The following is a 53650-nucleotide window of genomic DNA, read 5'->3' as shown; positions in this document are numbered from 1 at the left end:
CCGTCCTGCGCCTCCTGGCCCTGGTCGACGTCTCCACCGCCGGCCGCCGCGTCCTGGACGAGCTGCTGTACCTCAGCGACCCGGAGAACGGCACCGCCGCGATCAGCCAGAACGAGATGGCGCGCGAGCTGGGCGCCAGCAAGCCGACGGTGAACCGCGGCTTCAAGGAGCTCCGCGAGTGCGGGCTCGCCTGGAGCCTGGAAGACGGGCTCTACCAGCTCCACCCCCTGCTGACCGGCGGCGCGGTCTCCTCCCCCGTCATGAAGGTGCCGGAGATCAAAGCCGCCGAGCCCGGCCGCTTCACCGAACAGCGACGGGCCAGATTCGCCGCCCAGATGGCCAACCTGGCCGCCACCGGCTGAACCCGTCCCACCGAAGACCCGAGGCGCCGCACCAGGAGTGCGGCGCCTTCTTCATGCCCACCGCCGCGCCGGTAGCACTAGCTAAACCGCCTTGTTCTGAAGGAGCAGAACAAGCGCGAGCCACCGTGCGGTCCGCGCAGCGGGTGGGCGGTAGCACCAGGTGAACCGGCTTGTTCTGGAGCAGCAGAACAACCGCCGGTGGTCGGGCCGGACTGCTGCGCTGTTGCTGCACCTGGTGAGGCCGGCCTTGCTACCCGTGCAGCACCCGTGTGGCGTCTGGGTCGGGCGAGTGCTGCACCGCGAGCCGGGCGCCAGGGGCAGCACCCGGTCTTGCACCCCTGTGCTGCCCTTGCACCCTTCACCACCAGGAGCAGCGACTCGTGCAGCAGGGCGGGCAGCAAGCGGAAGGGTGCAAGGGTCTGGGTGGTGCCGGAGGTCCACAGCGGGGCCCCGCGCCGGGAGGCCGGCGGGGCCGCCCACGCGGGCCGGGCAGGGCCCCGTCTCTTGCACCCCAATGTAGGTAAGTAGTTGTAGTACCTACGTGCGGGTTGAACTCTCCCCCCTGAGAGCGGAGCTCGCGGCCGGGAGACGAGATCACCGGCGCAGGAGACGAACCGTGGAGACACCCGAGGCCGCGAAGCGCTGTACGCCGCTGTGAGGGCCCGAGAGGCCCGTGATCGTTGTCCGGGAGCCCGGAACGGCTCAGAGCGCCGCAGGAGGCCGCACAGTGCCGGGAAGGATCAAGCGCGCCCGAGGGGTGACGGGCACCGTGGTGAGCTCCGCCCGACCGTGCGAATGCTGCGCACCCACCAGAACCGCCAACCGAACATCCGCGTCAGCGAGGTCTCACGCGGCCTCGACCACCTGTATTTCGCCTACGGCGGGTGAGGCGGCGCGGCACTCGTCATCTGGTCAGTCAGTCCTAGGTATTCCTCTTACGCGAGCGATCCCTCACCAACCGGCGGACCCGATCCCTCACCAAACGACGGAGTCGCCGATCCGCTGCAACCGTCCTCGCGGTCGGGGTCGGCCTCTTCGACTCCGGCGAGCAGCAGCCGGTCGGCCTGGTCAAGGACGTCGCGGGTCAGACCTCGATGAAGGCGACCACGACGACGGTCTTCAACGCCGTCACCCAGTACACGAGGCGGACCCGTTCGACGTCGTCGACGTACTGGCGCAGCCGCGGGCCGGTGCTGTCGCCGGGGAGCAGTTCGCCGGCGTCGGGGTCGACGGAGACGACGACCAAGGCGCGGTCCAGCGCGTGCAGCTCGGCTTCGCTGGTGATGGCGTCCAGCTGCTTGGCGGCGGAGTCGGAGAACGCGACCCGGGCGCGGCGGGGGCCGTGGGGTGCGGGCATCAGGCGACGGCCGGGCGCTGGGAGGCGAGCCGGGCGAGGTGGGCCTCGCGCAGTTCCTCCCACGGCGTGCAGTCCTCCACCGAGGGCAGGCCGTTGGTGGCGATGTCTTCCAGGACAGCGGCGAGCTGGTCGGCGCTCTCGCGGGTCCGGGCCGCGTACGCGCGCAGTCCGTCGGCGGCCGCAGGCTCCAGCTGCTGCCGGACGGTGGTGTCGGCGGGGGCCGGCTGTTCGCTCATCGAGGGCCTCCAGGGCGCGAACGGGAGTGTGCCACCACGGTATCGGGCGGGCGCAGGCCCTGGGGACCACTCCGCAGCACCCGGCTGGGAGCGCGTCGGCCGCCCGTCCGCGCCCGTCGCTGACCCGCCCGGGGCCGATCCCAGAGGTTACTTTCCGTACCCGCACCGGCAAGGGTGTCACGCTGTCCGGTAGGAGCCCGAAAACGGGGGTCGGCCCCGTGATTGCGGGCCCGATGAGCAGCGTGACACCCCAGCGTGACAGCCGGACCGAGGGTGCGTGACACCTGAGCGTGACAGCCCGTTAGTCACCGTCGGTGATCGGCGGGCGGGGGTGAGCGCGGGTGAGGAACGCGGCGAGCGCCCCGGCGGCTTCCGGCTCGCTGGTGGCGAGGCGGGCCGCGAACGCCACCTGGTCGCCGTCGGCGTCGGGGACCAGGCGGGCGAGTTCGGTGAGCAGCGCGGCGTGTGCGAGGACCGGCGGCGTGAGAAGGCCGGTGGCTTCCTCGCGGGCGGCCTGGTCGCGGTAGTGCCCGCGGTGCGCGGCCAGGGCGCGCGCGAGCCAGGCGTCGACGTCGGCCTGGACGTACCCGCCGGCTCGCCGGGTCAGTTCCTCGCGTACGGCTTCGTCGCCGGTGCGGGGCTCGGTCTGCTCCAGGGTGCCGAGCTCGCGCAGCGCCTGGAGCTCGTCGGCGCGGGCCGCGATCCGCTGGGCTTCGCGCAGGTCGGCTTCCCGGGCGGCGGCGGCCGCGGCGTCGGCGGCGAGCTCGGCCTGGACGACGCCGTCGGTGTCCGGGTCGTAGACCGTGCCCGGTGCGGCCGCGGCGAGTAGCTGGTCCAGGCGCTCCCACTCCGCGAGCTCCGCCGGGCCGCGTACGTCGTCGGCCAGGTCCTCGTGCCGGGACGCCTGCCGGGCATCGAACCGCGCTTCCTCGAGGGCCGCCGCGATGGCGCCGGCGTCCATCCCCTTCGCCCGGCGCCGCACGACGCGGCGGCCGATCCGGGCCGGGTCGACCGGCTCACGGGGCGCGGCGACGCGAGGGGCGAGCGGTCGGCGAGTGCTCTCGCCGGGCGGCCAGAACCGGGTCATCTTCGGTCTCGCATTCATCGTGCGGATTCGGTGCGGGCCGCCGCCAGAGCGCTGTACGGCGGCCCGCCGATTGGTTTATAGCAGGCTCCGAATTCGGGCGGGTCAGAACCGGAAAGAAATCGAGGACACTGACGTGAAGTCCGCGCGGAGGCCATCGGCCCGTGTGCCCCATTCCGTGAAATACGACTCCGTGATGGCCTCCGCGACGATCGGATGCAGATCCTCCTCCGTCGCCCCGGCCTCCTGGAGCTCCAGGATCTGCTTCACGTAGGTGGGCGAGATGTCCGTGGTGATCTGCCGCTCGCGGCCATCGTCCGAGCTGCCCGTGCAGGTGAACCCGAAGTAGGCCGTCACCTCCACCATCATCCCCCTGGAGGTGGAAGCCTGAGCGCGCGCCTGCGCTCTGACCTGTGGTTGCCACTCGGATTCGGTCGCCTCCACCAGGGCGGCCTGGAGCCGCTTCTGCGGCTTCTTCAGCTTCCCGGCGCGGTAGCGCTCGATCGTGCGGGTCGAGGTACCCACACGCTCCGCCAGGCTCCTCGCTGACCCCTTCATCCGCGTGAGGAGGAATTTCACCTGTGTATTTGCTGACTTCGGCGCGGGCCGGGTAAAGACCTTCCGCTCCGCCCGCGCGAGGGCCTCCAGGACCTTGCCGCGGCGCGGGGCCGGCTGCTGCTGCTCGTGATCGCTCATACCTCCAGGGACCACGATCCGCCTGTGGACAGCGGCCAGCGATCCCGTCGCCAAGTCGGCTGTCAGCGCCGGGTGTTAAGCAGGGGCGCAGCAGGGGAGGTTGCCGGTGACAAGGGGAGGGACATCGTGGGGAAACGGAACGGGGCGCGCAAGGGTGCCCGGCGGTCAGGGAATCCGGCGCGCCGCGAGGCGGAGCATCAGATCTCGGGCGTCGTGCTGGGCGAGCGCATGTACTCCGGTGCAGCCGGCCACCGGGCCGGGGTGCAGCCGGGAGAGATTCTCCCGGTGACGGCTCCGGTGCTGCCGGACGGCGTCGTGATCAGGGACGCGGCCCGCGCCGACCGGGCCGCACTTGAGCCGGTGATCCGGCTGGCTGATCCAGACAACCCCGACGGCTCCTGGCGAGCACTGTCTGAGGTGATCAACCAGAGCCTCGACCCTGGGCTGCAGACGTACGCGCGGGTGGTGGAGGAGACGTCCTCCGGCGCGCTGATCGGAGGCATGCTCGCTCTGCCGGCCACGTGGGCCTTCACCCATCCCATGCTCATCGGCTCGCCCAACGCGCACATCATCGCTGGTCTGGTCGGCTGCCTGGACTCCCTCGCCGTCGTCGACCAGTGGCGCGGCAAGGGGATCGCGCGTGCCCTGGTCAACGACGCGGAACAGGCGGTCAGCTCTCACCTGGCCGGGAAGCTGGGCAGTGCCCTAATGCTCGTCACGCACGAGCCGGAGCTGACGGACTTCTACGCCGGGCTGGGCTTCACGGTGTCCCCGGACGGCATCGGGATCCCCACGCCCACGGGGCTCATCTGCCACGGCCCGACCAAGGGCTTCCGCTTCTCCGTGAAGCCGCTGCGCACCGGCGTCCAGATGAAGCCCATGGCCACGCCGTACGGGCGGCAGCTGGTCATCCAGGGCGTCCTGCCGCTGCCCCGCTGAGTTTGCCCCGGGCGGATACGCGAGCGAGCCCGGACCGTGCCGGTCCGGGCTCGCGGGCTGTTCGGGGCGCGGCTGCTACAGGTCGAACTCCAGGTGCTCGACATCGAGCATGCGGACCTCATCCAGGCTGCCGGCGCGGCGACCGCCGTCCTGGAAGTACACCTCCTTGAGCGCTTCGGCCGCGATCTCCCGCAGGCGGTCGTCACTGGCCCCGGCGGCCTGGGCGTCGAAGAGGCGGGCGGCGTAGACGGGCGGCAGAGCGACGGTCAGGTGCCGGATGCGGTCCTGGTCCGTGGAGCCGATCGGTGCGGTGTAGCCCATGCGGGCGCGGGCGTCGATGACGATGCCGCCGGTCGTCGCCGCCTTCTCGCGGGCCTTGGCCCGGATCTGCGGCTGCCACCGCTTGGTCACCTCGCGCTCCAGGCGCGCGGCGAGGTCGGCGCGCGGCTTCTTCGCCTTGCCCGCCACGTACCGCTCCACCTGCCGCTGGGACATGCCGAGCAGTTCGGCGACCGCCTTCGTGCCGCCGAGCTGCTTGACCATGTACCGCATCTGCGGGCCCGCGGACTTGGGTGCCGGGCGGGTAAACGCCTTCTGCACCGCCTTGTCCAGGCCGTCCCCGAACATGCTCATCGCCTGCGTACTCCCCTACTCGCCGTTGTCGGCGTCGGTGACGGTGCCGTCCTTGATGGACCGGGCCAGGTTGAGCTCCGGCGCGTTGAACTTGTCCCGGACCTCCTCGCCCCACAGGACGGACTGGGTGCCCTCGTGCTTGACCAGGCCGGGGTTGATGCCGAGCTTGAAGCCGCCGGGCAGCGGCTTGCCCTCCCGGTAGGGCAGGAAGTCCAGCGGGCTCGGTCCGTTCGCGGCGTAGACGACGCAGTCGGACAGGATCGCGATCGGGTACTGCCCGGTGAACGCCGCGTGCTTGACGATCTTGCGGTGCAGGTTGATCCGGGTGCGGGAGATGACCGCCGCCCGGATGTCCGGGCGCCACGTCGGACGCTCCAGGGCCCGCCACCGCTCGCCCGGCCGCCAGCCCTCGCCCCGGGGCCGCTCGCGCAGCTTGCCCAGGCCGCCCTTCACCGTCGCCTTGATCGCCGAGACGACGATCGTCAGCTCCGGGTCGCGCTCCTTGTAGCCGTCCATCGCCGCGAGGAAGTCGGCCGGGGCGAGATCGGCGTCGACGCCGAGGTCGGCCATCGTCGCGAGGTAGGCGTCACGCAGCCGCCCGTACCAGCCGTCCAGGTAACGGCCGTTCTCGTACCGGACCCACGCCTCGATCGGCGCGACGTCGTAGCCGAGCTCCTGGGCGTACGCGACGGTCGGCGTCGCGTACCAGGCCGGGCCCGTGGGGCGGTCGCCCTTCGGCGTGAACGGGGAGGGGAGCAGCGAGCCGTCCAGCTCCACCCACTCCTTGCCGACCTTCACCTTCGACAGGTCGACGTGGGACAGGTCGACCAGCCACGAGCCGGGCAGCTTCGGGTCGAACACCGGGTTCTTGACGTGGGTCGGCTCACCGAGGCCGACGTTCAGCCCGTTCGCACCGGCGGCGAAGGCCATGTTCACGTCCAGGCCGACCAGGTAGCGCAGGGTGCACTCGGCATCGGTCATCGGCCGCGCCCAGTCGTACGCCTCCTCGAACAGCTTGTCCGCCGGTCCCCGGACGGTGAAGCGCGGCAGGTCCTTGAGCAGCGGGTGCCCGTCGGGGGCCTCGCACGGCGCGCAGTCCACCGGGTCCTTACCCAGCGACCCGGGCGTCTTGTCGTCGGCCTGCCGCAAGGCGCCAGTCTCCTCATCGCGCACGGCGTAGGTCGGCGGGTGCAGCGCGGTCATCAACTCCAGGCCGGTGACGGCAGTGGAGCCGCGCGGCGTCATCACCCGGGTCGCGTAGACGCCCAGGACGCGGGCGAGCTCCGCCGGCGGCAGCTGCGCGGCGTCGCCCCAGAACCGGGCGTCCAGCGCGTTCCACGACGGGATGCACAGCTGCACGCACTGGCGCTCCGAACCCTTGGCCGGACGGTAGATCCGCGCCCACGGCCCGAACCCGCGCTTGGTCAGCTTCCACTCCGCGCGCACCAGCTGCTTGACGACCTTGTGGCCCTCCGGGATCCGACCGGCGTCCTTCTCCTCCGCAGTGAGCGAGACGGGGAGGCCGTAGCGCTCGCACGCGGCCTCGGTGAGCACGATCAGCGGGTCGGCCGGCCTTCCCGGGCCCGACAGCTTCGGCTGCCCGAGCTTCGCCTCCTTGAGCGTCCAGTCCACCAGGGACGGCAGGGACTTGGCGGGCACGTCCAGGACCAGGCCGCCGACGCAGTACGCCAGCACCTGCCCGTCCTCGACGTCCACGACGGCCAACGGCCCGTTCTCGAACCGCGGGTCCATCTCGCCCGCCGGGGTTCCGGCCGGGGCCGCCTTCTTCGCACCCGGACGGCGCGACGTCGACGACGTCGGCCTGGTGGTGCTCGCCGGGCGGGGCGCGGCGGGAGTGGGGTAGATGGATTCGACGACTTCGTCGATCATCGCGTCCGTCACCTCGGGCATTTCGCCTGCCGGTGCGGGGGTCTGGGTGTTCTCGGTTGCAGTCATGACCGCAGCCTCGGGGGCCGGGCCTGTGGACAGAGTCCGGGCTTCCGCCGGAGCGGACACGCCGGTGAACGTGGCGGGCACCGGGGCCGGGTAGAGCTCCGCGAGCTGCTTGAGCAGCCGCGCGTACGCCTCACGCTCCGGGCCGCGCGGCTCGGTCAGCTTCTTCACCGACTCCCAGGCGGACACCGTGGCCCGGCGCACCCCGAGGGCGCCGGCGACGTCGTCCAGCGTCAGGCCGTGGGCGACCCGCAGCCTCTTGCGCTCCTCCGCCGACGGCAGAGCTGAGCGGGACGCGACCAGCGCGTCGACCGCATCGAACATCTCGGACATGGAACACCTCCTGACCCACACTCTACCCCATAAACCGCAAGATTCGCGTACGTCTACCGTACAAACACCGTACGAACCCTCTTGAGGGTGAGGCGACGTTTCATGCTGACGCCCGCAGCGGGGCCCGCTGAGGCGTCACCGCCGCCACCGTCCCGGCCTCCCTCGCCGCGCGCTCCGCACGGGCCCGGCGCAGCGCCGCGGCGTGCGAGACATCGGCTTCACGGCGGCGCTGGGTACGGGCCTGCCCGATCGGGGCCGGCGCATCGTCCGCGACGACGTCGGTCTCGGGGAACGCCCTGCGGGACAGCTCGCGCATCGCCCGGGTCTGCCGCTCCAGCGCCTCCGCGATCCCCGGGTCCACCCGGGACGGCACAGCGACCTCCTGGTGCGCGGCGAGCGCGCGTCGGTAGCCCTCACACGCCGTCTCCCTGGTCTTCGCCTCACCGGCGGGCGCGGCCGGGGCCGACTCTGCCGGAGCGGCGGCCGGAGCGGGCGCGGGTACGGCGCCGGGCGCCAGGACCCGCAGGGCGCGCACGACGGTACGGCCCGCCGCCTTGTTGGCGGCCGCGATGACCCGGGTCTGCTCCAGGCGTGCCTTCGTCGCCCACGCCGACGACTCCGGGCACACGGTGAGCTGGCCGGAGTCCGCGTCGTACGCCACGGCGGCGACATGCCCGGCGAGCTCGGGGGCGATGGCTGCCCACCGCTCCCGCAGCGTGGCGCCGGCGGCCGGGAGCTCCCAGGCCCGTTCGGTGACCAGCGCGCCGATCGCCGCTCCGAGGCCCATCGGCTCGCGTCCGTCGCGCCGCACCGTCGTGCCGGTCCGCGGCTTCTTCTTCGCCTTCTGGCTGGCGCCGTTCTTCCGGGCCGCCTCCATCGCGGCCCGCAGCGCGACCCGGGCCAGGTCGACCCCGGACACCTCGCCCTCGCTCATGCCTGCCCCCAGGTGGTGTGCCCGAGGACCAGGTGGTGCGTGCCCTCCAGGCGCTGCGCTTCGTTGACCAGCTGGTTGCTGAACAGGCGCCTTGCCGACGTCTCGCCGTACTGGTCGATGTGGTCGAACACGACGCTGTGGTCCTTCATCCCGCGCACCCGCCAGTCGCGGACCTGCTCGGGGGTCAGGTCCTCGAGGACGAGCTCCAGCTCCTGGCCGTCGCCGCCGACCGGGCCGGGCGGGGCAAACGGGAGCGGCGCGGGCAGGACGACCGGTGGCATCGGCGCGGCCGGGGCCTCGAAGGCCGGCTGCGCGGCGGCGGCTTCGGCGCGGTGGGCCTTGGCGGCGGCCTGCTGCTCACGGATCTGCGCCCACCGGTGCTCGCGGATCCACGCCTGGGCGGTCACGTCCTGGTGCAGCTGCTGCGCGGTCGCCGTACGGCGCTCGGTCTCGGAGGCGTGCGGCATCGCCGCGTCGACGGCGGCGGCGACCGCACGGCGCTGGTCACGGCGGTCGGCCTGCTTCTCCTCGCAGCGCGGGCAGTCCGTGCCGGAGTCGAGCAGCACTCGGTCGTCGCACCGCACGTCGCCGCACCGCTGCCGCTGGGGCAGGGCCAGGCCGATCAGCCAGCCCACCGGGTCCTTGATCGGCCCGGCCAGCCGCATCTGGTCCTCCAGGCGCCGGGCGACCCGGTCGGCGAGGACCTGCGGCGCGTCCGTACGCCCGGCGAGGCCGACCACCCGGGCCAGCTCGCTACGGGCGGCGGCCTCCACCAGCTTCCGGGCGGCCGGACGCTCCAGGCGCGCCCACACCAGGTCGACCGGAGCCAGGACGGCCCGCAGATCCTCCGGCGGCAGAGGCACCCTCCCCCGCTGCTGCCTGCCCTGACCCGCACCATCCACGACCCGCACCGGAGTGCCGGCCACCGGCCCGCAGCCGCCCTTCATGCCTTCGACGACCGGGGACTTCTCCTGCTGTTCCCCGCGGAGCGGGCCGCCGTCCTCGCGCACGCACGCGCGGTCCGGCAGACCGTGGTTCCCACCACGGCCTTCGCCGGAAAAGCCACAAGAGAGCGCGAGAGAACCACCAGCAGTAACCCCAGAAGCGTGGAGAGCGTGGTGCTGTGCAGTTGCGGCGAGGTCTGCCGATCCAGCCATCTCGCCCTGCCCGGCACCCTCGATCCCAGTCGCCCCAAGGGTCTCGCCCGTCTCGCCGGACTCAAGATCTCCGGATGCAGTACCGGCGAGGTCTGAAAACACGGCGTCCGCGACCCGGCGGGCCTCCCGCACGGCCAGGCCGTGGGCCTTGGCGACCGGCACCAGGCGCACCCGCGACTGCGCGTTCAGGCCCGAGCCGGTCTCCTTGCGCACCACATCCGCGACGCCGTGCTCCTGGAGGCGCTTGAGGACCTTCGCCCCGGCCGCCGCCGTGCAGCCCAGCAGCCGCGCGACCGTCGCCGCCGGACGCCCGCGCTCGGTGTCGACCGATCCCGGGCACAGCTGCAGCCAGCCCGCCGAACCCGTCGTCAGCACCATCAGCAGCAGCCCGAGCCGATCCGTCGCAGCACCCCGGCCCGTACGACCGGCGAGCAGCCCGGCCGGGATCACCGGCTTGTCCTTCGGCGCCCACCCCGGACCGAACAGCACGGTGATCAGGCTCAGCAGCACCGCCAGCTCCGAGCGAGACAGCGCCAAGGCGTGCCGCCGGTCGCCGGCCTGCTGCGCCCGGTACATCGGGATCACCCAGCACTCCAGGCCCGTCGCCCACCCGATGCTGTTGGTAGCGACGTTCGAGCCGAGGAATCCGGCACCGCGCAGCTCGGGCAGCACCGTGTGCGCGACCGTCGACTGGGACACCCCCAGCCACCGACCGAGCTCCTCCGCCCAGATCGACGTCTCGAAGTCCCGGCGCGCATCCGCCTTCGCGGTCAGCACGACCGACGCCAGCCGCGTGCCATCGGACGCACCGGCCAGCGCCGGAGACGTCACCAGCGCGCGCACCGCGGCGAGCAGCCGGGCCCGCATCGTCTTCGTCAGCTGGAGCGGGTTGCCCAGCTCCAGCCGCGCGACCGGGCCGGCCTGCGCCGGGACCGACCGCAGCCGACGGCGCGACGTCCCGCCGGCGAACTCCGCGCGAGGGCGCGGGAGCGCGGCGGCCGGTGCCGCCAGGGCGCTCATCGGCCCACCCGGACGAACGAGAAAGAGATCATCCCGGCAGCCTTGCGCGTGCCGCCTGTGGACAGAGGCCGGGAAGCGGCGAGACCCCCGATCCCTCCCGCCTGGCGGGCAACAACTTCAGATCGCGTCCCGCCACACGGGACGACCCCCTCGAGGACGTCGTCGACGGAGTTGTCGATGACCTCCGGAACGGGGTGGGTCAGCGCAGCGGCCGACGCCACCTTCGGGAGCTCCGAAGGCAGACAGTCCGCCGACCGGGCGTAAAGCGTGTGACAGTCGGGGGGTGTGATGTACGTCACAATCCCGCCAGGGGGGACACCACAACCTGCGGGAATCACCCCAGAGGGGGTACTGACCTGGTCGTGGTCGACCTGACAAGACCTGCGGTGCTCGTGCACTATGGCGATACCAGCCTTCATATGGATCAACGCAGACGAGCCCCCTTCCGGGAGCGCGGCTCGGTGGTTCGTGTGAGGAGCGGGTTCAGTACGAAGGCCAGAGGCGGATCTCCTTTCGTCGGTGGACTTGGTGCTGGTGTTCCGGAAGCCCTTGGCGGGGCCTCGGAACGGCCGCGAAGCCCCTTGGCGGGGGCCCGCGGGTTGTGCAGTGGCCCTGATGAGGGGCCGGATTTGAAATGAGCGGCTTGATAAGCCGCGGCTCAGGACCGGCGGGAACCGGGATCTGAGCGGACCGCTCTGGTGGGGGATCGCCAGGCGGTAGACGGGCCGCGCGAGGCCGAAGGGGATGGCTAGTCCACTTCTTCTTGGCGCGCGCGGCCGATGGCCGGCTAGGTCATCCCAACCCCCTGAATCCGGAGGCTGGCGTCAGCATGCGCGGGCACGGTCCGGATGGCGTGATCGCAGAAGATCAACGGCGTAGCGGCGCGTGTAGTTCCGCGCCTGCGGGTAGCCTTCATCCCGCGATCACCTCCATTCCAGGTGCGTCGCCAACGGAGCATTGCCCCGTTCGAGCCACCCCGTGGACCAGGCCCGGTCCCGGGGTGCTCGTCGTTTTGGATCACTGCTGGGCACAGCCTAACTGCACGACCCGACATATTTGCGGGGCGAATTCGCGCAGAGTCCGAGAGGCCCGGAATGCCGCGACCGTGACGCGGTACGTGATCGGAAAGTTGCCCGCCACGCGGGAGTGTCAGCTGTCGCACAGGCACCTCCCGGCCGCCTTCCAAGTCGGGCACTCCTGTTCAACCCGCTCGTAGACGCTCGGAGGGTCGTCCGGCATCCACTGAGACATCTCCTCGGTGGAGACGTGGTCGTAACGCAGGCCGTGCTTCGGCTGCCGTTGTCCGGTGCGCTCCGCTCCCTCTACCTGCACGACCTTCACGAATGGACTTACGGCTCCCACCGGATCTGATCCGAGGTCAAACCATTCGCCATGACGACGCTTATCAGCGAAACGACGGTGAAGTTCGGCTTCTGCGATATGGCCGCCTTCGAAGAGCGCGAGAAGCTCCAGAGGAACAGGCGACCCCGTTTGCAGATGGCGCAGACGACGCTCCGGATTGTCAGTCCAACCAATCTTCACGAGTGGAGAGCCGGGAGAGCCGATCAGATAGACACGTTCCTTCCTGATCACTGGCCACCCCGCAGTTCACGAAGGTGAGCGACGAACGCCTGGGCCTCGGAGGCGTTTGCGTAGTTGGACTGGAGGGCCTGACCGAGATCGGCAGACACCATCGCCAATGACGGCAGCGAGCGCCGGCTACCCGAGAGAGCCCGCTCACCAAGGGAGAGCGCCGAGTCCAGGTCACCTTCGCGGGCCGCGACCACGCCCAGCGTGACCCGGGCCTCCGCAATCCGCATGGGCGAGCGCTCCGTCCCGTCGAAGTCCGTTCCTGCCCGGATCACCTCGTGGGCCAGCTGCTCTGCGAGGCGGTTCTCGCCGACCTTGCGCAGCGCGTCCATGCGGTAGAAATCCCACTTGGCCGGGTCGACGACGAAGTGGTCCTCGATGTTCTCCGGGTACGGCATGCGCTCCAGGAGCTGACGGCCCTGGTCCAGCGCCACCTCGGTCTGTGTCCTGTCTCCGAGCCGCGCCCACGCCTTAGCTTTCTGCGCGTACAGCTGCACGGCGACGCTCTCGTTGGGCGCCACCGCGATGCCGGCCTCCGCGGCCGCAATGACGCCGCGGTAGTCGCCCCGGGTCAGGCTGAACCAGGCGCGCATCTCGTGTGCCCACCCCTGCACGCTCAGCTCGCCGGACTCCTGCCCGAGCATCAGCGCGGCCTGCCGGGTGGCCTCGGCATCACGTGGCCGGCCGGAGTCGTACTCCACGCAGCCCACCAGCAGCGACAGCTTCCCGGCGAGCGCGATGATGTCGCGGTGCTGCGCCAGGCTCACCCGCTGATGCTGGAGGCCAACAACCCGCGCCAACCAGGCTTTTCCTTCAAGCAGCAGCTGGTCAGCAGGCATGTACGCGTACTCGCAGCACAGCCGGTCCGCAGTGATCCGCAGGGCGTCCAGGGTGGCCACGTCGACGTCCGAGGCGCGCAGTCGGGCGATGATGTCGACGGTGTCCATGCCGCTGACCTGCAAAATCTCGGACCGCCCATCGCGGCGGCCCCGCTCGGGAAAGAAGGCGCCCGTCGTCGTGTTGAAGACGGCGGCGATGGCGGACCGGTACTTCGTCGGCTGCGCGTCACCGCGTTCCCAGCGCTTCCACTGGCGAAGGAGATCCTGCTCGCTGACCTCCTGGTCGTCGGGGAGCCGGACCATCAGCGCACGAACTGCGTCAGCTTGTGACCAGTCGCGCGCCGCACGCTCTTCGACCATTCGGCGTGCCCAGTCGGGACGCTCATCCATCGCCGTTCCCCTTCCCCGTACGGTCCAGCGGCGCAGCCTGCACCCCGCCGAAGTGATGCCCGCGGAGCGGAGGCTGGCCCTTCTGCGGCCGAGCATGGCACGGCGCCTTGATCGCGCGGAGGTGACAAGTGGGGGTGACATTCCAGATGTCACCAGCACTCGTCACTAGGCGGAGGGCCTGCCTTTGAGCACCGTCATGTAACGGAAGCGCTCCGTGAGGTGACTGGGAGGTACTCAATGGTGGCCGCCGTCGGGACGAGGCAGAGCACGGTCCACCGCCGCCAACGTGGCGCTCGGGTCTCCGGCGTAGACGAGGTGCGGTTCGTCAGCGGTGGGCGCCTCGAAGCGGTTCGCATGCCGAAGCAGGTCTTCCTCGCTGAACGCGATGCTGTTCGCGTCGACCAGCGACTTCGCGTTGCGCTTGCGGATCCGTTCCCAGCGCACCTCGTGAGGTGCAGGCAGGTAGATCAGCACAGGCTCGCCGCCAGCTTCCATGATGGTCGCCGCCCACAAGGCACGCTCTTCCCGTGTCCAGAATCCGTGGTCGACCACGACCTCGTGTCCGGCCGCCAGGAGCTGCTGTACCTCCAGGGCGATGTCCTTGAGGACGGGCGCCTCTCGGACACGGAACTCGCCGCGGGGGAAGTCGCGGCCGTAGTGGCCGTAGCGGCGGAACATCTCCTCATCAGGACACAGACGCCGGAATCCGGCCTCCTCCAAGGCGCGGGCGAGGGTCGTTTTGCCAGCACCTTGCAGGCCGGTCATGAGGATCGCGCGGGGCGCAGGTCCCGGCCGGCCGGACAAGGCTGCGGAGATGCGGCTGATCTCGAATCGTCCTTCCAGGGTGAGGGTGTCGGCACGCTCGGCTCGAAGGAGCTCGCCGAGGCGCGCTTCCAGGCAGTTGACGAGGGTGTCGTCCAGAAGGACGGCGTCGCCGGCGTTCACCGCAGCACCTCGGACGTGGTGCGCCGCGTGCGACCAGGAGCACCCAGGTCTACGCCGTACTCGAGGATTTGGCCGTCGACGTCCAGGAACCTGGCGGTCAGCACCAGGATCGCTGCGACGGTTTCGGCGTCCAACTCCAGAAGCTCCAGGTCCTCCTTCGTGGCGATGCGAGCGGTCTCCTCATCTATGCGCTGCTCGACCTGGCGGCCGGTGGCTTCGGCGATGAGGTCCAACGACAGTCCGCCCTTGAGGCGCTCGCTGCGCGCGAGCTCCGGCAGCACCTGGGCGAACTCCGCCGGGATCCAGGACGTTGAGTGGGAGACGATCCCGTGAGCGTCCCGGTAGACGCGGCTGCGGCGAATCACGTCGTCACCCGGGTCGATGCCGAGCACATGCGCGACGTCCTCGGGGGCCGGCACCATGCCAGCGGTGTGGCCGGAGGACTTCTCGCCCACGCCCCACGACGACTTCGTCTTGCTGCTGCGGTCGTGACGTTCGGACCCCGAGGCGAGCGACACCGGCCGCGCCATGACTTCGGTGCCGACGCCCGGGATCCCGTTGACCAGCTTCTCGTCTCGCAGCAGCTTCATGGCGCGGTCGGCCGTTGCAGTGCTGACGTTCCACTGATCTGCCAGGGCCCGGATGCTGGGCAGCAGGTCGCCCGGCGCGAGCTCCCCGGAACTCATGAGGTCGCGGTAGTGACCCGCGATGCGCGCGTACGGCGGCCGGTTGTCGGCCCTCGGTTGCCCTGGCATGTCGCCTCCTTCTTTTCCGTCTAGGTGCCTCACTATACCGCTTGACACCTGAGGGTACCTGAGGCAACCTGATGTAGGTAAGACGGTGACCCTCACGGAACACCGAGTAGTCGCACCACCGCAGTAGTCGTCCGCCCTTCGGGGCGGCCGGAGTAGCCCTCCTCAGCTCGCTGGGATCCGAGGGCGTGAGAGCACCATCGAACTCCTCCGGAGCCTGACGGCCGCGACAACTGCGTGCACGTCGCAGCGCTGTGCGCTGTCTGTCCTGCGGGACGCCGGCCTCGTGCCGTGCGGCCTGGAGGGCAGAGAGCACATTCGCGACGCGCTCCCTGCCACTCCGTCCATGAGGAGTTCAGATGTCTGCTTCCACCATTGAGCGCCCCGCCCGGACCCGCCGGAGCCGGACCCGCTCCCGCACCGTCAACGCCCGCCCGGCGCTTGCCCTCTCCACCCTCAAGCCTCACCAGTTCGATCTGCGCCCGGCCTGCGCGTCGCTGATCTGCCCCGATTGCAAGACGTGGGTGCCGATCACCGGCCTCCAGACCCACAAGCCCAAGGTCGTGCCGCACGACACCGGCCTCGCGAACAAGGACGCGTCCGTCCGCTGCCGCCTGGGAAGCAACCGCCTGGTCACCGTCGACGTGACGGTCAAGAAGTGGCAGGAGCGCCTGGAGGACGGCAACTCGGAGACCGTTCACCGCCGCAAGACCACCGTGCTGCGGAAGCCGAAGGTGGCGCCCGCCCCGGCCGTCAGCCAGATCGCCGCACAGAAGCAGGCGCCGGCGGATGACGAGCACGGTGACGGTCGGCCCATGTGGCTGCTGCGCGAGATGAAGTGGGCGTCGACCGAGTCCGCGGTTCGCGACGCCGACACCCGCCGCGCGCAGCTGCCCGACGGGGACGCGCCGCTCGGTGCGCCGCCGGTGCCGCTCAAGACGCTGCACCCCGGGCGCCGCGCGAGCTGACCCGCTCCGGACGAACGACCAAGGCCCCGGCCACCCCGCAGAGGGGAGGCCGGGGCCTTGGCTGCTCGTACGGACAGCCTGAACAGCACGACAGCCCCGGTGACTTGAGACCCTCCGGGGCTGTCCAGGACCTGACTGGAGGACCTGATGCGAAACAGCATCGCACGCCCGCTCGGCAACACCGACTCGGACCCGGACATGGATGAGGCGCTGCGCCGGGCGAGGGGTGGCAAGTGATGAACGCGATCACGAGCCTGACCGACGCGGAGCGCGAGGACCTGTCGAAGAAGAACAGCGAGCAGAACAAGCGGTCGGAGAACAACCGCCGCTGATCGATCCCCCGGCATTGCCCGTCGTCCCCGCGCCCTCACGGGCGGGGCCGGCGGAGAGCGTCGGGAGCTCACCCCCGCTCCGGCCATCCGGCCGCAGACACGCGAACAGCCCCGGGGATTGCGCCCCCGGGGCTGTCGAACGGACCTTCTGGGAGGCCCTGATGAACAGCACCATCGTACGCACCCCCTACTACGGCGCCGACACCACGGAGATCGTGGAGAGCCCCCGCGCGCTCTGCGCCGACGAGGACCCCGAGCTGTTCTTCCCGATCGGCGACACCGGCCCCTCGCTCCTCTGGGAGGAGGAAGCGAAGGCTGTCTGCCGTCGCTGCCCGCTGATGGAGTCCTGCCTCCAGGGCGCCCTGGAGCGGAACGAGAACTACGGCGTGTTCGGCGGACTGTCCGCGAAGGAGCGCCGCTCCCTCAAGCGCCGCGCGGCCCGCAACCGCACCGCCTGACGGGAGCAGCGGGCAACTCCCGGCCCGCCCCGCAGCACTGCCGCACAACGGCTGTCCGCACGGCGGGCGGCCGGCCTTTTCGCACGTCTCCAGCCCGGGAAAATCCCGGGATCGCCTTCCTCCCCCGCAGGAGAGCCCCATGGAACGCAGCCTCCAGCTCGACACCGCGACGACCCCCACCAGCGCCTCCCGGATGCCGGACTCGCTGTGCAAGCACACGCCGAAGTGCCCGACGGCCGCCAGCTCGGACCGGGAGGCCGCACAGGTCGTGGCCGCCCACCCGGAGCAGGGCTGGAGCCTGTTGTGCAACGCCCTGGTGCTCTTCGAGGACACCGGTGAGCTGCTGCCCGACGGCCGGATCGTCGCTCCGCACCGGCCCCTCGTCACGGTCTGACGGCTGCCTGATCCGCCCGCCCCGACCGCCGAACTCCTGGCGGCCGGGTCGGGCGGTGACTGAGAGCCGGACAGCCCGGACGCCCGGCCCCGCGCCGGTGCACGCGATACGAGGAGAGCCCATGGCACACCAGCCGCAGACGCAGGCCGTTCAGCCGAAGACCCACTACCTCAAGGGCGACCTGGTCCTGTTCCGCGACGTCGAACGCTTCTGGCTCGGTCTGCCGGGCCACACGTTCGTCGGCCGGGTGGAGCGGTCCTGGACGAACGTCCACAGCGGAAAGCTTCTCTACGACCTGACCGAGCTGAGCGGCAACCGCGCCCGCGCCGGGATCGACCCCGACTACATGCGGCCGCTCCCGGCGGCCGACGCGATGCACGACATCGACACCGCGCCGCTCAGCGAGCCGGACACCGGGGCGATGACCCCGGCCGCCGTCGCCTGGCTGCGCCAGCACCTCGTACGGGACGCCGCCGCGCTGCCCGCCCGGCCCTGACCACCCCAGCACAACGGCCCTCCGAGCCCCCGGCATTAGAGCTGCCGGGGTCCCGGAGGGCCTGGTCACGACCCTACCCACCGCCACAGATCCACGGTGCCCCTTCTGTACGGAGGCGCCCGGAAGAGAGAGGACACCCCGTGGCCACCAAGCCCGCCACCCGTCGCAGGCGCCAGCCCGCGGCGAACCCGAAGCCCCGCGCCGGGCGCGCCAAGGCACCGGCCGCGCCGGCCTCCATCCCCGCCCAGGCCGCCGCCCCCGAGGAGACCGTGGCGCTGGTCCACCCGGAGGCCGACCCGGTCGTGGCCGACGCCGCCGACCGCGCCGCCGACCTTCGGGACCAGGCCCTCGACAACGTCGCGCGGATCCTCGCCGACGGCGAGGCGCGTGCCACCGAGCTGCTGGACGGCGCCTGCACTGAGGCGGCCTCGATCACCGAGGCCGCCGCGAGCGAGCAGTCCCGCCTCCTGGCCGCCGCCCAGGCCGACGCCGACCAGGTCCGTACGGAGGCCGCGAGCACCGCGGCCGCCGACGCCGACCAGGTCCGCGCCGACGCCGAAGCGACGGCGCAGCAGCTGCTCGCCGATGCGCGCCGCGACGCCGACACCGTCACCGCGACGGCGACCGGCAAGGCCGACCAGGTCCTCGCCGACGCCAGCGCGGCTGCCGAGCAGCTGCTCGCCGACGCGCGCCGCCAGGCGCAGGAGGTCACCACCACGGCGGCCGCGCAGGCGGAGCAGGTCCGGACCGAGGCCGCGCAGGCCGCCGCGAAGGCCCTCGCCGACGCGGAGAACGTGCGCACCGAGCTGCTCGCGGCGGCGGAGCGCACCGCGGTGGAGACCCGCACCCGCGCGACGACCGACGCCGAACAGGTGCTGGAGCGGGCGCGGGGCGAGGCCGACCGGATGCGTGAGAGCGCGGACGGCCAGGCCACGCAGGTGCGGGCCGGAGCCGAGAAGACGGCGGCCGGCCTTCGCGCGGACGCCGACCGCGCCCTGGCCGACGCCCGCACCTCCGCTGAGGAGCTGCGGGCCGCCGCCGACAAGGACGTCGCCCGGCTGCGCGAGCAGGCCGAAGCCGACGCGAAGACGGCCCGGGAGGCGGCGGCCCAGGCCGTCGCCGACCAGGCCGCCGCCGCGCAGGCCCGAGCCGAGGGCGAGCGCGTCCTCGAGGCGGCGACGCAGCGCACCGTGCAGCGGGCGCGGCGCCGGGAGATCCGGACCGAGTCGCGCGCCGCCCGGCGCAAGGCCCGCGACGAAGCCCGGCCCGCCGGCGGAGTGCCGCCGCTGTCCGGGCAGGAGCTGGTGCTGGTCGTCGGGATCGTCCTGGCGGCCGCGGTCGTCTCCACCCTCGGGCTGCTCTCCTCCTACACCGCGCTGGAGACCAAGGCGGCGACCTGGGGCTGGGACTGGCCGTGGCTGCTGCCCGTCGGCATCGACGTCGCGATCCCGGCCTTCACCGGCGCCAGCCTGATCCTGATCCGGATGGGCATGGAGCTCCGCTGGATCCGGTGGGTGCCCCGCGCGCTGACGGCGGTGACCGTCTACCTGAACTGGCAGGCGTCGTCCACCGCCGGGGGCCGTATCGGGCACGCCGCCCTCACGCTGCTGTGGGTGATCTTCTCCGAGATCGCTTCGCACGTGTACGGCACGCGGATCGGCGCGGTCACCGGCAAGAAGCGGATGGAGACGGTGCGCCGCTCGCGCTGGATCCTCGCTCCGATCCCGACCGCCCGCCTTCGCCGCCGGATGATCCTGTGGGAGATCACCTCCTACGAGGAGGCGCTCACCCGCCTCCAGGAGCAGACGTACCTGCGAGCGCAGCTCAAGGAGACGTACGGGTGGCGGTGGCGGAGCAAGGCTCCGCTGGAGCAGCGGATGGCGCTCAAGCTCGGTGAGGCGCCCGCCGCGCTCGCCGACACGCTCACCCCCGAGGACGCGCTCACCATCGAGCGGGTGGAGGAGAGCGCGCGCGCTCACCCCGACGTGAGCGCGCTCACCTCCGGGGAGTCGGACGGTGAGCGCGAGCGCCCGGCGCTCACCTCCGGCGCTCACGAGGGTGAGCGCGACACGGAGGACGACGACGCTCACCGAGCGGACGGCGCTCTTTCCCGCAGCGAGAGTGAGGCGCTTACCGAGCGCCGCCACGCTCGTATCCGTCTCCTCTACACCGAGCTCGGGAAGCGCCCGGAGTGGACGGAGATCCGCGACGCGCTCACCGACGCGGGCCTGGACGGACCGACCGGCACCCCGGTCTCCCGTCCGACCGCCCAGCGTCTGCGCGCTCAGGTCGAAGAGATCACCCCGAGCGCGTAGGTGAGCGCCCGGTGAGCGCGTCGCGCTCGCCCCCCGGTGAGCGCCCAACGCGCTCACCGTCTGGCAGAACCCCCTGCCGCTCATGGTCGCCCCCGGCCCGCGCCCACGCTCCCGAGCGTGAGCGCGGACCGGGGACGGCCACGGCCGGCAGGCCGCCCGCCCGTACCCCGCCCCGAGCGGGGCGCGGCGGGCAGCCCGTACCGAGCACGATCCCGGCCCCGCACGCACGCCTCGGGGACACGGACCCATGAACCCCATCCCCTTCCACCCCCGAGACCTGGAGGTCTTCCCCATGACCGAGAACAACAGCCGGTGGACCTCGGACCACCTGATGAAGCCCGGTGGCACCGCCCTGTACGGCGCCCAGCAGCGCGAGCGGCTGCGGCAGATGGCCGACGAGGTGAGGGCGCTGCTCAACGAGTACCGGGCCGACCTGGAGAACATCCAGATCGAGGGCGACAAGCCCTTCGCGCCCCGCATTCGCGCTTATCTCGCGTCGCGCCCGCTGGCGCAGCTCGAAAGCGACCTGCGGAACGCCGTGAATCACGCCGGAAAGCTCGACGCGGAATTCCAGAAGCGGTTTGTCGAGCTGCCCAAGAAGCGGGAGGCGAACGCGGAGAAGAAGGAGCTGGAGAAGGCCAGGAAGAAGGGCCTGAACACCGCCCGCACGGCCGCCACCGCCGGGCAGCTCAACGGCCTCACGAGCGCCCTGACCGAGCCGACCGGCGACGGGAAGACCGTCGCGAAGAAGACCGGCACGGACGGTGGCGATCACACCTTCCTGGACTTCCTGGAAAAGAGGGCCTGATAAGTGCCCGCTTCCCTTTCCGAAGGCCAGACGGCGCGCTGGAACAAGCGCCTGGCGGAGACCACCACGAACAAGGCGCGGGCGACCGCGCTGTGGGACCTGGCCCGCCTCCTGGCGGGCACCGACGACGCGGCATGGGCCGACCTGGTCGTGCTGCTCCAGGGCTGGACGACGGAGCAGCAGGGCCGGCGGCCTTCGCCGTAACGCTCCGCGCTCATCACCACTCATCATCACCGCCTCACTCCGTGAATCCGGGGGGCCCATCACGCGCGCCTATACGCGCGCGTGAGGCCCCCCGGATTCGCCACGCTGAGTGACTGATCGAAGGAGACGGCCGATGGCCGACGACGACGCCGGGGGGACTGTCTACGGCTTCCCCGGCGGGCTGACGATCCCGGGGCCGGTGGGCAGCGGCCCGCCGCCGCCCGGGGCCGCCGCCCCCACCCTGCCCTCCCTCCCCGCCCTCGCGCCCCCGCCCTCCCTGCTGGTCGCCGGAAATCCCGGTGTCGGCAGCGGAAACACGACGACCGCGAACCCGGACCCCGGAATGCCGGACAGTCCGCAAGGGTCGGGAGTCGCCGCCATGTCGGCGGTGATGATGGCCGGTATTACCGTCGCCGCAATGCGCGGCGCATGGAATGCAGCGGCTTATCTAAAAGCCCGGCACGAACACCACCGGGCAATTGCGGATCAGCAGCGGGCGGCGGCCGATAAAGCCTCTATCGGAGTGGAAGCGGCCCGCCAGAAAAGCCGGTTGCAGTCCGGCCCGGAATTCGGGCGCGGCACCCGCACATCGGGCGGGGGCGGCGGCCGGACGAATTCCGGAAAGAACAACACTCCCAGCACCTTCCGCTCCTCCGGCGGCTCCAAGACGCCGGGCGGGGGCGGAGGCAAGACGCCCAGCAAGACGCCTGGCGGCGGCTCTGGCGGCCGTACGCCCACGCTGGGCAGCGGAGGGCGGGGAGGCAGCGGAGGAGGCCGCAGGAACGGCCTGGAGCTCTCCGGGGGAAAGGGCGGCGGAAAGGGCGGATCGGGGGGCGGAAAGACCCCAACAAGCGGCACGAAGAACAACTCCGGCGGCCTGTCCGGGGCTGTTCGCGACCGTGCGGCGGACCGGGTCCGCAACGGCCCCAAGCCGAAGACCCCGACGCCGACGAACACGCGCACCCCGGGAATCCGGGACGCCGCTCGCGACCGTGCCGCCGACCGCATCCGCAACGGCCCCAAGCCCAAGACCTCGACGACCGGAACGTCCGGCACGGGCGGCAAGGGAACGGGCACGACCAAGCCGGACCGCGGCCCCCGGGTCCGGGACGCCGCGCGGGCCCGGGTCGCGGACCGCATCACCACCGGCTCCTGGACGCCGACCGGCCGCAAGCCGGTCGACCTCACCAAGAAGGGCTCGGGATCGTCGGCCACGCCGGCGACGATCCGCGGGGCGCTGCGCCACCGCACGGTCGGCCGCATCCTCAACGGCAAGAAGCCCAAGCCCGATCCGGCCGCCCCGCCGAAGGTCAGCCTGGTCAAGAAGCCCAAGACCGGCACCAGCGGCTCGGGAGCGGCGGCGACGCCGACGACGATCCGCGGGGCGCTGCGCCACCGGGCCGTCGGCCGGATCCTCAACGGCAAGAAGCCCAAGGCGACTCCGGCCGCCGCCGCGGCTCCGGCGAGCCCGAAGGTGAGCCTGACCAAGAAGCCCAAGACCGGCACTCCCGGCGCGGGCGGCACGGCGGCGGCACCGAAGGTCAGCCTCACGAAGAAGCCGAAGCCCACCTCGGGCGGCCCGGCCGGCCCTGGCGGGTCGGCCCCGAAGGTGAACCTGCGCAAGAAGGTCCGGCTCACCAAGCCGCCGCGCAGGCCCGGCTCGGGCCCGGCCGCCACCGGCGGCACGGGCACGACCGGCCCGAAGTCGACCGGGCCGACCAGTACCGGCCCGAAGTCGAAGGCCGACAAGTCCCGCACCCGCCGCGGCTGGTGGGAGCGGGCGAGCTCCCGCCGCTCCGGACGCTCCGAGCCCGACCCGTCCAGCACCACCAGCTCCGGCACCACGCCGGGGCCGGGCGCAGCACCGGGCGGGGGCTTCGGCCCGCCCCCGGGCTGGGGCTACACGCAGGGAGCGACGATCACCGTCGAACAGGTCGGCGGTGAGGCATGGACCGCCCGCCGCAAGGAGAACCGCCGCGCGGCAGGCGTCCCGGCCGGGGCCATTCCCGCATCAAGGACAGGAGGAACCGGAGTGACCGTGCCCGTCCCGACGCGAGCACCCAGCACCCAGTACGCGGACAGCGACCTGACGATCTACGACGTCATCGACTCCGACGCCGACATGGCGGAGGAGATCATGGCGGGCGTCGACGAGGCCAACGCCGCGGCTGAGGGCTGCGAAAAGATGATGACGAAGCTGGAGGCCCTCCACCAGAAGATCGTCGACCTGAAGGTGCCCGGCGTCCTGGAGGGCTGGGTGCTGATCCTCGCGGAGAAGGCCGTCAGCGTGAAGGCGAAGGCGGAGGCCCTGGCGGAGAAGCTCCCCGCCGCCTCGGAGGCCATCGCTACCGCCGGTGAGAACGCGGCGCGCCGCCACAAGCCGCTCGCCGACGTCACCCGCGATCACGGCCACGCCGCTCCCGCTGAGCGCGACTACCACGTCGAATAGGAGAAACCACGTGTCTGATCTCGTTCCCGTGATCGGCGGAGCCCTCCAGAAGACCGGCTCCGTCATCGTCGGCGCGGTCCGCTTCGGCATCGTCGTCGCACAGCTGACCGCCGCCAGCGCCACCATGATGGGCCTGTCCAACCAGGTCCGCTCCACGTTCAAGTACGTGGAGGACTGCGCGAGTTCGGTCGACCGGCTCGCCGACCTCGCCGCGTCCAAGGCCGTCGACCAGTCCACCGTCAACGAGCACCGCGAAGCGGCGACCGTGATGCGGGACTGCAAGGACGAAGCCGAAGCCATGGCGGTGGAGTGCGAGGAGATGTCCACGCTCTTCCACGAGACCGCCGACGGCCACATCGCCGACTACGGCGCGGTCGCGGACGCCGCGAACAACATGCCCGACGGCATCGAGATGGCCGACCGCACCTTCTACAGCAACCGCTGACCCACCCCCACCCCGCACCAAGGGCGGCGAACCCCATGACGGGTTCGCCGCCCTTCCCTATGCCCTTGAAGGAGAGCCCACCGATGATCCGCCTCGGACCCCTGCGCGGCCGCTTCGCCCTCGCCCGCAACGCCTTCGGCCGCGTCGCCACCGTGGCCGGCACCGGCGCGCTCGCCACCGGCGCCTTCACCCACGACGTCTACGGCCCCTCCGTCCTGGCCGCCCTCGGCTGCGCCGGATGGGGCGCCCTGTGGTCCATCACCCTGCCGCGCGACGCGGCGGGCAACACCGCGATGGGCCTGTACCTGGCCCCCTCGCTGTCGATGGCCGCGCTGCTCACCGCGCAGCGCATCGTCCCCGGCATCGACTGGTACTGGCAGCTGCTCGCCGACGCCGGATGGAGCGCCGCGGTGCTGTACGTGCGCCCGGCCCGCATGGCGCGCGTCCTGGTCGGCCGCGAGAAGTCGCTGACCCCGGAAGCGATCGAGCAGACCCAGGTGCTCCTGGCCGCCGACACCGTCCAGGCCGGGCCCCAGCACCCGATGGCCACCTTCTGGGCGCAGCACGTCGCCATCGAGGGCGGCGCCGCCCCGAACACCGTGCTGGAGCAGATCGAGCGGACCGGCGACGACTCGATGAGCGCCGTCATCCGCTCCACCCTCCCCGGCAAGCCGGTCCCCAAGATCGACCTGCTGGAGCTGTCCGCGGCCATCAACTGGCCCGAGGACGACATCGCCATCACCCCCGTGCCCCGCCAGGGCGCCGGAGTCCGCCGGCTCACCGTCGGCCAGGCCCCCGAGCAGGCCATGGACCTCTACACCGCCTGGGAGAAGCTCATCGCCCCCAAGGGCATGCCCGGCACGGTCATCACCGCGATCCGCACCGTCGACATCCCCGACGAGGAACCCAAGGAGCTCCCCGCATGAGCAGGATCTTCGAGCTGACGGTGGAAGCGCCGCCCGGCGACATCATCAGCTACCACCCGATGCGCCTGGCCGACGCGCTCGGCATCAAGGACGTCAACCGGCTCGCGGTGGAGACCAACGGCACGTCCAAGGCGCTGGTCACCATCTACCCCGACGACCCGCTCGCCCAGGTCATCCTGGCCGACCCGCAGCTGCTCGTCATGGACGCCAAGGGCCGCATCTACATCGGCCGCTACCACAACGGCCGTGCCTCCCTGCTGCGCCTGTACGACCCCAAGTCCGGCTCCGCGCAGCGCCTGCTGCTGTTCGGCACCACCGGCGCGGGCAAGAGCACGGCAGGGCAGATCATCCTCGCCGCGATGAAGCGCTCCGGGATCGCAGTGCTGTACGCCGACCTCAAGGGCGGCCAGTCCGCACCCGAGGCGTTCGGACAGAAGGAGCACGGCGACGACGGCAACGTCGCCTGGCGCGTCACCACGCAGGAAGGCACCATGGCGCAGCTGCGCACGACGTGGCTGACCATGATGGACCGCCAGGACCGCTACGCCCGGATGGGCCGCTCCAAGTTCCTCAAGGACCGGCCCGACCCGCTGATCTACCAGATCATCGACGAAGCCAACCGCCTCCTGGAGAAGGGCGCCCCCTACCGGGACGAAGCCACCTTCTACATCAAGGACATCGGCCGCACCGGCCGCTCGCTCGGCATCGGCATCGGCCTGTTCGCGCAGGCCGGCCACCTCGAGGAGATGGGCGGCAGCGACACCCTGCGCGCCATGCTCAAGGAAGGCGAAGTGATCCTGCTTCGCTGGACCAGCTCGATGATGAAGCAGCTGGTGACCGACGGCCTGCTGCCCACCGGGATGGTCCTCGCCCCGATCCCGAAGTACGCGGGCGAAGTCGACCTCGTCTCGCAGTTCGACGAGGACCACGAGGACGACGACCTGCCCGGCACCCAGGGCACCTCGTACAACGTCAACGGCCGCTACCCGTCCCGCAAGATGCGGTTCTGGAACATCGGCTCCGAGATGCCCACCGAGGGCCTGGACCCGGAGGTGCTGGAGCTCTACGGCCCCGGCGCCCCTGCCGAGATCGAGCAGGACGCCTGGGACCTCATCGGCGACGCCTACGGCCAGCGCCTGGACGGCATGGAGGCGTACCGGGCCGTGTTCCCCGAGCCCGAGGAAGACGAGGACGGCGAAGGCGGCGGGGGCGGAGGCAAGAAGAAGAAGGGCTCCGGCGGTTCCGCCGGCACCCGGGCCGCCTCCCCGGTCCCGGCCGCGGCGGCCAAGCCCCGCGCCCGCACGCTGCGCGACCGCGTCCAGGCCGTCCTGGACGCGCACGACGACCCGCTGGACGCCCTCCAGGTCCTGGAGCTCGTCAACGAGGACGGCGGCCGCACGGTCCAGCTCGGCAGCGTCCGCAACACCCTGACCACCCTCAAGAAGTAACCCCTCGCCCTCCGGCCGGGCCGGGCCTCGCGCCCTGCCCGGCCGCCGGCCCTCCCCGAAGGAGTTCCCCGCCGTGGCGCTGACCGTCTCCCTGGTCGTCTTCGCCGGAATCATCGTGCTGGTCCTGCTGCGCACCGGCTACCTGCGACTGTGGCCCGCGCTCGCCGCCGTCCTGTTCGGCTTCACCCTCGCCTCCACCGGCATCGCCCCCGCCATCACCGGCGGGATCAGCAGCGTCGCCGGATGGATCAGCAGCATCGGATAGCCCAGACCCACTCCCCCGCCCTTCGCGCCCTCCCCGCCACCACGGCCGGGAGGGCGCACCCGTACCCGAACGGAGAACACCATGGACTTCCACCCCACCCCCGGGCGCCCGATGACCGACTACGAGGCCGCCGTCGAAGCCAAGCGCATCCTGGACGCGAACTTCCGGCCCGAGCAGCCGGACCACCAGCAGCCCGTGCGCCACTTCCCCACGTCGTTCCGCGACGAGAGCCCCGTCCCCGCCTACGGCGACACCCCGCCCGTCCATCAGGACGACCGCCGGATCGTGCCCGCCTGGGCGGCCGGGATCGCGGTCGCCTCCATCGGCGTCGGCGCCGGAGTCACCGGCATCGGCTGCGGTGCCTGGCTGGTTCTGCAGGGCCTCGCCTCGGTCACGCTGAACAGCGTCTTGATGGTCACCCTGCCGTTCGCCGGCCTCGCCATGGCCGCCACCGCGATCGGCGGCGCGATCAACCGCGCCCGTTCCGCCGTCACCAAGAACGTCTACGAGGCCCCGGTCACCATGCAGACCGAGATCAACAACAACACCACCACGCGCGGCATGTTCTTCGCCCGCACCCGCAACGACGTCCGCTGAGCACCGGGCACCCTGCGTCGTACTCGAACCCCGCCCACACGGCCGGGAGTCGAGTACGGGGCAGGCCGCCCGGAGCAGCCGACGCGATCAGTCGTCGTCCAGGTAGATCAGCAGGCGGCCGTACTCATCGACCTCCGCCTCATAGATCACGCCGTCGACGACCGCATGGTCGACGACCACCTCGAAGTCGTCTTCGTCGTCGATCCACAACATGCCGTCGTCGTCCGTGAACGCCGGATAGATCACCCCGTCGGCGATCACCGAATCGAACTCGACTGACATCGCGCCCCCTTGCTGCTCCCTGGCCTCGCCCAAGCCTGTCGCACCCAAGGCCCCGGCAACAGAGCCATTCCCATCCCGTACGCAGCGTCACCGCCTCGAAGGAGAAGCCGACCATGACCGACCACAACGACCGCACCCCGAACATCCCCGGTCAGCGCCAGGAGCTCCACCACGACCAGGACCTCAACCTCCCGCCGGCCCCTGCCCCGGCGGGCGACCACCAGGGCGCGAAGCTGCCCCAGTTCGCCGCCGCCCGCGAATGGTGGGACCACGCCTGGGAGACCGGCGGCTTCCTCCACCAGCGCTGGGAGGACGTCCGCCAGGTCCCCGAGCTCGGCTGGCACGGCATGGCGAACTGGGTGAAGGCCGCGCTCGGACTCGCCGGGATCTGCGCGGTCATCATCCTGCTGGACGGCGCGACCGACGTCCTGGCCACCGCGCTGCACGACCTGCTGACCGCCGTCCCGCGCGTCCAGGTCGGCACCGACACCTCCGACGGCATCTTCGCCGTGGTCGACCAGCCGATCCGCTCGTACATCGCGGCCCACTCCGCGACGCTGCCGATCAGCGCCTCCACCGTCTACACGCTCTGGCAGATCGTCGGCCTCTTCGGCCTGGTCGGCGGGTTCTTCCGCAGCAGCGGCGCCCGCATCACCTGGACGGCCTGGGGCGCGGCCAGCATCGCGATGGTCTACAGCGCAGCTCCCGCCGACGGCCGCACTATCGCCACCGGCCTCGCCGTCCTCGCCTGGACCGCCGCCTCCGCGCTCGCACTGCGCGGCCTGAGCCTGCGCCCGTCGCTGTTCATCCACACCGCCGCCCCCACCATCGACATCCGCCCCGAGATCCGCGTCCCCGTCCCGGCCGCCCCGCCCGTCGACGACACCCCGGACAACGTGCACCCGCTCACCAAGCGCTGACCCGTCGCCCTGCCTGGTCCTCGCCGCCCCTACGCGGGCGAGGGCCGTACAGGCCGCCCGGCCACCCGCCACCACCCACGCCCCGCCCGCGGACCTTCCGCCGGCGGGGCACAGCACTGCCCGCCACCCACCCGATGGAGGACATCCGTGCTCATCCCCCGCCCGCGCCGCCGCATCGGCCGGCCCCGCCCGCAGCGCCCCGGACCCCGCTACCCGCAGTACCCCGCCCGGCTCCCCGGTACCTGGAGCCGGTGATGCCGCGCCCTCGGAAGAAGAGGCGCCGCGAGCTCAAGAGGGTGCCGCGCAGCACGGCGACGCTCGAAGAGTTCGACCGGCGCTCGTGCCCCGAGGGCCTGGTCACCCGCAGGCAGCTGCGCGAGCGGGGCCTGAGCCCCGGCGGGCACGGACCGGTCGCGGTCCTGCGCTGCAAGGGGTGCGCGTACCGGCCCGGCCAGTCGTGCAACCACCCGACCAGGGGCTGGCTTTACGACCTGGCGCTCGCCCGGCCGAAGCGCGTGCCGACGATGGCGCAGGAATGGGCGCTGGACCGGGCGATGGCCGCCAGGTCCACGTGCCCGGAGTGCAAGCGCCGGTACTACTTCTGTCTCCCGCTGCGCACCCAGGGCTGCTGCGACCCGTGCGCCCGCGGCTATGAGCCCAGCCCCGACACGTACTTCGCGTCCACGGCCCCGGTGACCCACCGGCTCGCCGCCTGATCAACGAATCCCGTCAAGGAGCGTCACCATGCCGCTGTTCACCCGCACCGCCGCCCCCGCGCCCGAGACCTGGACGCCGGAGGGCACGATCGTCTCCCAGCGCTTCCGGGCGCTGGAGGGCGCGACGATCCTCGTCTACACCGGCGACACCGACCGGGGCAGCGCCCACTACGCCGTCGCTTGCCTCGGTTGCACGCACCGCGCGGACCGCAACAGCGTCGGCAACGTGATGTCGGAGGCGGAGGCCGCCCAGGGCGCAAACGCCCACGCCGCCATCTGCCGGGCGGTGCCGCGCGGCGTGCCCGCCCGCCCCGACGACCCCGAGGCCGCGAAGCTGATCCGCTCCCGGCTGTGGGCGCGGCGCTACGGCACCAAGCCGCACCCGGTGCGGCTCTCGGAGTTCACCGCGCTCCGCGTCGACCTCCAGCGCTCCACCGACTGGATCAAGGCGCTGCTGGGCGGCATCGCGCAGGCCGACCCCGGCTTCCTCGCCGCGACGCCCGCCGCCTCCGGGCAGGGCACCCGTTTCACCATCCAGCCCTTCGACCGGCCCTGACGGTGCGCGCCCGAACCGCCGCCCTGCTCGCGGCGGCCGTGCCCGTCACGGTCGCCGCGGCCGCCGCCGTCCTCAAGGCCGGCCACTGGGAGCTGTACGCCGACCGGCACCGCATCCGCTTCACGCCCGTCGCCCGCCGTTCCTGCCCCCACTGCCGGGGCGCGGGCGGCTGGTGGGTCGGCGGCCCGTTCCCGGAGATGGACGCGTGCGGCTGCTGGTCGAACCGGCGCGAGCTCCGCATCCGGCTCCTGCCCGTCCCGGCCTGGCCGGACGAACCCCCGTTCTGAAACGGACTCCGCTCCCGGCCACACATGGCCGGGGGCGGAGTCCGCTCACGGGTCGGCCGCAGCATCGGCAAAGAGGCCGGCCGCCCCGCTCCCCCGTCACCCGGAAATCCGAGATCAGGAGAACCCCAGCATGCCCCGTCTCTCCCTCACCACCGAGCGCCTGGCCCTCTTCGGCACCCTCCTGGCGACCTTCGGCGAGCTGCATCCTGCCTGTGACCACTGGGTCCAGGGCTCGAAGACGGCCTCGCGGAAGCGGCTGTACGGCGAGGACCTGGTCCACGCCGACGGCTCCCCCGCCACGCCGGGCTCCACCCGCCCGACCATGACCACCAGCGAGCTGGGTCGTCGTGCGGTGGCCTGCCACGTCGCCTCGTACACCGCCGTACAGCTCGGGGCGACCGTCGCGATCACCCGCGCGTTCGGCTACCGGGTCACCCCGGCCGCGCTGCTCGCCGGTGCGGCCATCAACGCTGGAACACACGCCGCGATCGACCGCGGAGCGCTTTTGCTGTGGCTGGCGAAGAAGACCAAGAAGACCGGCTACATCGAGCACTGCAAGGCCGCCCGCGTCGACGACGACGGCAAGGCCACCTCCGAGCTCACCGGGCCGGGCAGCGCGTGGATGGAGCTGGATGCCGCGCTGCACCGCGCGATCGGCGTGGGCGCGGCCGCCGTCACCGTCTGGCTCACCACACGCCCCGGCGCCCGCCGGTGACCCGCACCCGACTGGACCGCGTACAGGCGGCCGCCGGAATCGCCAAGCTCGCCCTCCAGCAGATCGAGGACGAACTCACCGGCGACGTCGGCGCCCAGGAGCTCGCGCAGATCCTGCGCGAGCTCCACCACGAGGACCACCGCCAGGACGGCGTCCTCGGCTCCCTCGCGCAGCTGCTCACCGTCGCCGCGCAGGCCGCCGGACGCATCGAGCCGGACCGCGACGGCGAGATGTCGTGCCCGCTGCACGAGGCCGCGGCCCTCATCACCGAGAACGCCGGCCTGCAGACCTACTACGCCACCCGTGCTCTTGACCCGCAGGGAGAATCCGCATGAAGACCTTCCGCCTGGACAACGCGCTGCCCGTCGACACGACGATCCCCGACCCGTCGCTGGTGTGCCTGATCGGCGCGGCCGGATCGGGCAAGAGCACGTGGGCTGCCACCTGGCCCGCCACGCAGGTTCTGGAGCTCGACAGGTTCCGGGCCCTGGTCAGTGACGACGCCGGGTGCCAGGAAGCGACCGAGGACGCGGTGTTCGCGCTCCAGGCCGTCCTGGAGGCGCGCCTGGCCCGCCGGAAGATGACGGTGGTCGACGCGACGAATTGCGAGCAGGCCGTGCGCGCGAACCTGATCGCCACCGCCCGCCGTCACGGCGTGCCCGCCGTCGCGCTGGTCGTCCCCACCCCGGCCTCCGTGTGCGTTCAGCGCCAGGAAGGCCGACCCGCGAACCGGCGAGTGCCCGAGCACGCTGTCCTCGCGCAGCACGCCGCCATGGTCGACGCGTTCTCCGGCCTGCCCGCCGAAGGCTTCGATCACGTCGTCGTCGCGGAGAACATCTACCGCCTCCAAGAGCTGCTCCAACGGGTCAGCGACGCCCGGTGCGCAGACCTGGGATGGAACGACGGCGAGGGCCTGGGCGACCTGCTCCTGGTCCGCCGCTACTTCGGCCCCGAGATCCTGCCGATGTGGCGCTGGCGCGACGGCTCGCAGCTCGCCGGCGGCGACCGCGTCGCGGAGATCCGCCTCGGAGCGGACCGCATCGTCCTCGCCCAGCGCCCCGACGTCGACGGCGAGGGCGACGTCGGCTTCGACGTCCTGGTCGGCTGCCCCTTCGACGACGAATGCGAAGGCCAGGCGTGGGCGCCGGTCTACAACGTCACCGACCTCCTGCGCGCCCTGACCGGCGAGCTGATGAACGACCCGGACGTGCGCTGCACCCTCCACGGCCCGGACGACAACGACGACCAGGACGACGACCCCGAGGGCCGCGCCGACCTTGAGGCGCAGGCCATGGAGGCGATCAGCGAATGACCACCCAGCGCCCCGCGTGCGGGTGGGACCAAGCCGTCTCCCGGTGCGGCCGGTGCGGCGCCCAGCACACCACCACGACCGAAGCCGACTACCTCAAGGCCGTAGGCGCTCACGGTGACGCCCACGCCGTGTGGGACCGGCTGAACCCGATCGAGCGCGACGGGATCACCTCGATCCTGCGCACCATCCTGGCCGCGCCGGACCTCGCCGTAGAGCTCCTGGCGCTCGCCGACCGGCAGTCGGCGGAAGACAGCACCCGGTGAGCCGGGCCGCTGACGGGCCGCACCCCCACCCGCTCACCCCGGCCGACCTCCCCGACGGGGACGACTGGTTCCGCGGCTGCCCCGACTGCCACCTCCCGATCCAGGGCGGGGGCGCGGGCCTGGCCGCGCACCGCCACACCGTCCACACCAACTCCGGCGACCCGCGCATCCCGATCACGATCCGGCTCGATCTCTGACAAGGAGAACCCGATGGCTGCTGTCCTGACCACGACCGACACCTTCGCCGCGCTCGACGCCTGCTTCACCGCGGACCTCGCCGCCCTCACCGGCAGCGAACCGCCGCGCAGCCTCGCCCCGGCCCGGTTCATCGATCTGGTCGAAGAGGTCCGCGACCTCCTCGCCGACTCCCGCCTTCCCCACTACGAGGACGCCAGCGACGACCTGGACCACGCCGCCGACTACCTCACCGACGCACTCACCAGCCCGGACGGCGACCAGCGCTCGCTCCTGGCCTCGGCGCGCACCCACCTGCGCGACGCGATCGGAGCGGCCAACTGCCCCATCTGAGTTGAGCGCACTCCGTGCCGCCCCGGCCCTGCACCCGCAGGGCCGGGGCGGTCGCGGTGGCCCCTCAACACAGAGAGGAGATGGACGTCATGACCAAGCCCCCGTACTACGAGGTCGACGTCCCCATACGCAGCACCGAGACGCCCGGCCTGGAAGGCGTACACGTCTTCACCGGCTGGGCGGACAGCCGCGGCGCCGCCGTGAAGGCCGCGCACGAGGTCTACGACGCGGCACGCACTGCGGCGCAGGCCGGACAGGAGATTCCCCACGGGCGCCCGGACGGCTGGTGCGCCTGCGGATACCGGCCTGGCTGGGAGCTCGACTGGCCCGCCGCGACGGCCGGCCCCTGGAGGAGCCCGTACAGCTGGCTCAACTCCAAGCCCTTCGAGATGTAGCTCTGCCCCGGGACAGCCGCTCTGCTTGACCGGCTTCGACGACTGCCCCGGGCCCATCCATCCCGTACGAGACGAGACGGAGAACCCAAGTATGTCCTCCCTCCTGCGCGTTCAAGGCCGGATTGGCCAGCGCACCCTCTTACTGACCACCGCCGCCGTGCCGTTGACCGGCTGGGCGGTTCACGCGACGGTGCTGCTCAGGCAGAGCGCCCGCAAGGACAAGGACCCGCTGACCGGCCTGCTGCGCCGCGACGTCTACACCGCCCGCGCCCGCCGGATCCTCGCCCGTCACGGTGACGACACGGTGCTGGTCATGGTCGACGCCGACCACTTCAAGGCCGTGAACGACACGATGGGCCACCCGGCCGGGGATGCTGTCCTCGCGGCGTTCGGGGCCCGGCTCACCGCTTGGGCGGGCCCGCGCGCGTCCGTTGGCAGGCTCGGGGGCGATGAGTTCGCCGTGGTCCTGGAGCTGAAGGCCGGCCGCCGCGCGCAGCGCCTGGAGCAGCTGGTGCGGATGCTGCACACCCCGGTCGTCCTGGACGACGGTCGGACCGTCGACGTCGCCGCTTCGGTCGGCGCCGCGGCCCCGACCTCGGTCGGCTCCCGCGACCTGACCGTGTTGCAGAGGGCCGCCGACGCCGCTCTCTACGACGGCAAGCACTCCGGCCGTGCGGTCCTCGCGACGGCGCAGCACCGCACGGTGCCGTCCATCAACGGCCGCCGTGCCGGGCGTCCGGGCACGGCCCTGTGGGGGCGGGCCGCATGAGCGCCGTGACCCTGCCCGAGGGCGACTGGATCCGCGGCATCAGCATCCGGCAGCCGTGGACCACCGCGATCCTGACCGGCGCGAAGACGATCGAGAACCGGCCCCGACCCTGGCGGCCCGGCTGGGTGCTCCTGCACGCGAGCCAGCAGATCGACCGCCCTGCCCTGCGCCTGCCGTTGGTCGCCCGCACGATCCGAGGCCGCGAACTGGTCACCGGCGCCGTGGTCGGCGTCGCCCGGATCACCGACTGCCACCAGGACCCCGACGGCTCCCCGCCCTGCACCCAGTGGGCGCAGGCCGATGCGTGGCACGTGGTGCTCGCCGACGTCCAGGAGCTCGCCCTGCCCGTCCCCGTCGGCGGGCAGCTCGGTCCCTGGAAGCCGACGCCGGATCTGCTGGAGCAGGTGTTCCAGCAGCTGCCCGGCTTCCGGCCGTGACCACCCGAGGCAAGAAGAAGCAGCCGTTCGAGCCGGGCCTGGTCCCGGCTCCCGGCGCGCTCCTCGAATGGCGCGACAGCCAGCACTACGACCGCTGGCAGGACCGCCCCTGCGCGCTGTGCAACAAGCCCACGCCGATGCGCTCCCACTCCGGGGAGCCCGTCCACAAAGCGTGCGCTGAGGACTGGATCGCCGCGAACCCCGTTGAGGCCCGCCGCGAGGGCCGGTTCGCCTCCGACACCCAGCCCAAGAGCACCAAGCGCGCCAACCACGCCTGAACCCCTCCCCTTCGGAGGTCCCCATGAGCAGCACCGACCGCGACGTCGACCACGCTCTCGCCTACCCCGAACCGCCGGCCTCCCCGCTCTGGCACCGCCACGGCGGCGCGACGGTCCGGCCCCTCACTCCCGCTGAGCAGAAGCGCAACTACGAGCTCCTGGCGCTCGCGCAGCGCGCCCCCCGCCCCCGCTCCCCTCGCCCCACCCAGACCCTGGCGGAGGCCAGCTGATGGACACCAAGCACTGCGCCGTCGACGGATGGGTCGACGCGATCCCCGCTCCCGGCCCGAACCGCACGGCGATGTTCGACCTGACCGTTCGCCCCGTCGACGCGGACACCCTGCCCGAGGACGCCCCCGACACCGTCGTCTCCTGCACCGCCAAGGACGCCGGGATCGTCCACGAGCTGCTGACCGGCATACAGCCCAGCGACCTGCTGCGCGTCACCGGCACCCTGGTCCAGCCGTCGACGCCCGGCGAGCCCGCCCGGCTCACCGTGGACGTCCTCGAGGTCCTGGACACCGCGCTGCTCCCCGTCCTGCGCGAGATGGTCATCGACCGGTACGCCGACTATGTCGTCGTTTTCGACGGGGACTACGACCAGGTCCCCGTCTTCACCGCGAGCGGCCGGTGGGTCGGCCTGGCCGACAACCCCGACGCCATCGCCACCCTCATCGACAACGACCAGCGCGTGAACGGCGGTGACGCCTGATGGCCACCGTCACGCCCTCCCGCACCGTCTTGGAGCGCTTCCCCGCCGGAGGCCCCCGCGGCTCCTGGCCGGCCGAAGCGTACGCAGCTGCCCAGCGCGCTCAGGGCACCGACGCCCGGGTCGTGATGGACCTCGGCAGTGACCAGTTCCTCGTGGTCACCGACACCACCGCCCACTGATCCACTTCACCGAGAGGTGCTCATGACCGAGACCGAGACCACCCGCTACACCGCCGACGTGGTCGCCCTGACTCCCGACGGCAGCGTCCTGCTGATCGAGCGCGACTGGCCGCCGTTCGAGGGTGCCTGGGCTTTGCCCGGAGGCCACCAGGACGAGGGGGAGACCAGCCGCATGGCGGCCGCCCGGGAACTCCTGGAGGAGACCGGGGTCCGCGTCGACCCCGACCAGCTGCGCGAGATCGGCACCTGGGACCAGCCGGGCCGCGACCCGCGCGGCAGGTACAGCACCGACGCCTACCTCGCCGTCGTCCCCGCCGGCACCCGGATCGTCGCCGGGGACGACGCCCGTACCGCCCGCTGGTGGCCCCTGGACGCCCTGCCGGAACGACTCGCGTTCGACCACGCCGACATCCTCCGCGCGGCCACGGCCCCCAGCGCCTGAACACACCGCACGCACCGCGACACCGGAGCGCCGCGCCCGACCTCCTCGGCCGGACGCGGCGCTCCCCCGTTCCCACCACCCGTCAGCAATCCGAAAGGTCCCGCGTGTTAGCCACCCTCATCACCGCAGCGCTCGCCATCGTCGCCACCCTGCTGGGCGCGATCGTCTCCGGCCGTTTCCAGGAGCGCGCCGCCGAACGGCAGGTGCGCGTCAGTCACGGCGAAGCGATCCGCCGCGACCGCCTGGAGGCCGTCACCGCCCTCGCCTGCGCCGCCTCCGACCACCGCACCGCGATGTGGATGCGCGGCGACGCCGTCCTCAAGGGCGCCAGCCCCGACCGGATCGAGACCCTGCGCGGCGAAAGCCACATGACCCGCAGCGCCGTCACCCGCCCGCTGGTCGCCCTCCGCGTCCTCTTCGAGGACCAGGCCGTACGCGCCGCCGCCGACCGCATGATCACGCTGACGTACGCGATCCGGGACGCGTACGCCACCACCGAGGACCTGACCGCCGCCCGCGAGGCCGCGAAGAACGCGCACGACCAGTTCGTGAACACCGCCGCTCGCTACCTGAGCCCGACCCTGTCGAGCGGCCCGGCCCACCTCACCCCTGAGCAGGAGTCCACCCGATGAAGCGACCCTTTCGCCGCTGCGGCAACGCCGGCGCCCTCTCCCCCGAGGATCAGGCCGTCGTCGACCAGTTCCGCGCGATGCTCGCCGCCGTACGCAACCCGCACCCTTGGGCGCCTGGCGGTTCCCAGGACATCGCCGTCAGGATCGGGCCGTTCGTCGAACGCGCGCACACCCGGCCCGGCGACGACCACGGCCCCGAGATGATCGCCGTCGCCCTGGTCCACCCCGACACCCCGCACGCCGCGGGCTACCTCCACGGCCGCCAGCTCGGCTATACCGAACGCGGCTGGCTGCGCTGCAACACGACGTCGATCCTCGGCACCTGGCAGCCCGGCTACGCGATGCTCACCCACGCCGCCGCGAACCTCCCCCTGCCCGACGACGTCGGCATGGAGCTCGCGCACTACGCCCTCTACATCGAGGCCCGCAAACGCGACGACAGCCTGGACGGCTTCACCCTGCTGCGCCTCGGTCCGTACACCCAGACCCGGCACGCCCAGCAGGACTACGACCGGCTCACCGCCGCGCTGGACGGGCGTGAGACCACCCTCGTGCCCGGCTTCCGCGTTGGCGCGCGGTTCGGACCGTTCGACGTCAGCGACCACAAGCTGTTCACCGACCCGTACGAGGCCGACGCCGTGGCGCTCCTGGACGCCGCTGTCGCGGGGGTGACCGCGTGACAGCCCCGGCCCTGTACGAGATCGAGACCAGCGAGGGCGACGACGGCACCCCGCACCCCGTCGAACAGCTCTGGACCCCCTGCGCCGACGACGCTGCCGACAGCGGCTTCGTCGCCCATCGCAGTCTGTACGTCACCGGGATCGACGACGCCATCGACGATCACCTCTACCCGGTCGCGTTCATCGTGCTCGGGCACCAGGCATGGAGCGACGTCATCGAGGCCGCCGCCGCGTACATGGCCCGCGTCCACGGGTGGCGGAACCTGCATTTGTACCCGGGCGACGACCCCTCGGTGCTCATCCCCCGCATCCCGCGCGCGGTCCACACCCACGGCGTCTTCTTACGGCACCCGCACCCGGACCACGGATGCGCCTGCGAGTGGGACGACACCTGGCGGATGGTGTGGGCGCCGGCCGATGAACCCGGCGCCGTCCCGGTCACCGTCCTGCGGCACCCCGCCGCCCTGGTGACCACCGCCGGCATCCCCAACCCCGACGAAGACGGCACGCCCGCGACCTGGGCGACCTGACCCCTGCTCCACCCCCTGGGCGACCTGACCCCTGCTCCACCCGAAGCCCTGCCTCCGGCCCCGTGCCGGAGGCAGGGCTTTTTTCGTTTCTGGAGTCGGAGCCGTCAACTCCGCGCCGTCCGGCACTCGATGGATCATGAGCCCTGAAATGGACTCCCCAAATGGGGAGCGATGCTCGCAAGCCAGTCCTGGCAAGGGTTCTGGGTGTGCCAAGATGCCCCTGCCGCGCACGGTGCGGCCCACGCATGAGTAACAAGGAAGGGCACCCCCCGTGCTGAACCCAAGCGCAGCGCAGCCGATCGAACCCCCCGAGGGAAGTACCGTCGTCGGCACAGGGAAGGGCGGCGTCGGCAAGAGCACCGTGGCCGCGCACCTCGCTGGCGAATCCGCGGCTGCCGGGGACAGGACTCTCCTCATCTGCGTGACCGGGCAGGATGACGACGACCTCGGCATCAAGCGGTTCAACCGCGGAATCCACCCGGAGGGCCCGTCCGTCATAGACGGTGAAGGTCTCTACAGCGCCATACACGATCGCACCCCGCTCCGGCCGATCCGGGAAGTACGCCCGAACCTGGACGTGATGCCTGGCGGGCCCAAGGTCGGCGAGATCGACGGACTCCTGATGCTGCGCACGCTCCAGGAAGGCGCAGGCGTCGTCATGTCGCTCGCGCAGGCCCTGGCCCCGATCGCACCTCTCTACGACCGCATCATCTTCGACAGCGCCCCGGAGAAGGACTCCCTGGAGCAGCTGGTGCTCGCCGCCGCGAAGTACCTCATCGTGCCCACCCGCTCCGACGATTCCTCGGTCCGCGGCATGGAGCGCATCAGCAAGAACTTCAAGCTGGTGAAGACCCAGGTGAACCCTCACCTCCAGATGGCCGGGGCCTTCCTCTACGGCTCGAACCGTGCGGCGACGCTGATGCACGCGGCTGTCTACGAAGACATCCGCACGGCTCTGGGCGAGGGCACGCCGATCCTGGAGACGATCGTGGGCTACCGCGAGGTGCCCGCCCGCAACGCCCGCAAGAAGGGGCTGCTGTTCGGCGAGTACGCCGACCTGCTCCCGACGACCGCGACCACCTACGACGTGAAGGCCGGCCGCGCCACGTCGGCCGACGTCGTCCCGGACACGATCGTCCCGCTGGCCAAGGAGATGCGGGAGCTGAACCAGGAAATCTTCGACCACACCAGGAGGAGGGCCTGATGGGCCTGTTCGACGTCGACGAAGAAGCCCAGCAAGGCCAGAGCGCAGGCGGCCTCTTCGGCGGAGGACTGGCGGCAGCGGCCGGTGCGGCGAGCGTGGTGGTCAAACCACTGCCCGGCACATCCCTCGCTATGATCCCCGCGCCGTATCAGCCTCACAGCGAAGACGAGCTGTCCGACCAGGAGCGCGCGGACCTCGAAGCCTGCAAGGCCGGGGTCGACAACCTCCGCAACGCGTTCTGGATCGCAGGCAAGTCGTTCGAGACCATGAGCGTGGCCAAGCTGCACCGCGAGGAGAACCCCAACTACGCGGACTGGGTCTGGGACACCTGGGAGGTCTCCGAATCCCAGCTTTACCGGCTCATGGACGAATGGCGCGTCGGTGAAGCTCTCGCCAACCTCGGGCACAGGCCGCCGGAGTCCCACGTCCGTGCGATGACAGAGCTGCGCCGCCAGACGAATGACAAGGTCGCGATCACGGTCTACGACACCATCGCCCGATGCCGCCCCCGCGTCACAGGGGAGCTCGTGGAGAAGGTGGTGGGCGACCTCGGTTTCCTCCCGAAGGACGCAAAGCCCGCCGACGTCGGCCGTCGCGTCCGCGAGCTCCTGGAGGCGCCGGAGAAGAAGTCCGACGCCGACGAGAAGAACGATGGTGTCCCGGACATCAGCTCGCTCGGCGGCGACTCCCCAAATGGGGAGTCGAGCCAGAAGCCCAGCAATAGCAAGGCGGACCCCCTTGCGGCGAAGGACATCGAGCGACTGCAGAACACCCTCGCCTCCCTCCAGGAGGCGGCGAAGAAGGTGAACAAGTCGGCAGCGCGCCGGGCCGTCGAAGCACAGCCGGACGTCGCTGTCCCGCTCATCCAGGAGATCGGTTCGCTGCTTCAGCAGATCGACAGGGCCGTGGCGATCAGGCTCCCGAAGGCGGAGTGACCTCCGAGGTCGATGACGAAGGCCGGCCCCAGACCGATGGGGTCGGCCTTCCGCATTCCCGAATCCATCAGGGCCCGGTGAGGATGTCGTGGGTGCCGATGCGACGCCAGATCACGTGCGGGGTGTCGGGACGACGTGCTGGTCCGTATTGCCACGTGGCGCGTCCTGCGGGGCCGGTGCCCATGGACCAGGTGAGTTCGTAGATCCCGGTCGCCCGTTGAACGCGCTTGATGCGGAGGCCGGCGCGGAAGCGTCCTCCGGCGCGCAGGTCCTCGACGAAGGCCGCCACGGTCTGGCGGAACTTGCGGCGTTGTTCCGGGGTGAGGCGGTCCAGGTCGGCAGCGAAGCGCGGCAGGGTCTCGTACGTGGGCACGGTGAACCTCCAGGACGCACGAAGCCCCCGGCCGGTCGGCCGGGGGCGGTGGTGGCTGTTCGTGTTGAAGGGCGTCGGTGACGTGGTGTGCTCAGCGGTGGTGGACGGTCCGGGGAGTGGTGCGCTGGTGCGCGTTGGATGGCGTGGGAGTCGGCTGGAGGCGGATGTCGTAGTGGTGGGTGCTGTCGGTGCGCAGCATTCGCACGGCCGGGGTCAGCTCTCGGTGAGGCGGCGCATCGCGTCGTAGAACTCCTGGGGGCGGGCGGCCTCGCAGGTGTCGCAGTGGTGCCGGTGGAAGTCGGTGCGGGCCGGGTGGTCCTGTTGGGCGGAGTGGCCGACGCTGCGGAACTCGGGTCGCATCGGGCGCGAGCACAGCGGGCAGAGGTCTGCGTGGATCAGTTCGTTCAACATGCGGCGGACTGTGCACACGGCCGCGGCTTACCGTCTCGGGCTGCTGGTACGGCCCGCCTGGCGGGCGCCACGGTAAAGATCTGGTGATGGCCTCCCGCCCGGCGGGACAGACCCCGGATCGCCCTTTTGTGCAGCTCAAAGCCGGTGTTCCATGGCCCGGTGATCAGTAAATCGGAGCTCCGTCCGGGTGACGGAGTGCGCTATCTCTTCCGCGGCGTGATGGTCGGTGACGGCCACCGCCGCGCGGGCACGGCGCTGCGCGAGGCCCAGGACGAGGCTGGTGTCCCGCCCGGGATCTGGCGGGGCGGGGGTCTGGCCGCGGTCGGCCTCACGGCCGGTGGCGTGGTGGGCGAGCGGCAGGCCGAACTGCTCCTGGGGGAAGGCCGGCACCCGGACGCCGACCGGATCGAGCGCGAGCGCCTGGAGGCGGGCGACGATCCGGCGAAGGCCCGGCGGGCGACCGTGCTGGGCAGGCCCATCGAGCACAACCGGTCGCCGAAGACGGAGAAGGCCAAGGAGCGCAGGCCCTTGCTGGGCATGGACCTGGTGTTCCGGCCGCCGCCGACGGCCCACATCGCATGGGCACTCGGGGGCGACGAGGAACGGCTGGTGCTGGAGCTGTGCCAGGACATCTCCGTGGACAAGACGCTGAAGTGGCTGGGGGAGTCGGTCGCGCAGATCCGGTCGGGGAGCGGCGGCAAGCACCGCACATCGGTCCGCGACGGGCTGATCGTCGCGGTGTTCCGGCACTACGAGTCCAGAGCTGAGGAGTCGAAGCCGCTGCTGCACGATCATGCGGAGGTGTCGATCCGTGCCCGTCGGCCGGACGCCAAGGGCACGTGGGGCAACCTGTCGGCGGACACGCTGCTGGCCCACATCGTTGCCGCTGACACCTTGTACCTCCTGTTCTTCATGGAGGAGGTGTCCGCCCGGCTCGGGTGGGCGTGGGAGCCGCGCGAGGTGACCCCGGGGCGCCGTCCCGTCATGGAGATATCGGGCATAGATCAGCGGCTCATCGGCTGGCAGTCCACGCGCCGTCAGCAGATTGAGGAGGCGCTGTTCGTCCTCACTGCCGAGTACGTGGAGGAGCACGGGCATGAGCCGGGGGAGCGGGCCGCGTACGGGCTGGCCTGCCGGGCCGCCGACCGGACGCGGCCGCCCAAGCGCAAGGAGCCGCGGTCGCTGTCCGAGCTGCGCGAGCGGTGGCGGGAGTCGGCCATCGGCGCGTTCGGCGCTGACGTCGTGGACCGGCTCGCGGAGCGGGCGCGGGCGGCGGCCGCGGCGGTGTGGGCGCGAGTGCGTCCGGTGGTCGACGTCGTCCTGGCGGCTGTCGACGTCGTCGCCGTGGTGTACGTGATGCGCGGGGCGTTCAAGCGACACCATCTGCTCGCCGAAGCGCGCCGCTACCTCTCCTACGTCCTGCGCGGCCGCCCGCACGAGCCGGGCCTGGACGAACGGATCGTGCAGACCGTCGTCGACGAATACACCCGACCCGTCGGCCGGGGCCGGAAGATGACCGCAGACCTGCACGCCCTGTACCCGCGCGACACCGGCGACCAGGCCGTGCTGCGCCCGCTGACCCGCAACCGGACACTTCCTCTCTACGCGAGGGCCCGCCTCGCCGCCGACGCATTGAAGGCCCGGATGCACGCGGCGCGCCGTGCGGAGCGCCTGGGCTCCCGAGCCCGCCCGCACACCGTCGCTGTGCCCGGCACCTCGAGGTCTGGCCTGCTTCCATCGCGCCCGGACCGGGAGGCCGACCGCGCCCAGGAGCAGCAGCAAGGAACCGAGGCTGCCGCGCTGGAGCAGACCCGCGCCACGATCGAGGCCGTCGCCCAGATGGCCGCCAGGCTCCAGGACACAGTCCGGGAGCGCGCCGCCGCCCGTGCAACCGCCCGCGCCGCCCGGCAGCGGCCCGTCCCGCCGGCGCCCGCACCGTCACACACCCCGCCGCCCGGCGTGCAGCCGACGCCTGGCCGGACACCCACTGGAGGACTCGCATGACCACACCGGAGACCCCCGAGATCCCGGAGGTGAAGGACGTCCTCGCCCGAGCCCGCGCAGCCAGTGAGGAGATAGCCGCCGCGCTCGATGAGGACCAGGAGCCTGAGCCCGAGGAGCCCGTGGGCTGGCAGCCGATCTGGAAGCGGCCCCGGACACCGAAGTCGAAGGCGGCCAAGAAGAAGCAGCTGGACGATCAGCGGGAGCGGCTCCAGGACGCCGCCAAGCGCCGCCTCGCCGCAGGGGAGTCGCGCCGGCCCCGCTCCCGACAGAGCCGGATCGGCAGCGCGGCCGCACGCCGCGATGCCCGCGCCCTGTCCCGGGTGCGGCACTCCAACGCCTGGCTGCGGTGACGATGCCCGGCATCGTCCACCGAGTGGAGCCGACGATGTTCAGCATCCAGTGGCAATGCACGACATCGAGTGGGCTCCACTCAGTGGGCTCCACCCGATGGGCCGCACCGAGTGGGCGCCACTCGGTGGACTCCACCCGATGGACGCCACCGAGTGGACTCCACCGTGGTGCGCACCGGTTGACGATGGACGCCACTCTGATGCGCACCACGATGTCCGTCACCGCACCCGGTGCGCACCATCCGACGATGTCCGGTACGCACGTGCGCACCCGGTGCGCCGCACCCGATGTCCCGCACCGCACCGGTGCGCGCACCGCCGGCCCACCCCTTGTCCAGGTTCCGGCGGGCGCGCATCGCTCCTAGACCAGGTTCGCTACCCAGCACGTTTCCCCTAGTCAGAGCCGGTCTGAGCTGTCGGACAGGTCGCGGTCTAGGGGGTGTGTGATATAGGAGCCCGCCCGGCCGTGGCGCGCGCCCGGCGCGGTGCGGCGCGGCCGGTGACGGACCCCGCGATGGATGGTGCGGTGCGCCGGTGCGCGCACCACCGAATGCGGTCGCCGCACCTGGTGCGCACCGGCTGCGCGCGGTGCGGTGCATCGTCCGGCGGTGGTGCGCACCTGATGCGCGCCGCACCGCACCACCGCCGTCCCGGATGCGCGGCTACACGGCGGTGAGGCGCACCGGGTGCGCTTCCATCGCCTGCTTCATCCCGGCGGCCTCCAGCTGGCGCAGGACGTCGGCGACGTCGCCGTGGTCCTCGGTGAGGATGTTCTCGGTGAAGCGGGTGATGGTGTCGGCGATGCCCCGCGAGCTGGCCAGGCACACGCTGTGGCAGGCGAGCTCCAGCAGCAGCCGCCCGAGCGCGGCGGCGAGGAAGGAGTGCGCGCACGGCTCCCCGTCGTGGTCGTCCTCGGCGGTGATGGGGATGAAGACGCGCGCGGCGACGTCCAGGAGCAGCCGGGACAGCTTCTCCGGGCCGATGTCGTCGGCGACCGCCTCAGCGGTGTCGATGTCCCTGGCGTGCCACGCCTGGATGTAGGCGAAGGCGTCGGCGACGTCGGCCGGCTCCATCGGGGCGAGCGGCGCGGTGACGGTGTTCTCGGGCATGGGTGGCTCCCTCGTCTTCGGGCCGCCCCGCTGATCGCGGCGGCCTCGAAGACACCTTCGAACCGCAGCCCTGTGGACAGAGTCCGAGCACCGACGGTGAGCAGCCACGGCCCGGCCCCTCACGACGTTTCTCCTTGACCTGGTCCGCTACCTCCGACATACCGCCCATTTCAACGGGGGAGAAATCTCCGTCCCGGCACGCTGAGCTACGGCCGGGGAAAAGGCGCTGCCGCCCGGGACATGCCGCTGGGAGACTTCGGGGATGACCACGCAGCGGCTGCCGTTCCCGGTCCCGGACGACCGGGCCCACTACTTCGTCACCTGCTACGCCGACATGCACGACCTCGTGGAGGACCTGGTCGTGCCCGACGGCGTGCCCGAGGCCGCGGCGACGGTCCTGCGTACGGCGCGCGAGCTGCTGCGCCAGTCGTACTACTGCTACGAGTTCTCCACCGTGGCGGTCATGCACTCCCTGATCGCGGTGGAGATCGTGCTGCGCGACCGGATCCCGGACGCGGGCAAGAAGCCGCTGCACGGGCTCATCAAGCAGGGCGCGGCCGACGGCATCCTGACGGCCCGGCAGGCGGAGTACCTCGACTATGGTCGGCAGATCCGCAACGGGATGGCGCACGGCCAGTCCACGCACGCGGTGATGCCGCCGGCCATGGCGGTGCCGATGGTGACGACGTCGTTCGCGATCGTCTCCGAGCTCTGCGCGACGCCCACCGGATGATCACGGCTCGGTAACGGTGAACAGCGGATCGTCACACCGTCGACTTCGGCGACACCTCTAGCAAGTGACGGGGGATTCCATCCGGACCCCCGCGCCACCTGCGTGAGGAGCTTCGCCATGACGTACACCAGCAGCGCCCAGCAGCCCGACCCGGAGCCGCGCCCGACCTGGACAAGGGGTGCTGAGCGCCTTCCGGGCGGCCCGGAATCCAGTGCCGTGAACGGTGCCGCGAACGATTCCAACGTCGTGCCCATCACCGCAGCTCACACCGCCCGTCAGGGGGCCTCCCGGCACGCTGACACCTCTCTCCCTTCCCCTGAGACATTGGCGAAGGGGAAGAGGTCCACTCCCACGGCCGGGAAGGTACGGGCCGATGCGCTGCGGATGCTGGGGTGTGTGCGGATAGCGACGGTTCGGCAGATGGCTTCGGTGATCACGGCGGAGGAGTCGGACGGCCGGTCGTACGTGCGCAGGGCGATGGTGGAACTGGCGGAGCTCGGGCTGGCGGAGACGAACGGCAAGCACGGCAAGGACAAGATCTGGAACCTGACGGTGGCGGGACAGAAGGCTCTGGCTGACGGCAACGAGCTGCCACCGCGTCCCAAGGCCGGCACCGGAGCGAAGGCGGTGAAGGCCGGGTTCGGTCCGCACGGACTCGCGGTGACCGACACGATCCTGGCCTACGGCGGTCGGCACTCGCTGACCGACTGGCAGGTGGAGGTGAACCACGCCATCAAGGAGACCGGCCTCAGCTTCAACACCGACGCCGTCCTCGCGTGGCCGACCAAGACCAGCGAGGTGCGCCTCTTCGAGCTCGACAACGGCACCATGTCCCAGGCCCGCCTCGCGAAGGAGGTCTGGGACTACGAGCGCTACGCCGGGCACCGCGTCTGGGAAGGCGCCCGCGGCACGATCGGCGGGACGTATCCCTTCTGGCAGCGCCACCGCTACACCCGCTCGAAGACCTTCCCGCGACTGCACGTCGTCCTGGCAGGGAAGGCGGAGCACCTGCTCGACAACCGCCTCCAGGCGCTCACCGCCGACGTGGAGGGCATCGCGGTCGCGGTGTGGGTGAACACCCTGCCGCGGCTGAAGCGGGGCGAGCGCTGGTACGAGATCGGCGTCGACGATCCCTACCGGCGCCGCGAGCGCTACCCCGAGCCCGCCGGCCGCTGACGTCCGAGCCGGGCAAGCTCTTCGACGCGAGGGGCTTGCCCGGGGCGGCGAACCGGCTACGCCATGGCGGCGGCCACGGTCGCCAGGACGGCGCGCTGCTGCGGGTCGACCGGGACGTCGATCCCGCGCAGCGAGCGGAGGGTGGTGCCTTCGGCGCACAGCCTGCACAGCCCCATCACGGGCATCGGACCGGCGCCGATCAGGGTGTGCGAGGAAGAGCTCTCGTAGACGGGCCGGTAGCAGCCGGGGCACAGGCGGCAGTCCTCGAGGTCGTCCGCCGGCGGCGCGTCCGGACCGAGCACCGGCACGATCCGCAGGAGGTTCTCCCCGGCTTCCGCCCACAGCCCCATCGGTCGCTCCGCGCTCCGCTCGAAGACGACGTCGCCGTCCGAGCCGTCGGAGGTGCGGACCCGGGCCAGCGTGCCGACACCTTCTTCCGGGTGGTTGGGCATGAACGCCAGGACGGTCCTGTAGCCGGGGCCCTCGCTCACGCCGAAGACGTGGCCGCGCCCGGCCGCGAGGGCCGTGCCCACCTCGTTCAGCCCGCCGTCGACGTCGTTGCGTAGGCGCAGCGCCCACGAGGCCGGAGCGCCGTCGATCTCGGCAGGGGCTGAGGTGATCAGGATGCCGTTGCCGGACTGGCGAACGTCCAGGTGCTGCATCCCCTCGGTGGAGTGGAACGCGGTGCCGAACCACTCCGTGGTCGGCTGGCCGCTCTCGCTCCGGGGGCGGCGCGGCTTGTGCTGCTTGTGACGTCCCATGCTGTGCCTCGCAGACGTGGCCCCGTGCGCGGGCCGATCGGTCCGCTGAACCCACCAACCGGCAGCACGCCGACCGGGCTACGCCAGGGGCTCGCCGTTCACTCACCCGGCCCACCCGGCTGTCGGATTGAGCACGCTGTTGACCGAACGGGGGACCGAGCGGCCCCCGGTCTTGACCGAGAGTGCCGGTGCGCGAGACGGTCGGCGCAACTAAGCGCAACCGACTCGACACGGGAGAGCGCCATGACGTTACGGTTCGTCGGGATCGACCCGAACACGGGAGGCGGTGGGTCGCCGACGGTGTGGGTGGAGGAAGAGAGCGCCGACCTGGTCCTCCAGGGTGCGGAGGCCGAAGCGTTGTTGAAGGCGATGATCGGCGGGACCGAGTGGGTACCTGGCCACGCGGTGGGCGTCCCGCCGCACGAGACGGTGATCCGTATCCCGGTCCGGATGGCGTCGATTCTGAGGGAGGCGTGTGATGTCGCAGAGCAGCGTGCCGGACTTCGCTGAACTGCTGAGGGGCGCTCAGCACAGCGCGGTCCACCTGGAGATGCGCGACAGCTACGGCGTCGGCGACGAGGCCGAAGAGATCGCGTTGTTCGCCCGGACCGGCCAGATCGACCTGGACCCCACGGCCCGCTGGTGGCCCGAGTGGCTCGGCCTGGTGAAGGAGACCCTGGCCCGGGGCGTGGTGATGCGCCGCGCGCGGATCGTCTCGGAGCCGGTGACCGACTACATCCGGTGGGAGCACGCGGCCACCGTGCTGAACGTGGGCGCCGGCGAACAGGTCCGCTGGCTGCCCCGCCGCAACGCCTCCGACATCGCCCTGCCCGGCAACGACTTCTGGCTGATCGACGGCCGCCTGGTGATGTTCCATTTCTTCAGCGGCGACGGCGACTGGGTCGACCCGGGCTGCGAACTCACCGAGGACCCGGCCGCGGTGAGCCTGTGCGCGTCGGCGTTCGAGACGGTCTGGGAGCGCGGCATCCCGCACGAGAAGTACACCGTCTAGGCCCCGCAGCAGCACCGTGACCGTCTCTCCATCGTCCAGCGCACAGGCAGCCCGCGAGGCGCTCGCCGTGCGGTTGCAGCACCTGCGCAAGGACGCCGGCCTCACCGGGAAGGACATCTCCGCCCGGTGCGGCTGGCATCCGGCGAAGACGACCCGCCTGCAGAAGGGCGCGGCTCCGCCCTCGGACGCCGACATCCGCGCCTGGTGCGCGGCGTGCGGCGCGGACGACCAGGCGCAGGACCTCATCGCCACCGCACGCGCGGTCGACTCGATGTACCTGGAGTGGCGCCGCCTGCACCAGGGCGGGATGCGCACGGTCCAGGAGGACTGGTACGCCCTGCACGAGCAGACCCGCGTCTGCCGCGTGTACGTCTCCAACGTCCCGCCCGGCTTCTTCCAGACCACCGGCTTCGCCACCGCCCTCATGGGCCAGATCACCGCCTTCCAGGGCACGCCGAACGATGTCTCCGAAGCGGTCGCCGCCCGGGTGGCGCGCTCCCGGTTCCTCTACGAGGGCGGGCACCGCTACGTCGTCCTCATGGAGGAGTCGGTCCTGCGCTTCCGCACCGCCGCCCCCGAGGCGATGCGCGGGCAGCTGCGCCACCTCCTGGCCGTGATGCCGCTCGCCTCGGTCTCGCTGGGGATCATCCCGTTCACCGCGCAGCGCACCGTCTGGCCGCTGGAGGCGTTCTACCTCCATGACGACACCGTGGCCGTGGTGGAGACGCTGACGGCGGAGATCAGGGTGACGCAGCCCCGCGAGCTCGCCGACTACCAGAGGGCGTTCACCGGCCTTGCGGAGATGGCCGTCTACGGCGACGCGGCCCGCGCCCTCATTGCGACCGCGATCGACGCCCTGGAGTGAACCCTCCGCAATTACTCGCAATCTCGTTGAGGTCCGTCACCAACGCTGCGTAGCGTCGAAGTCACCGACGGACCACCAGCCGGAGAGGCGGGGCCGCATGCACGCGCACCACGACACCACCGCCCCGGCCCCGGAGGGCCGCGGCCTCCAGCCGCCCGCGTACGGCGTTCCCTCCCCGGCCCTGCTGGCCCGCGCGGACCGCGGCTTCGCCCGGTTCCTCGCCCAGCGACCCGAGGACCAGGACGACCGGGACGACGTCGGCGAGGACACCCAGAGGTGACCGCCGGCCACCCGCGCGAAGACGCTCCAGCAGCGAGGCCCGCCATGCACACCAGCACCCACACGGTCCTGTACGACCCCGACGGCCTGATCGAGGCGGAACTCCCGCTGGATCGCGAGCCGTACGAGTGCCTCGTGAAGGCCGTCCTCGCGTGGACCGGCGAAGACACGCTCGCGGAACGCGACTACGAGCAGATCGGCCTCCAGCTGACCGGCCACGCCCGCGCCGTCGCCTCCGACGTCCGGCGCCGCGCGGACCGGCTGCCCAAGAGCAGCGGGCGCCGGGCGCTCGCCGACGTCGTACTGCGCGAGGCGGAAGGCCGGCTGTCCGCGCCGCTGGAGGGCACCGTGCGCTGCGTCCAGAACCGCGCCCGCCTCGTGCGCGCCCTCTACGAGCGGCTGGACCGGCTGGAGACCGCGCACGCCCCGGAGAGCGTTGCACCGAGCGGGGGCTGAGCCGGTGCCACTTCGCCCGCTCTGGCTGCAACACCCGGTGCAACACCACCGCGCGCAACGCCCTGCGTTTCACATCTGACCTGCAGGAACACCCGAAATGAGCCGGGACAGCCTGCGTGTTGCACCCGGCGTTGCAGGTCCTCACGGACATCCGGCGCCGAACAGCCGGCCCACCGACAGCACGAGACCCCGGGCCTTGGCGGGCCCGGGGTCCGGTCGGAACGGGGGAGTGGTCAGTAGTCGTCGCGCTCAGAGGGCGGCCCGTACTGCTCGATGAGGTCGCAGGTACATGTACCGCCCTCGTAGAGCGACTTGTCGCACTCATCGTGGTGACTGCGCTGCGGTGCGGCCCGTACGGCGGCGGGCTGCGCCGGAGCGTCCAGGGCGACCCGGGCCGCTCCCGCCCAGTCGACGCCCAGCGCGGCTAGGGCGGCGAGCTGGTCGGCGCTCAGCTTGTCCCTCCTCGACTTGACGTTCGAATTCCACACACCGAGCTTCACGGTCACCGGCTCCGCCTCACCGTCGACCGTGATCGTCTCGCTGTGCCCCCTCGGCACCGCCCGCTGCCCTTCCCGCTCCACCCACTGCGCCAGAGCTGCCAAGCCCCGCTGGAACGCCGCCTCCGCCTTGCTCCCGGCCTTCTTCGGGCCCTTGGCCGCGTCGGCCGGCGCTGCGGGGAGCTCCGCCGGGGCGGCGGCGGTCACGGGGAGGGCGGCGCCGCGGATGCCCAGCGCGGTCAGCCGCTCGCGCTGCTCGGGAAGGAGCTGCGCCCAGGTGCCCGGCTCTTGCTGACGCCACCTCCAGGTGCCGATGTCATCGCCGTCATAGACGACGCCGCCCGCGATGTAGGGCAGCACGCCGTCGGCGTCGACCAGGTCGGCGAGGACCCGGTAGTGCCGCTGCCAGTTCAGCGGCCACGGGCAGTCCCAGTCCGGGTCAATCTCCGTCAGCTGCTGCGCGCGTACGGCGGCCCGCTGCGGGTCCTTGCCCAGGCCGCCCTTCCGGCGCAGGTTCGCCATGTGCTGCCCGATGGGCACCATCGCCTCGCCCTCGCCCCACACCGCGTCCTGACGCGGTGCGAGGTGCCCGGTGGCCCGGCGGTAGGACCGCAGGGCGGCGAGCTTGCTCTCCCACGCCTCCTCGCCCGGCTCCCACACCATCCCGGCCTCCGGCGCGTCCAGCAGGGTCTTGCGGCGGTCCTCCAGCTCCCCGGCCCGCAGCGCTTTCCGCTGTTGGTGGACCCAGCGGCCAAGCGGAAAGGACTTCGTGACGCCGACTTCGACCTCGACGTCGTAGGGCACGGCGTGGACGCCGGTGATCTCGTTCTCCGCCCGCCAGCGGATGAGGGCCTGGTAGCCCTCCAGCCACACCAGCGACTCCGGCCGGTACACCCGCGTACGGAGGAACGCCGCGATCGTCGCCGCGTCGCGCGGGCTGGAGAAGTGGAGCAGGGCGGCTTCGGCGGCGGCCTGGGTGTCGTCGTCCTCCTCGTCCTCGCCGTCGCCCGCGCTGCCGGCCCCGACGATCTGCCCGTCGTCGTCGCGCTTGACGTGGACCTTGCGCTTGCCGCTCGTGAGCGCCCGGGAAGCAAGCTGCTCAACAAGTCGATCATCATGCGAGCGGAGCCCTTGGAGGACGGCTACAAGGGGGCGAAACGAGGCGCTGGCGACCATGTCCGTCGGGTCCTCGTTCGGCTCCAGGAAGACCGGCACGATGATCCTGGCGACCTTCGTGGAGCCGTCGCGGTTCAACCTGAGCGCGCGGCCGATGTTCTGCACGATCTCCACCTGGGAGCCGCGGGTGTCGGCGAAGCAGATCGAGTCGACTCCCCGCTCGCCGGTGATGTCTACGCCCTCTCCAAGAACGCGAACGCTGGCGAGGAAGGCGCGGTGGACCCGGCGCCCGGCCGCGTCGATGCCGTTGGCGAACTGACGCAGCGCCTCCCGCCGCTCGGCAACGAGGTGGTCACCGCACAGCCACGCCGACCACACCCGGTCCGGCGGGACGTGGCGGCCGGCCTCCAGCTCGTAGAACTCCGCGTCGATCGAGGACGCGGGGAGCTTGTCGGCGGCGGCCAGGTCGGCGTCGGAGGCGTCGTTCAGGTACAGCGCGGCAGCCGTCTCGGGCAGCTTGTCCGCGAACGCGCGGGCCTCTTCGACCTTCTGGTGGAACGTCATGACCGTACGGAGGTTGTACGCGGCGGCGTGCTCCAGGAGCGCGGTCTGCAACAGGGCCAGGCGCCGGCCCCGCTGCGCCTCCTCCGACTCCCCGAGAACCGGCGAGGGATCGCGGATCTCCAGGACGTCGATCTCGAATCCGGCAAGGATTTCGCGCTCGATGGCCTCGCTCAGACCGAGCTCTGCGAGCCACGCGCCGTAGGTTCCCTCCGGGTCGTCCGACATCGTCGCGAGCTCCACCTCCTGGCCGTCCGCGCCCTTCTGCGGGCGGGCCGCGGCGAGGATGCGCGGGGTCGCGGTGAGGTAGAGCCGGAAGTCCGCCGGGATCCGCTGGTTGTCGTGGATCGCCGCCCACGGACGACCAAGATCACCAGCGGTTCCGTGGGCCTCATCCACGATGGCGAGGTCGAACCGGTCCATGCGCTGTCCGTACAGCCGCTCTCCGCCCGCCAGAGCGGCCTCCAGCGGCCCGCGAACCTTCCGCTGGCCCTCGGGTGCGTCGATGTCCTCGCGGTCCACGAGGGAGGCGTACGTGGCGAACACGACCACGGGCCCGTGCCCGGCCCACAGGGCGAGCTGGATCGGGTTGGTAGTGGTCCGCACCCCGAGCTCGTTCAGCACCGCGTCGTTCTCCAGCGAGCACACCGCGAACATCGGGGCCCGGTGGCCGACCAGGCGCCACGCCTGGGCGGTCTGGGCGAGCAGGTCCAGGGTCGGCACGGTCACGAGGATCCGGCCGTCCGCGAAGCTCTCCAGCGCGCACGCGGCGGCCGTGATCGTCTTGCCCGAGCCGGTCGCTGACACGATCGTTCCCCGGGCACCCTGCGGGGGCACGGATGACCTTGCAGGGAATCCCACCCACTTCCTAAACGCGGACCGCTGGTCTACCTGATGTTCCTTGAGCCGAATCGCTGACATTCCGTGCCTCCCCTGGAGTTGAATTCCTGCGGTCTTTCAGAGGGCCGCGTGCGGAATGCAGGCCGAGCCCATGTCGTTCCAGATCGACGCATCCGCCTTGTGCCAGCCGCCGGGCTTTCCGTCCTTGAAGGGCGGCTTGTCGTCCGGGTCGTAGTGCCCGGCATCGAGCGTGCAGACGACGTAGTCCCCATCGCTGTTGACCGTCCGGGCCGTGCACAGACCGCCGGCCTCGCCCAGCGCCTCCAGGACCTGGCGGCGCCTGGTGGTGTGCGGGTACGTGGCGGGCAGTACGGCTTCCCGGACGTACCTCTCCAGCCGCACCAGGTCGACGCGCTCACGCTGCCTCACGTCCGCGATGTGTACGGCCAGTTCAGCGGCCCCGGCCGACCGGCCGCCGCGCCGGGACCACTCCCGGTCCGCGATGCCCACCAGGGCCTCGCTCATGGCCGCCACGCCTTTGTCCCAGCCGTCCTCGAACTCAGCGCCACGAGGGCGCGGCGCCATACCGTCCAGCTCCACCACCTGGCACTGCGCCCCGGCGACCGCCCCGGCCTCCAGCGCGGCCACCAGGTCGTCCGCCTCGCTCGCGGGCACTCCCTGCGCCTCCAAGAGCGCGAACAGCCTCAACCGGGCGTTCACGCCTGCCGTCTGATACTGGCTCACCCGGCGCACAGAATCGCTGCTCAGCGCGGGATCGGGTCCGGTAGATTCGTGGTGACCGGTCATCTACGGTCGTTCCTCTCGGAATTCCGGGGAGGTTCCCGGGTGGTTGGGGGGTGTCCCGTGTTTCCGCCAACGGTACATGCTGCATCAACCTGATGCATGCACTACACTGGAACTCACACGAACGAGCGACCCACCCCCTCACAGTCAGCCCGGCCCGCGCCAGCGGGCCCCAAGGTTCTGGAGGCGCAGCCGGAAGGACCGTT

The 53650-nt window shown here is 71.7% G+C and carries 67 protein-coding genes (1 of these 67 cut by a window edge); 48 read left to right on the top strand and 19 right to left on the bottom strand.

Translation table 11 applies throughout. The annotated features are described in order from the left end of the window. A protein-coding gene (locus ACIRA5_RS51195) for a helix-turn-helix domain-containing protein (RefSeq protein ID WP_403704889.1) crosses the window boundary here: on the top strand, window positions 1-362 show its 3' portion. It extends 58 nt beyond the left edge of the window; the window shows 362 of its 420 coding nt (coding positions 59-420); its start codon lies off the left edge, out of view; it ends in the stop codon at window positions 360-362. A 1084-nt stretch (window positions 363-1446) separates the two neighbouring features. On the opposite strand, the gene ACIRA5_RS51190 is transcribed toward ACIRA5_RS51195, so the two are convergent. From ACIRA5_RS51190 to tpg (ACIRA5_RS51175), 4 genes are all read right to left on the bottom strand, one after another. Further along, window positions 1447-1719 (bottom strand): hypothetical protein, encoded by a 273-nt coding sequence (locus ACIRA5_RS51190; protein ID WP_403704887.1) that lies wholly within the window; start codon window positions 1717-1719, stop codon window positions 1447-1449. Next, a complete protein-coding gene (locus ACIRA5_RS51185) occupies window positions 1719-1955 on the bottom strand; it encodes a hypothetical protein (protein WP_331720173.1) in 237 nt (78 codons plus the stop codon). Before ACIRA5_RS51185 ends, ACIRA5_RS51190 begins: the two co-directional genes overlap by 1 nt. Before the next feature lie 301 nt (window positions 1956-2256). Continuing rightward, on the bottom strand, window positions 2257-3060 hold the full coding sequence (locus ACIRA5_RS51180; RefSeq protein WP_403704884.1) for a hypothetical protein: 804 nt from the start codon (window positions 3058-3060) through the stop codon (window positions 2257-2259). Window positions 3061-3144: 84 nt separating this feature from the next. Beyond that, window positions 3145-3735, bottom strand: coding sequence for a telomere-protecting terminal protein Tpg (gene tpg, locus ACIRA5_RS51175; RefSeq protein WP_403704882.1), 591 nt, complete (start codon window positions 3733-3735; stop codon window positions 3145-3147). 126 nt (window positions 3736-3861) lie between these two features. Between tpg (ACIRA5_RS51175) and ACIRA5_RS51170 the strand changes: the two genes are divergently transcribed. Beyond that, window positions 3862-4674: a GNAT family N-acetyltransferase gene (locus tag ACIRA5_RS51170; RefSeq protein ID WP_403704880.1), complete on the top strand. Its 813-nt coding sequence runs from the start codon at window positions 3862-3864 to the stop codon at window positions 4672-4674. A 75-nt stretch (window positions 4675-4749) separates the two neighbouring features. On the opposite strand, the gene tpg (ACIRA5_RS51165) is transcribed toward ACIRA5_RS51170, so the two are convergent. The 8 genes from tpg (ACIRA5_RS51165) to ACIRA5_RS51130 form a co-directional block, all read right to left on the bottom strand. Further along, window positions 4750-5307: a telomere-protecting terminal protein Tpg gene (gene tpg, locus ACIRA5_RS51165; protein WP_362453831.1), complete on the bottom strand. Its 558-nt coding sequence runs from the start codon at window positions 5305-5307 to the stop codon at window positions 4750-4752. A gap of 15 nt (window positions 5308-5322) precedes the next feature. Beyond that, window positions 5323-7593, bottom strand: coding sequence for a telomere-associated protein Tap (tap, locus tag ACIRA5_RS51160; protein WP_403704877.1), 2271 nt, complete (start codon window positions 7591-7593; stop codon window positions 5323-5325). Between the two features lie 100 nt (window positions 7594-7693). Next, the gene (locus tag ACIRA5_RS51155) at window positions 7694-8527 is read right to left on the bottom strand and encodes a DciA family protein (protein WP_403704874.1); all 834 of its coding nucleotides are present in this window, start codon (window positions 8525-8527) and stop codon (window positions 7694-7696) included. Continuing rightward, window positions 8524-10704, bottom strand: coding sequence for a hypothetical protein (locus ACIRA5_RS51150; RefSeq protein WP_403704871.1), 2181 nt, complete (start codon window positions 10702-10704; stop codon window positions 8524-8526). The genes ACIRA5_RS51155 and ACIRA5_RS51150 overlap by 4 nt, the downstream gene beginning before the upstream one ends. A 1149-nt stretch (window positions 10705-11853) precedes the next feature. Next, window positions 11854-12297, bottom strand: coding sequence for a GIY-YIG nuclease family protein (locus tag ACIRA5_RS51145; protein WP_403704869.1), 444 nt, complete (start codon window positions 12295-12297; stop codon window positions 11854-11856). Next, entirely contained in the window at window positions 12294-13523 is a 1230-nt protein-coding gene (locus ACIRA5_RS51140) for an XRE family transcriptional regulator (protein WP_403704866.1), read from the bottom strand. Before ACIRA5_RS51140 ends, ACIRA5_RS51145 begins: the two co-directional genes overlap by 4 nt. A gap of 234 nt (window positions 13524-13757) precedes the next feature. Beyond that, a complete protein-coding gene (locus ACIRA5_RS51135; protein WP_403704864.1) occupies window positions 13758-14468 on the bottom strand; it encodes an AAA family ATPase in 711 nt (236 codons plus the stop codon). Next, on the bottom strand, window positions 14465-15223 hold the full coding sequence (locus ACIRA5_RS51130) for a GntR family transcriptional regulator (RefSeq protein WP_403704861.1): 759 nt from the start codon (window positions 15221-15223) through the stop codon (window positions 14465-14467). Before ACIRA5_RS51130 ends, ACIRA5_RS51135 begins: the two co-directional genes overlap by 4 nt. A 356-nt stretch (window positions 15224-15579) precedes the next feature. On the opposite strand from ACIRA5_RS51130, the gene ACIRA5_RS51125 reads away from it, so the two are divergent. From ACIRA5_RS51125 to ACIRA5_RS51065, 13 genes are all read left to right on the top strand, one after another. Continuing rightward, window positions 15580-16188, top strand: coding sequence for a hypothetical protein (locus ACIRA5_RS51125; protein WP_403704858.1), 609 nt, complete (start codon window positions 15580-15582; stop codon window positions 16186-16188). A gap of 493 nt (window positions 16189-16681) precedes the next feature. Then, a complete protein-coding gene (locus tag ACIRA5_RS51120; RefSeq protein ID WP_403704855.1) occupies window positions 16682-16978 on the top strand; it encodes a WhiB family transcriptional regulator in 297 nt (98 codons plus the stop codon). Between the two features lie 205 nt (window positions 16979-17183). After that, window positions 17184-17372, top strand: coding sequence for a DUF5999 family protein (locus ACIRA5_RS51115; RefSeq protein WP_403704898.1), 189 nt, complete (start codon window positions 17184-17186; stop codon window positions 17370-17372). A 121-nt stretch (window positions 17373-17493) separates the two neighbouring features. Beyond that, window positions 17494-17868, top strand: coding sequence for a hypothetical protein (locus ACIRA5_RS51110; protein WP_403704852.1), 375 nt, complete (start codon window positions 17494-17496; stop codon window positions 17866-17868). Window positions 17869-18008: 140 nt separating this feature from the next. After that, window positions 18009-20183 carry a DUF2637 domain-containing protein gene (locus ACIRA5_RS51105; RefSeq protein WP_403704849.1) on the top strand — a complete coding sequence of 725 codons (2175 nt, stop codon included), beginning with the start codon at window positions 18009-18011 and terminating at the stop codon, window positions 20181-20183. Between the two features lie 247 nt (window positions 20184-20430). After that, a complete protein-coding gene (locus ACIRA5_RS51100; protein ID WP_366503146.1) occupies window positions 20431-20991 on the top strand; it encodes a hypothetical protein in 561 nt (186 codons plus the stop codon). Window positions 20992-20994: 3 nt separating this feature from the next. Continuing rightward, the gene (locus ACIRA5_RS51095) at window positions 20995-21195 is read left to right on the top strand and encodes a hypothetical protein (RefSeq protein WP_366503145.1); all 201 of its coding nucleotides are present in this window, start codon (window positions 20995-20997) and stop codon (window positions 21193-21195) included. Between the two features lie 133 nt (window positions 21196-21328). Beyond that, window positions 21329-23644 carry a hypothetical protein gene (locus ACIRA5_RS51090; RefSeq protein WP_403704845.1) on the top strand — a complete coding sequence of 772 codons (2316 nt, stop codon included), beginning with the start codon at window positions 21329-21331 and terminating at the stop codon, window positions 23642-23644. Between the two features lie 10 nt (window positions 23645-23654). Next, on the top strand, window positions 23655-24089 hold the full coding sequence (locus ACIRA5_RS51085; RefSeq protein ID WP_366503143.1) for a hypothetical protein: 435 nt from the start codon (window positions 23655-23657) through the stop codon (window positions 24087-24089). A gap of 83 nt (window positions 24090-24172) precedes the next feature. Further along, complete coding sequence (locus tag ACIRA5_RS51080) at window positions 24173-25015, top strand: hypothetical protein (RefSeq protein WP_366503142.1); 843 nt, start codon at window positions 24173-24175, stop codon at window positions 25013-25015. Next, window positions 25012-26463 carry a transfer protein gene (locus ACIRA5_RS51075; RefSeq protein ID WP_403704840.1) on the top strand — a complete coding sequence of 484 codons (1452 nt, stop codon included), beginning with the start codon at window positions 25012-25014 and terminating at the stop codon, window positions 26461-26463. The genes ACIRA5_RS51080 and ACIRA5_RS51075 overlap by 4 nt, the downstream gene beginning before the upstream one ends. 73 nt (window positions 26464-26536) lie before the next feature. Continuing rightward, window positions 26537-26728, top strand: coding sequence for a hypothetical protein (locus ACIRA5_RS51070; RefSeq protein WP_403704838.1), 192 nt, complete (start codon window positions 26537-26539; stop codon window positions 26726-26728). Window positions 26729-26809: 81 nt separating this feature from the next. Further along, window positions 26810-27325, top strand: coding sequence for a hypothetical protein (locus ACIRA5_RS51065; RefSeq protein WP_366503139.1), 516 nt, complete (start codon window positions 26810-26812; stop codon window positions 27323-27325). 87 nt (window positions 27326-27412) lie between these two features. Here the strand turns inward: ACIRA5_RS51065 and ACIRA5_RS51060 are convergent, their stop codons facing one another. Continuing rightward, window positions 27413-27607, bottom strand: coding sequence for a hypothetical protein (locus ACIRA5_RS51060; RefSeq protein WP_365234098.1), 195 nt, complete (start codon window positions 27605-27607; stop codon window positions 27413-27415). Between the two features lie 113 nt (window positions 27608-27720). On the opposite strand from ACIRA5_RS51060, the gene ACIRA5_RS51055 reads away from it, so the two are divergent. The 23 genes from ACIRA5_RS51055 to ACIRA5_RS50945 all read left to right on the top strand — a co-directional run bounded on the left by ACIRA5_RS51055 (window position 27721) and on the right by ACIRA5_RS50945 (window position 40097). Then, entirely contained in the window at window positions 27721-28527 is an 807-nt protein-coding gene (locus tag ACIRA5_RS51055; protein ID WP_403704834.1) for a hypothetical protein, read from the top strand. 254 nt (window positions 28528-28781) lie between these two features. Next, window positions 28782-29243, top strand: coding sequence for an RRQRL motif-containing zinc-binding protein (locus tag ACIRA5_RS51050; RefSeq protein ID WP_366503137.1), 462 nt, complete (start codon window positions 28782-28784; stop codon window positions 29241-29243). Window positions 29244-29271: 28 nt separating this feature from the next. Continuing rightward, window positions 29272-29799 carry a hypothetical protein gene (locus tag ACIRA5_RS51045; protein WP_366503135.1) on the top strand — a complete coding sequence of 176 codons (528 nt, stop codon included), beginning with the start codon at window positions 29272-29274 and terminating at the stop codon, window positions 29797-29799. Beyond that, on the top strand, window positions 29796-30086 hold the full coding sequence (locus ACIRA5_RS51040; protein ID WP_403704895.1) for a hypothetical protein: 291 nt from the start codon (window positions 29796-29798) through the stop codon (window positions 30084-30086). Before ACIRA5_RS51045 ends, ACIRA5_RS51040 begins: the two co-directional genes overlap by 4 nt. A gap of 130 nt (window positions 30087-30216) precedes the next feature. Beyond that, entirely contained in the window at window positions 30217-30801 is a 585-nt protein-coding gene (locus ACIRA5_RS51035) for a hypothetical protein (protein WP_403704829.1), read from the top strand. Further along, window positions 30798-31136 carry a hypothetical protein gene (locus ACIRA5_RS51030; protein ID WP_366503132.1) on the top strand — a complete coding sequence of 113 codons (339 nt, stop codon included), beginning with the start codon at window positions 30798-30800 and terminating at the stop codon, window positions 31134-31136. The genes ACIRA5_RS51035 and ACIRA5_RS51030 overlap by 4 nt, the downstream gene beginning before the upstream one ends. Next, window positions 31133-32113, top strand: coding sequence for an AAA family ATPase (locus ACIRA5_RS51025; RefSeq protein ID WP_403704826.1), 981 nt, complete (start codon window positions 31133-31135; stop codon window positions 32111-32113). The genes ACIRA5_RS51030 and ACIRA5_RS51025 overlap by 4 nt, the downstream gene beginning before the upstream one ends. After that, entirely contained in the window at window positions 32110-32376 is a 267-nt protein-coding gene (locus ACIRA5_RS51020) for a hypothetical protein (protein ID WP_366503130.1), read from the top strand. Before ACIRA5_RS51025 ends, ACIRA5_RS51020 begins: the two co-directional genes overlap by 4 nt. Beyond that, a complete protein-coding gene (locus ACIRA5_RS51015; protein WP_403704823.1) occupies window positions 32373-32573 on the top strand; it encodes a hypothetical protein in 201 nt (66 codons plus the stop codon). The genes ACIRA5_RS51020 and ACIRA5_RS51015 overlap by 4 nt, the downstream gene beginning before the upstream one ends. 13 nt (window positions 32574-32586) lie before the next feature. Next, window positions 32587-32904 carry a hypothetical protein gene (locus ACIRA5_RS51010; protein WP_366503128.1) on the top strand — a complete coding sequence of 106 codons (318 nt, stop codon included), beginning with the start codon at window positions 32587-32589 and terminating at the stop codon, window positions 32902-32904. A gap of 89 nt (window positions 32905-32993) precedes the next feature. After that, a complete protein-coding gene (locus ACIRA5_RS51005) occupies window positions 32994-33299 on the top strand; it encodes a hypothetical protein (protein WP_403704820.1) in 306 nt (101 codons plus the stop codon). 91 nt (window positions 33300-33390) lie between these two features. Continuing rightward, on the top strand, window positions 33391-34068 hold the full coding sequence (locus ACIRA5_RS51000; RefSeq protein ID WP_403704817.1) for a GGDEF domain-containing protein: 678 nt from the start codon (window positions 33391-33393) through the stop codon (window positions 34066-34068). Beyond that, a complete protein-coding gene (locus ACIRA5_RS50995; RefSeq protein WP_366503125.1) occupies window positions 34065-34505 on the top strand; it encodes a hypothetical protein in 441 nt (146 codons plus the stop codon). The genes ACIRA5_RS51000 and ACIRA5_RS50995 overlap by 4 nt, the downstream gene beginning before the upstream one ends. Then, complete coding sequence (locus ACIRA5_RS50990) at window positions 34502-34783, top strand: hypothetical protein (RefSeq protein WP_366503123.1); 282 nt, start codon at window positions 34502-34504, stop codon at window positions 34781-34783. The genes ACIRA5_RS50995 and ACIRA5_RS50990 overlap by 4 nt, the downstream gene beginning before the upstream one ends. Window positions 34784-34806: 23 nt before the next feature. Next, window positions 34807-35013, top strand: coding sequence for a hypothetical protein (locus tag ACIRA5_RS50985; protein WP_366503122.1), 207 nt, complete (start codon window positions 34807-34809; stop codon window positions 35011-35013). Continuing rightward, a complete protein-coding gene (locus ACIRA5_RS50980; RefSeq protein WP_403704812.1) occupies window positions 35013-35495 on the top strand; it encodes a hypothetical protein in 483 nt (160 codons plus the stop codon). Before ACIRA5_RS50985 ends, ACIRA5_RS50980 begins: the two co-directional genes overlap by 1 nt. Then, window positions 35495-35674, top strand: coding sequence for a hypothetical protein (locus tag ACIRA5_RS50975; RefSeq protein WP_403704810.1), 180 nt, complete (start codon window positions 35495-35497; stop codon window positions 35672-35674). Before ACIRA5_RS50980 ends, ACIRA5_RS50975 begins: the two co-directional genes overlap by 1 nt. Before the next feature lie 22 nt (window positions 35675-35696). Further along, window positions 35697-36116 (top strand): NUDIX domain-containing protein, encoded by a 420-nt coding sequence (locus ACIRA5_RS50970; protein WP_403704807.1) that lies wholly within the window; start codon window positions 35697-35699, stop codon window positions 36114-36116. A gap of 104 nt (window positions 36117-36220) precedes the next feature. After that, window positions 36221-36748, top strand: a complete 528-nt coding sequence (locus tag ACIRA5_RS50965; protein ID WP_366503120.1) for a hypothetical protein — start codon at window positions 36221-36223, stop codon at window positions 36746-36748. Beyond that, a complete protein-coding gene (locus tag ACIRA5_RS50960; protein ID WP_403704804.1) occupies window positions 36745-37428 on the top strand; it encodes a hypothetical protein in 684 nt (227 codons plus the stop codon). Before ACIRA5_RS50965 ends, ACIRA5_RS50960 begins: the two co-directional genes overlap by 4 nt. Next, complete coding sequence (locus tag ACIRA5_RS50955; RefSeq protein ID WP_403704801.1) at window positions 37425-37958, top strand: hypothetical protein; 534 nt, start codon at window positions 37425-37427, stop codon at window positions 37956-37958. Before ACIRA5_RS50960 ends, ACIRA5_RS50955 begins: the two co-directional genes overlap by 4 nt. A 271-nt stretch (window positions 37959-38229) precedes the next feature. Then, a complete protein-coding gene (locus ACIRA5_RS50950) occupies window positions 38230-39162 on the top strand; it encodes an AAA family ATPase (RefSeq protein ID WP_366503117.1) in 933 nt (310 codons plus the stop codon). Further along, entirely contained in the window at window positions 39162-40097 is a 936-nt protein-coding gene (locus tag ACIRA5_RS50945) for a hypothetical protein (RefSeq protein WP_403704797.1), read from the top strand. The genes ACIRA5_RS50950 and ACIRA5_RS50945 overlap by 1 nt, the downstream gene beginning before the upstream one ends. A gap of 67 nt (window positions 40098-40164) precedes the next feature. On the opposite strand, the gene ACIRA5_RS50940 is transcribed toward ACIRA5_RS50945, so the two are convergent. Both ACIRA5_RS50940 and ACIRA5_RS50935 read right to left on the bottom strand, forming a co-directional pair. After that, complete coding sequence (locus tag ACIRA5_RS50940; RefSeq protein ID WP_266862543.1) at window positions 40165-40470, bottom strand: hypothetical protein; 306 nt, start codon at window positions 40468-40470, stop codon at window positions 40165-40167. Between the two features lie 213 nt (window positions 40471-40683). Beyond that, window positions 40684-40881 carry a hypothetical protein gene (locus tag ACIRA5_RS50935; protein ID WP_403704794.1) on the bottom strand — a complete coding sequence of 66 codons (198 nt, stop codon included), beginning with the start codon at window positions 40879-40881 and terminating at the stop codon, window positions 40684-40686. 219 nt (window positions 40882-41100) lie between these two features. On the opposite strand from ACIRA5_RS50935, the gene mobF reads away from it, so the two are divergent. From mobF to ACIRA5_RS50920, 3 genes are all read left to right on the top strand, one after another. Then, the gene (gene mobF / locus ACIRA5_RS50930; RefSeq protein ID WP_403704892.1) at window positions 41101-42885 is read left to right on the top strand and encodes a MobF family relaxase; all 1785 of its coding nucleotides are present in this window, start codon (window positions 41101-41103) and stop codon (window positions 42883-42885) included. After that, entirely contained in the window at window positions 42882-43235 is a 354-nt protein-coding gene (locus ACIRA5_RS50925; RefSeq protein ID WP_366503114.1) for a hypothetical protein, read from the top strand. Before mobF ends, ACIRA5_RS50925 begins: the two co-directional genes overlap by 4 nt. Window positions 43236-43420: 185 nt before the next feature. Then, window positions 43421-43600 (top strand): hypothetical protein, encoded by a 180-nt coding sequence (locus ACIRA5_RS50920; RefSeq protein ID WP_403704791.1) that lies wholly within the window; start codon window positions 43421-43423, stop codon window positions 43598-43600. A 297-nt stretch (window positions 43601-43897) separates the two neighbouring features. On the opposite strand, the gene ACIRA5_RS50915 is transcribed toward ACIRA5_RS50920, so the two are convergent. Further along, window positions 43898-44344 (bottom strand): hypothetical protein, encoded by a 447-nt coding sequence (locus ACIRA5_RS50915; RefSeq protein WP_366503113.1) that lies wholly within the window; start codon window positions 44342-44344, stop codon window positions 43898-43900. 262 nt (window positions 44345-44606) lie between these two features. Here ACIRA5_RS50915 and ACIRA5_RS50910 point away from each other — a divergent pair, with 262 nt between their 5' ends. Beyond that, window positions 44607-45077 (top strand): hypothetical protein, encoded by a 471-nt coding sequence (locus ACIRA5_RS50910; RefSeq protein ID WP_366503111.1) that lies wholly within the window; start codon window positions 44607-44609, stop codon window positions 45075-45077. A gap of 117 nt (window positions 45078-45194) precedes the next feature. Continuing rightward, a complete protein-coding gene (locus tag ACIRA5_RS50905) occupies window positions 45195-46253 on the top strand; it encodes a replication-relaxation family protein (RefSeq protein ID WP_403704787.1) in 1059 nt (352 codons plus the stop codon). A 56-nt stretch (window positions 46254-46309) separates the two neighbouring features. On the opposite strand, the gene ACIRA5_RS50900 is transcribed toward ACIRA5_RS50905, so the two are convergent. Then, entirely contained in the window at window positions 46310-47014 is a 705-nt protein-coding gene (locus ACIRA5_RS50900; protein ID WP_403704784.1) for a hypothetical protein, read from the bottom strand. 243 nt (window positions 47015-47257) lie between these two features. Here ACIRA5_RS50900 and ACIRA5_RS50895 point away from each other — a divergent pair, with 243 nt between their 5' ends. From ACIRA5_RS50895 to ACIRA5_RS50875, 5 genes are all read left to right on the top strand, one after another. After that, window positions 47258-47524, top strand: coding sequence for a hypothetical protein (locus tag ACIRA5_RS50895; protein WP_334647023.1), 267 nt, complete (start codon window positions 47258-47260; stop codon window positions 47522-47524). Then, window positions 47493-48026 carry a DUF6879 family protein gene (locus ACIRA5_RS50890; protein WP_393685948.1) on the top strand — a complete coding sequence of 178 codons (534 nt, stop codon included), beginning with the start codon at window positions 47493-47495 and terminating at the stop codon, window positions 48024-48026. Before ACIRA5_RS50895 ends, ACIRA5_RS50890 begins: the two co-directional genes overlap by 32 nt. Window positions 48027-48042: 16 nt before the next feature. Further along, window positions 48043-48891, top strand: a complete 849-nt coding sequence (locus ACIRA5_RS50885; protein ID WP_403704779.1) for a helix-turn-helix domain-containing protein — start codon at window positions 48043-48045, stop codon at window positions 48889-48891. 97 nt (window positions 48892-48988) lie between these two features. Continuing rightward, complete coding sequence (locus tag ACIRA5_RS50880; protein WP_366503106.1) at window positions 48989-49171, top strand: hypothetical protein; 183 nt, start codon at window positions 48989-48991, stop codon at window positions 49169-49171. A 44-nt stretch (window positions 49172-49215) separates the two neighbouring features. Continuing rightward, a complete protein-coding gene (locus ACIRA5_RS50875) occupies window positions 49216-49626 on the top strand; it encodes a DUF6415 family natural product biosynthesis protein (RefSeq protein WP_403704776.1) in 411 nt (136 codons plus the stop codon). Between the two features lie 233 nt (window positions 49627-49859). On the opposite strand, the gene ACIRA5_RS50870 is transcribed toward ACIRA5_RS50875, so the two are convergent. Both ACIRA5_RS50870 and ACIRA5_RS50865 read right to left on the bottom strand, forming a co-directional pair. Then, entirely contained in the window at window positions 49860-52721 is a 2862-nt protein-coding gene (locus ACIRA5_RS50870; RefSeq protein ID WP_403704773.1) for a Helicase associated domain protein, read from the bottom strand. Window positions 52722-52757: 36 nt separating this feature from the next. Beyond that, complete coding sequence (locus ACIRA5_RS50865; RefSeq protein WP_403704770.1) at window positions 52758-53384, bottom strand: hypothetical protein; 627 nt, start codon at window positions 53382-53384, stop codon at window positions 52758-52760. Between the last annotated feature and the right edge of the window lie 266 nt (window positions 53385-53650).

It is taken from the genome of Streptomyces sp. NPDC096311, from assembly GCF_044763085.1.
Classification (GTDB): Bacteria; Actinomycetota; Actinomycetes; order Streptomycetales; family Streptomycetaceae; genus Streptomyces.
This window is presented reverse-complemented; position numbering and strand designations above follow the sequence as displayed.

Excerpts from the sequence above, each read along its gene's own strand:
- ACIRA5_RS51005 (WP_403704820.1), top strand. The coding sequence starts at position 32,994 with ATGACCAAGCCCCCGTACTACGAGGTCGACGTCCCCATACGCAGCACC.
- ACIRA5_RS51100 (WP_366503146.1), top strand. The coding sequence starts at position 20,431 with ATGAACCCCATCCCCTTCCACCCCCGAGACCTGGAGGTCTTCCCCATG.
- ACIRA5_RS50880 (WP_366503106.1), top strand. The coding sequence starts at position 48,989 with ATGCACGCGCACCACGACACCACCGCCCCGGCCCCGGAGGGCCGCGGC.
- ACIRA5_RS50900 (WP_403704784.1), bottom strand. The coding sequence starts at position 47,014 with ATGGGACGTCACAAGCAGCACAAGCCGCGCCGCCCCCGGAGCGAGAGC.
- ACIRA5_RS51000 (WP_403704817.1), top strand. The coding sequence starts at position 33,391 with ATGTCCTCCCTCCTGCGCGTTCAAGGCCGGATTGGCCAGCGCACCCTC.
- ACIRA5_RS51080 (WP_366503142.1), top strand. The coding sequence starts at position 24,173 with ATGATCCGCCTCGGACCCCTGCGCGGCCGCTTCGCCCTCGCCCGCAAC.
- ACIRA5_RS51155 (WP_403704874.1), bottom strand. The coding sequence starts at position 8,527 with ATGAGCGAGGGCGAGGTGTCCGGGGTCGACCTGGCCCGGGTCGCGCTG.
- ACIRA5_RS51090 (WP_403704845.1), top strand. The coding sequence starts at position 21,329 with ATGGCCGACGACGACGCCGGGGGGACTGTCTACGGCTTCCCCGGCGGG.
- ACIRA5_RS50870 (WP_403704773.1), bottom strand. The coding sequence starts at position 52,721 with ATGTCAGCGATTCGGCTCAAGGAACATCAGGTAGACCAGCGGTCCGCG.
- ACIRA5_RS51125 (WP_403704858.1), top strand. The coding sequence starts at position 15,580 with ATGTCTGCTTCCACCATTGAGCGCCCCGCCCGGACCCGCCGGAGCCGG.
- ACIRA5_RS50875 (WP_403704776.1), top strand. The coding sequence starts at position 49,216 with ATGCACACCAGCACCCACACGGTCCTGTACGACCCCGACGGCCTGATC.
- ACIRA5_RS51065 (WP_366503139.1), top strand. The coding sequence starts at position 26,810 with ATGGACTTCCACCCCACCCCCGGGCGCCCGATGACCGACTACGAGGCC.
- ACIRA5_RS51025 (WP_403704826.1), top strand. The coding sequence starts at position 31,133 with ATGAAGACCTTCCGCCTGGACAACGCGCTGCCCGTCGACACGACGATC.
- ACIRA5_RS50925 (WP_366503114.1), top strand. The coding sequence starts at position 42,882 with ATGACCACACCGGAGACCCCCGAGATCCCGGAGGTGAAGGACGTCCTC.
- ACIRA5_RS51110 (WP_403704852.1), top strand. The coding sequence starts at position 17,494 with ATGGCACACCAGCCGCAGACGCAGGCCGTTCAGCCGAAGACCCACTAC.
- ACIRA5_RS50995 (WP_366503125.1), top strand. The coding sequence starts at position 34,065 with ATGAGCGCCGTGACCCTGCCCGAGGGCGACTGGATCCGCGGCATCAGC.
- ACIRA5_RS50895 (WP_334647023.1), top strand. The coding sequence starts at position 47,258 with ATGACGTTACGGTTCGTCGGGATCGACCCGAACACGGGAGGCGGTGGG.
- ACIRA5_RS51120 (WP_403704855.1), top strand. The coding sequence starts at position 16,682 with ATGAACAGCACCATCGTACGCACCCCCTACTACGGCGCCGACACCACG.
- ACIRA5_RS51075 (WP_403704840.1), top strand. The coding sequence starts at position 25,012 with ATGAGCAGGATCTTCGAGCTGACGGTGGAAGCGCCGCCCGGCGACATC.
- ACIRA5_RS51185 (WP_331720173.1), bottom strand. The coding sequence starts at position 1,955 with ATGAGCGAACAGCCGGCCCCCGCCGACACCACCGTCCGGCAGCAGCTG.
- ACIRA5_RS51020 (WP_366503130.1), top strand. The coding sequence starts at position 32,110 with ATGACCACCCAGCGCCCCGCGTGCGGGTGGGACCAAGCCGTCTCCCGG.
- ACIRA5_RS51180 (WP_403704884.1), bottom strand. The coding sequence starts at position 3,060 with ATGAATGCGAGACCGAAGATGACCCGGTTCTGGCCGCCCGGCGAGAGC.
- ACIRA5_RS51130 (WP_403704861.1), bottom strand. The coding sequence starts at position 15,223 with ATGCCAGGGCAACCGAGGGCCGACAACCGGCCGCCGTACGCGCGCATC.
- ACIRA5_RS50915 (WP_366503113.1), bottom strand. The coding sequence starts at position 44,344 with ATGCCCGAGAACACCGTCACCGCGCCGCTCGCCCCGATGGAGCCGGCC.
- ACIRA5_RS50980 (WP_403704812.1), top strand. The coding sequence starts at position 35,013 with ATGGACACCAAGCACTGCGCCGTCGACGGATGGGTCGACGCGATCCCC.
- ACIRA5_RS51150 (WP_403704871.1), bottom strand. The coding sequence starts at position 10,704 with ATGAGCGCCCTGGCGGCACCGGCCGCCGCGCTCCCGCGCCCTCGCGCG.
- tap (WP_403704877.1), bottom strand. The coding sequence starts at position 7,593 with ATGTCCGAGATGTTCGATGCGGTCGACGCGCTGGTCGCGTCCCGCTCA.
- ACIRA5_RS50905 (WP_403704787.1), top strand. The coding sequence starts at position 45,195 with ATGACGTACACCAGCAGCGCCCAGCAGCCCGACCCGGAGCCGCGCCCG.
- tpg (WP_403704882.1), bottom strand. The coding sequence starts at position 3,735 with ATGAGCGATCACGAGCAGCAGCAGCCGGCCCCGCGCCGCGGCAAGGTC.
- ACIRA5_RS50910 (WP_366503111.1), top strand. The coding sequence starts at position 44,607 with ATGACCACGCAGCGGCTGCCGTTCCCGGTCCCGGACGACCGGGCCCAC.
- ACIRA5_RS51140 (WP_403704866.1), bottom strand. The coding sequence starts at position 13,523 with ATGGATGAGCGTCCCGACTGGGCACGCCGAATGGTCGAAGAGCGTGCG.
- ACIRA5_RS51035 (WP_403704829.1), top strand. The coding sequence starts at position 30,217 with ATGCCCCGTCTCTCCCTCACCACCGAGCGCCTGGCCCTCTTCGGCACC.
- ACIRA5_RS50985 (WP_366503122.1), top strand. The coding sequence starts at position 34,807 with ATGAGCAGCACCGACCGCGACGTCGACCACGCTCTCGCCTACCCCGAA.
- ACIRA5_RS51055 (WP_403704834.1), top strand. The coding sequence starts at position 27,721 with ATGACCGACCACAACGACCGCACCCCGAACATCCCCGGTCAGCGCCAG.
- ACIRA5_RS50890 (WP_393685948.1), top strand. The coding sequence starts at position 47,493 with ATGTCGCAGAGCAGCGTGCCGGACTTCGCTGAACTGCTGAGGGGCGCT.
- ACIRA5_RS50935 (WP_403704794.1), bottom strand. The coding sequence starts at position 40,881 with ATGTTGAACGAACTGATCCACGCAGACCTCTGCCCGCTGTGCTCGCGC.
- mobF (WP_403704892.1), top strand. The coding sequence starts at position 41,101 with ATGGTCGGTGACGGCCACCGCCGCGCGGGCACGGCGCTGCGCGAGGCC.
- ACIRA5_RS50945 (WP_403704797.1), top strand. The coding sequence starts at position 39,162 with ATGGGCCTGTTCGACGTCGACGAAGAAGCCCAGCAAGGCCAGAGCGCA.
- ACIRA5_RS51045 (WP_366503135.1), top strand. The coding sequence starts at position 29,272 with ATGCCGCTGTTCACCCGCACCGCCGCCCCCGCGCCCGAGACCTGGACG.
- tpg (WP_362453831.1), bottom strand. The coding sequence starts at position 5,307 with ATGAGCATGTTCGGGGACGGCCTGGACAAGGCGGTGCAGAAGGCGTTT.
- ACIRA5_RS51060 (WP_365234098.1), bottom strand. The coding sequence starts at position 27,607 with ATGTCAGTCGAGTTCGATTCGGTGATCGCCGACGGGGTGATCTATCCG.
- ACIRA5_RS51010 (WP_366503128.1), top strand. The coding sequence starts at position 32,587 with ATGGCTGCTGTCCTGACCACGACCGACACCTTCGCCGCGCTCGACGCC.
- ACIRA5_RS50975 (WP_403704810.1), top strand. The coding sequence starts at position 35,495 with ATGGCCACCGTCACGCCCTCCCGCACCGTCTTGGAGCGCTTCCCCGCC.
- ACIRA5_RS51190 (WP_403704887.1), bottom strand. The coding sequence starts at position 1,719 with ATGCCCGCACCCCACGGCCCCCGCCGCGCCCGGGTCGCGTTCTCCGAC.
- ACIRA5_RS50960 (WP_403704804.1), top strand. The coding sequence starts at position 36,745 with ATGAAGCGACCCTTTCGCCGCTGCGGCAACGCCGGCGCCCTCTCCCCC.
- ACIRA5_RS50920 (WP_403704791.1), top strand. The coding sequence starts at position 43,421 with ATGGACGCCACTCTGATGCGCACCACGATGTCCGTCACCGCACCCGGT.
- ACIRA5_RS50970 (WP_403704807.1), top strand. The coding sequence starts at position 35,697 with ATGACCGAGACCGAGACCACCCGCTACACCGCCGACGTGGTCGCCCTG.
- ACIRA5_RS51050 (WP_366503137.1), top strand. The coding sequence starts at position 28,782 with ATGCCGCGCCCTCGGAAGAAGAGGCGCCGCGAGCTCAAGAGGGTGCCG.